Genomic DNA, 57671 nt, shown 5'->3' with positions numbered 1-57671 from the left:
AACCATTTCAAGGAGCTTATCCAAGCCCTCCTTCGTATGAGCGGACACGGGCACCATGACGGTGTCGCCGCCCCAATCCTCGCATACCAGTCCATACTCGGTCAGCTCCTGCATGACCTTTTCAGGATTGGCGCCGGGTTTATCAATCTTGTTAATCGCCACAATGATGGGCACTTCCGCCGCTTTGGAATGGTTGATCGCCTCAATGGTCTGGGGCATAACGCCGTCATCCGCCGCAACCACCAGAATAGCGATATCCGTCACCTGCGCGCCGCGGGCACGCATCGCCGTGAAGGCCTCATGACCGGGAGTATCCAGGAAGGTGATCGCCTGACCATGAACGTTGACCATATAGGCACCGATGTGCTGGGTGATGCCGCCGGACTCCTGATCGGTCACATGGGTGCTGCGGATCACATCCAAAAGGGAAGTCTTGCCATGGTCCACGTGGCCCATGATGGTGACCACAGGGGGACGGTTCTCAAGATCCTTGCTGTCGTCCTCATGATCCTCGTCGCTGAGCACCTCTTCAAAGGTCTTATCCATCTTGTGCTCAAGTTCAATATCGTATTCACTGGCAACCAAAGCTGCCGTATCAAAGTCAATCTCCTGATTGATGGTAGCCAAAATGCCCAGCAGAAAAAGCTTCTTGATGATCTCCGCCGCCGGCTTGCCAATCTTCTCGGAAAGATCCTTAACGGAAACCATCTCCGTAGTGATCACCGCCTTTTCAATCTTGATGGGCACAATGGGCTGTGCAGGCTGCTGCTTGCGCTTGGGCTTGCGACCGCGATAGCGCTCATCATCGAACATAGGCGCATTCTTTTTATCGGGCAGGGGCTTGCGGCTCCTGTTCCTGCGATCATCGTAGCGCGGCTTGGGCGGCGGCGAAGTGAAGTTCTTCGCGGGCGCCGGAGCCGCTGCAAAACCGGGTGCTGCAGGCTTTCTCGGGGTACGGGGCGCCGTGCCGGCCGGCTGCTGGGGTCTTGCCGGACGATTGTCCCGCGGGGGCTGGGGACGCGTCTGCTGCGCCGGTCTATTCTGCTGAGCCGGACGATTGGCCTGGGGCTGGGGAATGAAGGGCCCGCCGCCCATCTGGGGTTTTGGCCGTTGAGGGGCCGCCGGCTCCTGCTTGACAGGCTCCGCCGCGGCTTCCGCCTCAGGTTTGCCGCTCTCAATTTTCTCCTTTTGAGATGCTTCGGCCGCCGACGCTTCGGGTGCGGGCGCAGTCTTTTCAGCCTCGACAGGTTCGGCCTGTGCGGCAGACGCTGCCGGCATCTCCTCCGCGGGTTCCGGCGCGGACGCGGCTGCATCGGTCAGCGGCGCCTCCTCAGAATCCATCTCCGCCTGCAAGGCCCGCTCCTTGGCCTCGGCCTCCTTTGCACGCATCTCCTGGATCTTTACCTGCTCCCGGCCCTTGACCGTGGACAGGGTACGCTTGGTATCTTCCACCAGTTTTTGGACCTGCCCCAACAATTCCTCGCTGGGCTTGCCATACTCCTGGGCAATTTCCAACACTTTTAATTTACTCATTTACAACCCACCCCCGAAAACGAATCGCACAATTTATGATTTAACCCCTCTGCAAACCCTTTGTCAAGTATTGCAACGGCTTTTGCACTGGGTTTGCCCAAAAAGGGCCCCAATTCATGGGTATCCGGCAGCACACACAGCTTGATATTTTGGCCGTAGCACATGCTTTCATACCGATGCAGGGTATTTGGTGAAGCCGAATGGCACACGAGCACCAGCTCGGCCTTACCGCTTCGAATCGCCTGCCGGCAGGCTTCCTCGCCCACCACCAAACGCCGGGCCCGATAGCACAGACCCAAAAGATTAAAGACATCCTCAAAGCTCACGCCGTTCGATCTCCCTTTCCAGCTGGTCCAATATTTCCGGCGTGATTTTGACTTCGAGCGCTCTTTCAAGCGCCCGGGTCTTAGCCGCCTTCTGCAGGCAGGCCGCTTCAGGACAGATGTAAGCCCCGCGGCCATTGGCCCGCCCCGTGCGGTCCACTTTGGGCACGCCCTCCTCAGCGGTACGCACCACCCGGATCAGATCCTTTTTCGGTTTCATCTCCCGGCAGCCCACGCACATGCGTTTGGGGATCTTTCGCTCCATCAATTACCTCTCCACTTCCTCGCCCTGAACCTTTTCAAGCAGATTCATGGCCTGCGTTTCACTTTTGATATCGATCTTCCAGCCGGTCAGCTTGGCGGCAAGACGGGCATTCTGCCCTTCCTTGCCGATGGCAAGGGACAGCTGGTTATCGGGCACGATCACCCGGGCCGCCCGCTCCGCCTCGTTAACGTACACCATCAGTGTACGGGCGGGGCTTAAAGCGTTGGCTATATATTCAGCGGGGTCGGCGCTCCACTTGATAATATCAATTTTTTCACCGCGAAGCTCATCCACCACATGCTCCACCCGGATGCCCCGCTGGCCCACGCAGGCCCCAACGGGTTCCACGGAGCCGTCGGTGGAATGCACCGCCATTTTGGTGCGGTAGCCCGCTTCCCGGGCGATGCTCTTAATCAGGATGGTCCCGTTTTGGATCTCCGGCACTTCCATCTCAAAAAGCCGCCTTACAAGGCTGGGATGGGTGCGGGAGAGCATCACCTGAAGGCCCTTATTGGTCCTTTTGACCTCGAGCACCAACACTTTGAGACGTTCGTTGAGATCGTAAGTCTCGTTGGGCACCTGTTCGCCGGGCTCAATGACGCCCTCGCTGCTGCCCAGCTCCACATAGACCCGCCGCTTTTCAATGCGCCGGATTATGCCGGAGAGGATCTCCTCTTCCTTTTCAATCAGATCATTATAAATCATGCCCCGCTCCGCTTCGCGGATGCGCTGCACAACCACCTGCTTGGCTGTCTGGGCCGCAATGCGTCCAAAGGACTTGGGCGTGACCTCAAGCTCCACGATATCGCCCGGCTCATATACCCGGCGAATCTTCTGGGCCTCCTCAAGGGCGATCTCGAGATTGGAGTCCTCCACCGTCTCCACCACCGTTTTAACGGCAAAAACCTTCACGTCGCCGTTCATCCGGTCAATGGTCACCTTCACATTTTGGGTCGCGCCAAAATTGCCCTTGAAGGCTGAAGTCAAGGCCTTTTCCACCGCCTTGATCAGAACTTCCTTCTGTATTTTTTTCTCCCGTTCAATGGCATCCAGCGCATTTAAAAATTCAGCGTTCATGGCTTAGCATCCTCCCCCCAGCCTTTACACCGTAAACCAAGGCCGAACCACGGCCACATCCTTTGGATCGAAGGAAAACACCTGATCCTTCTCATCCCGTATCATGATCTGTTCTCCGAAGGCCTCGAGTTTTCCCACGAAGGCTTTCCTGCCGTTCATCTGGCGGTAAAGCTTCACTTCCACCGGCTTATCCTGATTGCGTTCAAAATCCCGCGCCGTCTTCAGCGGACGGTCCCCGGGCGAAGAGACGATAAGCTGGTAAGGCTCGGCGATCGGATCTATTTCATCCAAAAGTTCGTTTAAAGGCGCCGTGGCGCGCTCCACATCGTTCATCGACATGCCCTCCGGCCGGTCGACAAACACAAAAAGACACCAATCGGAGCCCTCCTTTGCATACTCCACATCCACAAGCTCCATATCCAAAGCCTGGATGATCGGCTCAGCGGCACTACGAATGGCTTCAAGCATTGATGATTTTTTGGTCAAAGGTAACCTCCTGGGTTTCTGTCATAATAGAAAGAGCGGGCCGTCACCCACTCCTTACAAATTCCGAATTGATGAATTATGGTTATTATAGCACAACGCACCAGTTCCCGCAAGTAAAAAGGGCTTCACTCTAGCATTTTAACGGCATTTTAAGCCTATTTACAGTTTTCCCGGGTTGGCAAATTTTATAAGGACAGGCCGGCAAATAGCGAAAGCTGATTGCTGTCCGGCAGATCCTTGAAGCAGCCCAGCCCCTTAAAGATCTCGATATTGGTCTTATTGACCGAAGTGCGCTGCTGGAAGTCCTCGATGGAGATAAAGGGTCCGTCCTTCCTCGCCTCCACAATGCTTCTGGCCGCCGCCTCCCCCAGTCCGGGCACCGCCATGAAGGGCGGCAAAAGTCCCTTGTCGGTGATGATAAACTTCTTGGCGTCGGACTTATAGAGATCAATACCCTCAAAGAAGATCCCGCGAAGATTCATCTCCACAATCAACTCCAGAACGGTCAGCCGGTCCTTTTCCTTCACGCTCAGCTTCGTGGTCTTGCCCTTTTCGTTGAGCGCCTTCCGCTCCTCCCGCACGGCGTCAAGGCCCTTGGTCATGGTAAGAGCGTCGAAATCCGCGAGGGCGCGTATGCTGAGGCATGCCGCATAGAAGGCCTTGGGATAATAGACCTTAAAGTAGGCGATGCGAAGAGCCATCATCACATAGGCCGCGGCATGGGCCTTCGGAAACATGTACTTGATCTTGCGGCAGGAATCCATGAACCACTCGGGCACGTCGTGCTCGATCATGGCTTCCTCCATCTCGGGCTTCAGCCCCTTGCCCTTTCGCACGCTCTCCATGGTCGTAAAGGCCATCTTCGGCGGCACGCCTTCAGCGATGAGCTGATTCATGATGTCATCCCGTGTACAGATGGTTTCCTTGAGGACAGCAATGTTCTTTCGAATGAGCTCCTGAGCGTTGTTGAGCCATACATCGGTGCCATGGGAAAGACCGCTGATACGGATCAGTTCAGCCATGGTCCTGGGCCGGGTTTCGATGAGCATCTCCTGCACAAAGCTGGTGCCAAACTCGGGAATGAAATAGGTGCCCACCTGGCAGTCCAGCTCCTCCGGTGTGACGCCCAGGGTCTCCGTGGTGGAAAAAAGGGACATCACCCGCTCATCGTTGAGAGGTATGCTGAAGGGGTCCACCCCCGTCAGATCCTGAAGCATACGAATCATGGTCGGATCATCATGCCCCAGGATGTCCAGCTTCACCAACCGGTCATGCAGGGAGTTGAAGTCAAAATGGGTGGTGATGATTCCCGACGTCTTGTCATCAGCGGGATGCTGCACCGGCGTGAACAAATGTACATCGATCTCCTTGGGCACGACCACGATGCCGCCCGGATGCTGGCCGGTGGTGCGCTTGACCCCGGAACAGCCCTTGGAAAGCCGGTCCAGCTCCGCCTTGGATATCCTCTCCAGCATCCCCTTCTCTTCGAAGTATTTGAGCACGAAGCCATAGGCCGTCTTTTCCTTCACCGTACCGATGGTACCCGCCCGGAACACGTTCCCGGTACCAAAGATTTCCTCGGTGTATTTGTGCATGACGCTTTGGTATTCGCCGGAGAAATTGAGATCGATATCGGGAACCTTATCGCCCTCAAAGCCGAGGAACACCTCAAAAGGAATATCATAGCCCTGGCGAAGCATAGCCGTGCCGCAGCAGGGGCAGTCCATGGGCGGCAGGTCCACGCCGCAGGCATATTTCTTCACATCCACGTTAAAATCGCTGTGTTTGCACTTCGGACACACATAGTGGGGCGGCAGCGCGTTCACTTCGGTGATCTCAAGGAACGTCGCCACCAGGGAAGAGCCGACCGAACCCCGGGAGCCCACCAAATATCCATCGGAAAGGGATTTTTTAACCAGCTTGTGGGCGATCCAGTACAGCACCGCAAACCCATGCCCGATGATGGATTTGAGCTCCTTGTCCAGCCGCGCTTGAACGATATCCGGCAGCGGATCGCCATAGATCTCATGGGCGCGCTTCGTAGCCATCTCCCGCACCGCGTCCTCCGCACCCTCAATCTTCGGGTGAAAGGTCTCGTTGGGGAAGGGCCGCATGGCCTCGATTTGATCGGCGATGGCATTCGGCGCCTCGATCACCACCCGCCGGGCGGTTTCAGGATCGAGATAATCGAACTCCGCCAGCATCTCCGGGGTGGATCTGAAATAGAGGGGCGCCTGCTGGTCCGCATCCTCAAAGCCCTGTCCCTTCATCAGGATCCGGCGGAACACCTCATCCCGGGGATTGAGAAAATGAACATCGCAGGTGGCGACCACCGGCTTAGAGAGCTTGTCCCCGAGGGCGATGATCTTTTTATTGATGTCAATCAGCTTTTGGCGGTCAGCGCGGCCCTGCCGGATCAAAAATTCATTGTTGCCCAGGGGCTGAATCTCCAGAAAATCATAGAAACCTGCAATGCGTTCCAGTTCCGCCTCCGGCCTGCCGTCCAGAATGGCTTTGAACAGTTCCCCCTGCTCACAGGCGGAACCGAACAAAAGCCCCTTGCGGTATTTTTGCATCACATCCCGGGGCAGCCGGGGCGTACGGTTGAAGTACTCCAGGTGGGATATGGTGATGAGCTTATAGAGGTTCATCAGTCCCTCCTGGTTCTTTGCAAGCACAATGATATGATGGCGGCCGATGCCCGCCACATTGTGATCATTCAGTTTCTCGTCAATGGCCTCCAGCGTGTGAATATCCTGTTCCTCCAGGCGCTTCAGGCTTTGCAGCAGAATTTCACCGGTGGTGTTCGCATCGTCCACCGCCCGGTGATGCCGTCCCATGGAAATCTTGAGGTGCCTTGCAATGGTATCCAGCCGGTGACGCTTCAGCTCCCGGAAAATCTGCCGGGCGAGAAGCAGGGTATCCAACACCGCAAAGCCGGAAAAATCCGGGCCGTTCGTTCGCACTGACTCCGCTTTCAAAAAGCCCACGTCAAAGGAGGCGTTATGGGCTACCAAAATGGAACCTTCCGCAAATTTATAGAAATCCTTAAGGGCGGGGCCCGCCTTTGGCGCGTCCGCCACCATGGCGTCGGTGATGCTGGTCAGCTCAGTGATTTTGGCGGGAATGGGCATCTCCGGATTGACAAAGGTGGAGAAGCGCCCCACCACTTTCCGGTCCTCAATCTTGACCGCTCCGATCTCGGTCAGGCGGTCCTTGCCGGCATATAGGCCGGTGGTCTCCACGTCAAAAACCACGAAGGTCCGGTTAAAATCTCCGCAGGCCCCGCCCTGGACAATGCCCTGAAGATCCTCCATCAAATAGCCTTCGACGCCAAAGATAATCTTGAAATCCTTGCGGCTGGCATAATCGTAAGCCTCAGGAAAAGCCTGCACCACACCATGGTCGGTGATGGCAAGGGCCTTATGGCCCCAGGCCGCCGCCTGATCGATGGCCTTTTTGATGCTGAGGACCGAATCCATGGAGCTCATCTGGGTGTGAAGATGCAGTTCCACCCGTTTCTCCTCGGCCTCGTCCAGCCGCACCTCCGGCTGGGCCTTTTCAAGGTCCTTCGCCATGATGACCGCTTCCTGGGAAAAGGTGTCGAGCACCACCTCGCCCCGCACTTTAAGCCAGCAGCCGGGTTTCAGGTCCTTTTCAATCTCCTCCAGCTTCTCCAGCTTCAGGAAGGATTTCACATAGATGCTGCTGGTATAGTCAGTAAGCGCAAAATTGACCAATGCTTTGAGTCCGTCCTTCAGCGGACGGGTTTCCAGGCTCACCACTTCACCCCGCACGGTGACCCGTCCCGATTCCAGGGAAAGCTCCTCAATGGGCGTCGCCGCTTCGTTTCCGATGCCATAGCCCATCAGCGTATCCTCATTGGCTTTGATCCGTTTCGGACCGCCGCTCTTCCGGGGGGCGCGGGAGGATTTCTCCGGCTGGGGATTGGCGGGTTTGACCGCCTCCGCCGGCGGCTGGACCACCGCAAGCTTTGCCTTTTCCTGAAGAAGCCTTTCTTTTTCCTCCGCCTCCGCTTCCTCGTTCGCCGCTCCGTCGGAATCAAACTTCACGGCCACCGCCCGGCCAAAATGCTGCACAATATGCTCCTGAAGCAGATGACCGGCGTTCTTGTGAAGCAGCGTCTCCACCAGTGTGGGCTGGGGCACCTTCACCGTAAGGGCATCCCCTTCAAGGGACAGCCTGGTTTCGTCCATCCAGGCTTTGAAGGAGGGCATCTCCTCCAAAAGAGCATCCAGAATAAACCGGCCGCCCGCGGCCAGTTCATCCTCCAGGTTTCTTTGTTCCATGGGTTTCCAAACGATATCCACCGATACCTTAGCTTGAGAAAAGGTGGCGCTGAAAGCTCCGGCGAGGAGCTGATCTCCATTCGGAACGCTCTCCCCCCGGCCCTCAAATTGGACGCTGATGCTCCGATCCTGTTCATTCACCAGGGCACGCACCAAGGTCAGTCTTTCAGCCAGCTCCCCATATCCTTGTTCAATCAGGCATGCCTTCCAGCCCGCGGCCGCCTGCTTTGTCATAAATTCATCTTCCTTTCAGGAGCGTTTTGCCGCCGCCAGATTTTCAGCGGCTTTCACCAGTTCCTCCACGTAGCGGGATTCGGGCACGGTTTTTACCTTCTCACCCTTCATGAAAAGAATGCCGGATCCTTTGCCGCCCGCAATGCCAAGATCCGCTTCCCGGGCTTCTCCCGGCCCGTTGACCACGCAGCCCATCACCGCCACCTTGAGGGGCAGCTTGGGATCAAGTCGGCGCTCCACCTCACGAACCACTTTCTCCACGTTGTACTGGCACCGTCCGCAGGTGGGGCAGCTGATCATTTCAAGACCCGCTTTTCCGTAGCCAAGGCTCTTCAAGATGGCCTTGCCCACCTTCACTTCCTCCACCGGATCCCCGGTGATGGATACGCGGATGGTGTCCCCAATGCCCTGAAGCAACAGGGCGCCGATACCGACGCTGGATTTCACCGTGGAGGAAAAGCTTGTCCCCGCCTCCGTCACCCCGATATGAAGGGGATAATCACAGGCCCGGGAGATGCGCTCAGTGCTTCGCACCGTCAGCTCCGCCGAGGAAGCCTTGAGGGACAGGACAATATTTTGAAAGTTAAATTTCTCCAAAAGCTTCACGTGGCCCATGGTGGCCTCATAGAGAGCTTCCGGCGTGGGGCCGCCGTACCGAGCCAGGATATCCTTTGGCAAAGAGCCGCCGTTTACCCCGATGCGGATGGGAACCCCGTGATCCTTGGCAGAGCTCACCACTTCCCGAACCCGCGCTTCGCTGCCAATGTTGCCGGGATTGATCCTTACTTTCGCAATTCCCGCTTCCATGACCGCAAGGGCAAGCCGGTAATCGAAATGGATATCGGCAACCAGAGGCACCTTCGCACCGGGAACAATTTTCTTCAGCGCTTCCGCGCATTCACCGTCCAGCACTGCAAGACGTATAATCTCACAGCCCGCATCCTCCAGTGCCCGAATCTGGCGGAGGGTAGCCTCGACATCCCGCGTATCGGTGTTGGTCATGGACTGCACGGTGACGGGCGCATCGCCGCCGATGGGCACACATCCCGCCATGACCTGCCGGGTTGTTCTTCTTTCGATCATTACGAACCTCCTATGAGCCGCACGATATCCTTATAGGTGAAAAGCAGCATGATGCCAAAGAGCACCACCAGGCCGATCATATGGACCAGACCCTCCTTGTTCGGATCGATGGGCTTTCGGCGAATGCCCTCGATGATGAGAAACACCAGCCGGCCGCCGTCGAGAGCCGGCAGGGGCAGCAGATTGATCAGCCCAAGGTTGAGGCTGATCAGCATCACCATCTGAAGCAGGTACACAAAGCCCTGGGAGGCCATCTCGCTCATCACGCCGATGGTACCCACCGGACCCATGATATCGTTCACCCCTTCCCCCTTGAAGAACAGATTGCCCAGATAGCCCAGCATCTGACCCAGAATATCAAAGTTGAGCTTCACCGATTCGCCAATGGAGCTGAAAATGCCATAGCGCTCCTTTTCCTGGCCGAAAGTGATGCCCACCCGGCTTTTTTGCAGCTCCTCATCAAAATAGGTGGAAACCTGAATATTTTGCCGCTGTCCATCCCTTTCCACCGTAAGCTCAAAGGATTCGCCGCCCGCCGCGATCTTCTCGCTGATGGCCTCCGCCGAATCGGCTTCCTCACCGTTGACGGCCACAATGACATCGCCCGCCTGAATGCCCGCTGCCGCTGCCGGCGTGCCCGCAGCGACTTCCGCAATCTCCGGGGTGACCACATAGATGCCGATGACCGAAAACAGAATGATGCCGACCAGAATGGCAATGACGATGTTCATCAAAGGTCCGGCGGCCACCACCAGGAATCTTTGCCAAACCGGCTTTTTGTTCATGGCATCGGGGTCGTCCAAATCCTCATCTTCGCCGTAGAACTTGCAGTATCCGCCAAAGGGCAGGGCGCGCAGACTGTACATGATGCCATTCTTCCGGCTGGTTTTGGAGACGAGTTTAGGCCCCATGCCCACCGCAAACTCAATCACTTTGAACTTGAAAAGCCGTGCAACGCTGAAATGCCCCAGTTCATGAAAGAATACGATGATCCCCAGTATCAAAATGGCTATAAGTATGGACCAGAAACCCAAACAATCACCTCATATCCAAATGCGTTCTTCCTAGTCTATGTACGAATCTTACTCCACATCCATCCAAAGCGCAACTTTGCGGCGCACCTCGAGGTCAAAGCCCAGGATGGTGTCAAGATCGGGCGCCGGCGCATGAACCGTATCCGCCATAGCCCGCTCCACCAGTTCCGCCATGCGGCCGAAGGGAATCCTCTCCTTCAAAAAGGCGGCCACCGCCACTTCGCCCGCCGCATTGAACGCCACCGGCATCAATCCCCCGCTTTCCAGGGCCTCATAGGCGAGGCGCAGCGCCGGGAACCGGTTCATGTCCGCATCCTCAAAGGTCAGCTGGCCAATGGATGCAAAATCCAGCCTCGGGCCGGACAGATTCCTTCGCTCATCCTCCATCAGCGCCAGCTGGATGGGAAGCCGCATATCCGGCACCCCTAACTGGGCGATCACGGCACCGTCCTTCAGCTCCACCATGGAATGGACGATGCTTTGGGGGTGGACCACCACCTTGATCTCCCTCCCCGATACCTGAAAAAGATGGGCGGCTTCGATGACCTCCAGCCCCTTGTTCATCAGGCTCGCTGAATCCACCGTAACCTTGGCGCCCATGTTCCAGGTGGGATGGTTGAGGGCATCCTTCACCGTGGCTTTTTCAATGCGTTCACGGCTCCATGTCCGGAAGGGCCCGCCGGAAGCGGTGAGAAGAATGCGGAGAAGATCGCCGGGCCTGGTTCCCATCAGGCTTTGATGGATTGCCGAGTGCTCACTGTCCACCGGCAGCAATACCCCGTTCGTTTCCCTTACGGCCCGCATCACCAAATCTCCGCCGGCCACCAGCGTCTCCTTGTTGGCAAGGGCGATCTTCTTACCTGCACGAATGGCCGCCAAAGTGGGCAGAAGCCCGCACATGCCCACCACGCTCACCAGCACCATATCCACTTCAGGAAGGGTCGCCGCCTCACGATTGCAGTCCGCCCCCGATGCAAGACAAACACTTGGGGGCAGCAAAGGCGCCAGCTCACGCGCTGCCGCCTCCTCCACCAAGCCCACAAACGCGGGCCTGAATTCTTCGATCTGTCTATTAAGAAGCTCCCAGTTCCCATGGGCCGTCAGCGCAATGACTTCCAATTCGTCCCGGTGCTCCCGCACCACGTCCAGCGCCTGCGTACCAATGGAGCCCGTGGAACCCAATATGGCAATACGCTTCATGCTCTATGCTCCTAAAAATAGTGTCCACAGCATCCAGGTCATGGGCGCCGTGAAAAGAACGCCGTCAAAACGGTCTATGATTCCGCCGTGGCCCGGCAGGAAGTTTCCAAAATCCTTCACGCCCAGCTTGCGCTTGATCACGCTGGCGCTGAGATCCCCCAGTGGCCCCGCAATGCCGCATAAAATGCCGGTCAGCACAAAATACAGCATGGACACCGGCACATGGAAAAGATGCTCCACCACCAGGGCCGTAGCGATGCCCGCCAGAATGCTGCCCGCAAATCCGCCGATGAAACCTTCCACCGTCTTTTTGGGGCTCACCTTGGGACAGAGCTTGTGCCTGCCGAAGGCTCTGCCGGCGAAATAGGCGAAGGTATCGCCAATGAACGTGCAGGCAAGCACCAAAATCACCATGATCTTGCCCATGGGCTCCGGTTCGAAGCGCATCAACAGCGCCAAAAATCCAAGGGGCATGGCGGGATAAAACAGACCAAAGGCGGTGCCCGTCAGATCCCCCATCGTGTCCTCCATGTGAAAGACCTGCCACGCCAAGGCCACTACAAAGCCAAGACAGAAAACGATGAGCATACCCATGGCACCCTTCCAGAGCATGGCGGGCACCAGCAGGGCACTGATCACGAAACCAGGCCATTCCACGATCCGGTAGTTGGCGCTCTTAAAGACGCTTTGAATCTCATGGGTGCCAATCAGCATGAGGCCCCCCACCGTGATCCAATAGGGCCAGCCGCCAAAGATGATCACCGCCACCAGATAGATGGCCCACAATACGCCGGTTACGATTCTCTTTCCCATAGCCCTACCCTTCCGTTACCCCACCAAAACGGCGGTTTCTTTTTTGATAATCCTGAAGCGCTTCAAGATAATCCGCTTCCCCGAAATCGGGGAACAGGGTATCGGTAAAGTATAGTTCGGCATAGGAAATTTGATACAGCAAAAAGTTGCTGATTCTAAGCTCGCCGCTGGTTCGGATCACGAGATCCGGATCGGGCAGCCCAGCGGTATCGAGATAGCGGCCCAAGGTCCCCTCGTTCACATCCTCCAGACAAATTTCACCCGCCAAAAGCTCCTTGCCGAAGCGCTTGAGGCCGTCCGCAATCTCAAGCCGGCTCCCATAATTGAGGGCAATGCTCAGTTTGAGCCCGTCATTGTCCTTCGTCCGTTCCATGGCCTCGCCCACGCAGGCGACCACCTTTTCAGGCAGCTCATCGTAGTGGCCGATGATGCGGATGCGAACGCCGTTTTCGTCCAGTTCGTCGATTTCCCTGGCCATGAATTCCACCAGAAGGTTCATCAAAAAACCAACCTCCTGGGCCGGACGCTTCTTATTTTCCGTGGAAAACGCGTAAAGGGTGAGCGCCTCCATCCCCAGATCCGATGACATGCGGATGGTGTTCTTGAGGGCCGTCATAGCCGCCCTGTGGCCCATGCTTCGGGGGAGCCCCCGCTTCGTGGCCCAGCGTCCATTGCCGTCCATGATGACGGCCACGTGGCGGGGTATGCGCTTTGGATCCAAATTTGCCCATTCCTCAGGCGCTTTGGAACGAAACCATTTGGCTTTCCCGTCCATCTCGATCCTCCGTCCGTTTAATGAGGATTCCCAGGACATCCGTCCTGGGAATCTTGTATTCGTTTAGATTTCCATGATTTCCTTTTCTTTTTCAGCCGTGATGCCTTCCAGCATCTTGACCTTGGCATCGGTGAGCTTTTGAATCTCATCCTCCAGGTCCTTATAATCGTCTTCCGTCATTTCGCCGTTCTTCTTCTGGCGCCGGAACTGATCGATGGTATCCCTCCGCACCGCCCGCACGGCCACCTTGGCCTCCTCGTTCTTCTTATAGAGCACCTTGACCAGCTCCTTGCGGCGCTCCTCCGTCAGTTCGGGGAAGACGAGGCGGATCATCTTGCCATCGTTGGAGGGGGTCAAGCCAAGGTCGGAAGCAAGAAGTGCTTTTTCCACTTCCTTCAGCATACTGGTGTCCCAAAGGGTAATGGTCAAAAGCCGGGGCTCCGGGACTGCCACATTGCCCACCTGATTGATGGGCGTGGGAACGCCGTAATAGTCCACCATGATGCGGTCCAACACCTGAGGGTTGGCCCGGCTGGCCCGCAGGCTGGCCAAATCCTGTTTATAAAGTTCAACTGTCTTTTCCATTTTCTTTGTTGCTGCTTGAATCAATGCATCCGGCACAGAGATCCCTCCTTTACTGAGTACCATTTTATAAGATTTTCACCAATTGTACAAGTGCCTTTAACGAATTAAGGTGCCCGTCGCTTCGCCCATCACGGCTTTGACAATATTCCCGGGCTCGGCCAGCGAAAACACACTGATGGGAATATGATTGTCCATGCAAAGGGTGACCGCCGTGGTGTCCATGGCGGACAGACCCCGGTTGATGAAATCCAGATAACCGATCTCATCAAAGCGCTTGGCATCGGAAACCTGATTTGGATCGGCATTGTAGACGCCGTCCACATTCTTTGCCAGTAAAATGGCATCCGCTTCAATTTCCGCCGCCCGAAGCGCCGCCGCCGTGTCGGTGGAAAAATAGGGGTTGCCGCTGCCGCAGGCAAAGATCACGATGCGTCCCTTCTCCAGGTGGCGCACCGCCCGGCGGCGGATGTAGGGTTCGGCGATCTGCCGCATCTCAATGGCGGTCTGCACCCGGGTTTCCATGCCCTTATGCTCCAAAGCGTCCTGCAGCGCCAGGGCGTTCAGCACCGTGGAAAGCATCCCCATGTAGTCCGCCGTGGTGCGGTCCATCTCCTTGCCGTCCCGGCCCCGCCAGAAGTTGCCGCCGCCCACCAGGATACCCACCTGGACACCCAGCTTAACCGTGTCGATGATGGCGTCGGTCACCTCGCCTATGACATCGTTGTCGAATCCGAAATGTTTGTCCCCGGCCAGCGCTTCGCCGCTGATCTTCAAAATCACCCTGTTGTATATCGGCTTACTCATCCAAAGCACCTCCTGATTATGAAAAAGCCCCATTCCCCGCGAATTTGCGGTTTATGGGGCTGTTTCGATTCATTAGCCATTCATCTGGGACATAACTTCCTCAGCAAAGTTGTCCTCGCGCTTCTGCAGGCCTTCACCCATCTCATAGCGGACGAAACGGCGCACCGCGATCTTTTCGCCGATTTTGGCGACCTTCTCGTTAACCAGCTGAGAAACGGTCATATCGGGATCCTTCACAAAGGGCTGTTCGAGGAGGCATACATCCTTATAATACTTCTGGATGCGGCCTTCCACCATCTTGTCCACGATCTTCTCGGGCTTGCCCTCGTTCAAAGCCTGGATACGGAGAATCTCCTTCTCCTTCTCGATAACATCCTGGGGAACCTCTTCCTTGGACACATACTGGGGGTTGGAAGCGGCGATCTGCATGGCGATATCCCGCACGAAGCTCTTGAAATCGTCGGTCTTGGCCACGAAGTCGGTCTCGCAGTTCACTTCCACCAAAACGCCAATTCGGCCGCCCATGTGGATATAGGATTCCACGATACCCTCGGCGGCAATGCGGCCGGCCTTCTTGGCAGCCGCGGCAAGACCCTTCTCACGAAGAAGCTCAACAGCCTTTTCCATATCGCCGTCCGTCTCCGTAAGGGCCTTCTTGCAATCCATCATACCCACGCCGGTGCGCTCTCTCAGCTCCTTGACTTGGCTTGCAGTAATCATAACATTTTCCTCCTTTTCAAAGTAACCGTAAAAAAGGGGAAGATATCCTCTTCCCCTCCAGCTTCAATCTTAAGCCTCGGCAGGCACGACTGCCTCAGCTGCGGGAGCGGCTTCCACCGCTTCGGCCTGGGCCTCGGGTGCGGGCGCCGCAGGGGCGTCCTCCATCTGCTCGCCCTGATGTCCCTCGAGAACGGCGTCAGCCATCTTGCCGGAAATGAGTTTCACAGCACGGATAGCATCATCGTTGCCGGGGATCACGTAATCCACCTCATCGGGGTCACAGTTGGTGTCCACAATGGCGACGATCGGAATACCGAGAATGCGCGCTTCCGCCACGGCGATATGCTCCTTTTTGGGATCCACCACAAAAAGGGCGCCGGGCAGAGATTTCATCTCGCGAATGCCGCCGAGGTTCCTTTCAAGCTTTTCATGCTCCAAACGCAGCTTGATAACTTCCTTCTTGGGCAGCTGCTCGAACACGCCTTCCTCTTCCATGCGCTCGATCTCGTTCATGCGGGCCACACGGGTGCGAATGGTCTTATAGTTGGTCAGCATTCCGCCCAGCCAGCGATGATTGACATAGAACATGCCGCAACGCTTGGCCTCGGCCTCAATGGATTCCTGGGCCTGTTTCTTGGTGCCCACGAACAGGATGCTCTTGCCCTCCATGGCAAGGTCCCGAACGAAGTAATAGGCATCATCAATCTTCCGAACGGTTTTCTGAAGGTCAATGATGTAGATGCCGTTGCGTTCCGTAAAAATGTACTGGCTCATTTTCGGATTCCAACGACGGGTTTGATGTCCAAAGTGCACGCCCGCTTCCAAAAGCTGTTTCATCGAAATAACAGGCATACTTCCACCTCCTTGTTTTTTCCACCTTCCGCTTCCACTCCCAAGGCCACCGGCAGGCCAGTGTGCCGGCACAAGCTTGGGATCCGCGAAAGTGCGTTATCGCCATATACTATACCATAGGCCCGCCGGGAAGGCAAGCTTATTCGTCCGAATCGCCCTCATCATCATAGAGCCGGAGAAACTCCTCATAGATCTTTTGCAGCTCTTCCTTGTCCTCCACGCCCACGTAGATATCGTCTCCATTTTCATCCAGCTGAATCTCAAAAATCACCACTTCATCCTCGCCCACGTCCTCCATGGGGTCAAGAGGATACAGGGCCATGTAAGCGCCGCTTCCGTATTCAAAGGTCATCAAATGCTCAAACCGAACGGTCTCGCCGTTTTCGTCCAACAATTCCACGATATTCTCTTCCATCTCACAGCTCCTTTCGAACGCGCAGGGCGTCCAGATAGTTTTCGAGGATCAAAACGGCGGCCAGCTTGTCCACCACTTTTTTGCGTTTCTTCCGGGACGTGTCATTCCCAATCAAAATCTTTTCGGCCATCACTGTGGTCAGCCGCTCGTCCCAATATTCCATGGGAATATCGCAGATGGTCTGAAGTTTTTCGCCGAACTCCCGGGCCATTTCCGCGGACGGACCTTCAGTTCCATTCATATTTTTCGGCAGCCCTATCACAATGCGCTGAGGTTTTAAATCCGCAAGCAGCCCTTCAAAATGGGCGAGATCGTCCGCCTCCGAACGACGGGTGTAGGATTCCACCCCTTGGGCAATCAGTCCCGTATCATCCGAAATGGCAACACCGATTCTTCTTGTGCCTACATCCAATGCTAGGATACGCAAATATTCACCTTCCTAAATCACCTTGATACAAAATTGGGGGCAAACCGACGCGCAGTAGCCGCATAAAACGCACCTTGCCCCATCCACGGCGGCCTTACCCTGCTCAATCCGAAGGGCGCCCTGCTGACACCGGGCAACACATTTTCCGCATCCTTCGCACCAGTCGTGGATCATCAGCCTGCGCCGATGCCCGGAGAGTTTCCGGACCAGCGCCGGGTCCGGCTCCCGTCCGGAAAAGATGGCGGAATTGACCAAAATCTCCTCCACACTCTGCATGCCCGTCGCCACCGCATGCACATAGGGGCTTTGCAGAACATAATCGAATGCTTCCCGGCTCTCCTGCAGGTGGTGCCCGCCGCCAAGAGGCTTCATGGCAAAGATGCCCTTCCCCTCAAGATAGGCGGAAGCCACCACAGCCTCCATAGCTTTTCCGTCCCCATCGGCCACGCCAAGACCCCAGCGGTTGAAGATGGGGTGGACAATTTCAAGCTCGGGATAAAGGAGCGCCCCCTTAACGGCGGCCACATGGTGGGTGGACAGGCCTACCGCACGGATCACGCCCTTTTGCTTATACTCCAAAAGCCGCTCCACCGCCTCGTAGTGACCCCGGATGGTGTGTACGCTTTCCTGCTCGTGGAGCAAAAATAGATCAATATAGTCCCGGCCCAGTTCCCTCAATGCCTTTTCCACGCTGGCTTCGGCACTCTTTCGGTCGTAGGCATAGGATTTGGTGGCGATCACCGCGTCCTCCTTCATCCGCAAAACCTGCCGAAGATGGGCATAAGTTTCATAAAGCTCAGCCGTATCAAAAAAATAGATGCCCTGTTCCAGGGCACACTCAAACAAAGGGATGCACGCATCGGGCGTCATGTTCTGCTGCAGAGGGGAAATGGTCAGTGTTCCAAAGCAAAGCCTTGAAACCTCAATTCCCGTCCTGCCCAGAACCGTCCCCGGCATCCCGCTATTTTTTTGAATTACCATTGAGATAGTAGCGAACCATTTCCTCCAGGATTTCGTCCCGTTCCAAACGACGGATCAGCGTCCTGGCGTGGTTGTAGCTGGTGATGTAGGTGGGATCACCGGACATGATATAGCCCACGATCTGATTGATGGGCTCGTATCCCTTCTCAATGAGAGCATTGTAAACCGTATCCATGATTTCCCGCACCTGTTTTGCGTTGTCCGATTCCATGTGAAAGTGCATGGTTTCTTCCAGCCTGTCCATAGTTAGCCTCCTTCCAAGGACCTTTAGGACCTATGGACCTATTATAGCTTATCCCCCATGATTTTTCAAACTTTTTCCTCATCAAATCGGGCAATCAGTCGTTCTTTGTAAATGGTGGTCACCGTTTCCCGCGCCATCAGCACGATAGGTACCGCGAGAAGCATGCCCGCAACGCCCATGAACTGGCCTCCAAGAAGCACAATGAGAATCACGAACAGCGGATGGATGCCCACCGTGTTCCCCACAATCTTCGGCGTGATGAAGGTGGACTCCAGCTGCTGGATGCCCACGGCCACCGCCAAAGCGATGATCATTTTGGTGAGCCCCTGCGTCGCGGCGGCCAGTGTAATAAAGGCGCCGCCAAGGAAAGGGCCGAAGTAAGGAATAATATTGAATACGCCCATGGCAAGACCGAGAACCAAGCCATACTTGATGCCAAAAACGGCAAGTCCGATGGAGGTGGTCACGCCCACAATGATGCACACAATCAGCTGGCCCCTCAGATATCCCATGAGGGATTTATGGATGCTGGCCAAAATACGCTGCACCGAGGGGCGGTATCGGATGGGTATGAGTTTTTTCAGCAGTCCCAGGAAATACTCCTGATCCTTGAGAAGATAGAAGGCCAGAACGGGCACCAGAGCAATCCAAATCACCTTTTCCATGGCGGCCAGCAGGGCGTCCGTCCAGTGCTCCACCATGCCGGACAGGGAGCCCTGAAGATTGGCCAGCGTGTCCTCCAGGCTTTGCATGATGTTGATGTTCATGTCCCAGGCATCCACTTTTTCCTGCAGCCGGGCCACAAAGTTTTTGAGAATATCCAGATACTCCGGCACCCTCTCGATCATCTCCTGCATCTCTGAGATGATGGCGGGCACCACCAGCCATACGATAAGAGCGAGTAAAATGACTAAAAAAACAAGAATAATGGCGAGCGCCCAGCCACGCTTCATGTGCTTTTCCAGGAATTTAACCAGCGGATTGATGAGATAGGCGACAATGATGCCGATGATTAGCGGAACCGTCACGCCCGGCGCCGAAAAAAACAAAAAAAGGAGAGCCGCCAGCGCAAAGGCCACCAAAATCCAATATTTGATCTTTGTCTTCACGCCCGCAACCTCCCTTCGAGCAAAGAAGAAGGCGGCGCCTTCTTCTTGTGCAGGGGCATGGAATTACTTCATCATTCGAACGATCTTCCGGCCGTATTTCTTCATCCTTTTGGCCGAAAGGGGGCCGGCAGGCACCAGCATTGCAGTGGCCGCGGCCGCGGCAATACCCAGCATGCTGCCAGCGATAAAACCGGTTGTGCATGATTTTTTCACATCTTCACTCCCTCTCTTGATGAATCTGTGGCACGATGACGTTTCCGCTCTCGCCCTGAAAGACAAACTGCTCATACTGCGGCCTGCCCTCCCGGTAATCGTCCAGTATGGACCTTGAAACGGTGAGGCGTACCGTGTGACCGGTCTGTTCGTCCATGGCGATATCGGTAACATGTCCCAGCTCCTTGCCTTCGGTGTCGTAAACCTTCGGAGTCTGCTGAAAAGGTCCCTCAAACACCCATGCATCCTTCGGCATTTTCATCAGACCATCGGGATCCACCATTACACAGTTGCTGCCCATCAGGTTGACCTTGCTCCACGGCACATAGGTTGTTTTTTTCATCAAACCCTTCTTTTCCACCACCAGGCCGGAAACTTTGCGTTCACCCGGCTGACAAACCACGTCCTTCACCGTGCCCGCCACCGTACCGGAGGCTTCATAGACCACGGGCAGTCCAACCAATTCATTGCGGCTTTTCAAAAACATCACCCTTTTCGTTGCCCTTCTCTATTTTGGCCTTGGCAGCGGCCATTCATGAATGGCAAATTAAGCAAAATAAAAGCGAACGGCGTTACTTCCGTTCGCTTAGTTTGTCTAGTGGATCAGCGTTTATGCGCCTTTGGCGCGGCTTTTGTAATCCTCAATGGCAGCCTTCAAAGCTTCCTCGGCCAGCACCGAGCAGTGCATCTTCACCGGCGGCAAACCGTCCAAAGCTTCCGCCACAGCCTTGTTGGTGATCTTAAGAGCCTCGTCCAGCGTTTTGCCCTTCACAAGCTCTGTCGCCATGCTGCTGGTGGCGATGGCCGCACCGCAGCCAAAGGTTTTAAATTTCACATCCACGATGCGGTCGTTCTCCACCTTAAGATACATCTTCATGATGTCGCCGCACTTGGCGTTGCCCACCTGAGCCACGCCGTTGGCATCCTCCAGCTCCCCCACGTTCCTGGGATTCATAAAATGATCCATTACCTTTTCGCTATACAAGGCGTTCCCCTCCTTTAATCTGTTCGAAAAGCGGCGACATGGCCCGAAGCCGTTCCACGATGGGCGGCAGCGTTTCCAGCACGTACTTTACATCCTCCATGGTGTTGTCATCACCCAGCGTCATTCTGAGGGAACCATGGGCCTTCTCATGGGGCAGACCAATGGCCAGCAGCACGTGGGAGGGATCAAGGGAGCCGGACGTACAGGCCGAGCCGCTGGAAGCGGCAATGTTTTTCATATCCAGCATGATAAGCAGGGACTCGCCCTCAATAAACTCAAAGCTGATGTTCACGTTGTTGGGCAGCCGGTTGGTGGCATGTCCATTGAGCCTGCTGTAAGGAATGGTCTCCAGGATGCCGTGAATGAGGGCGTCCCGCATCTCGGTCATCTTTCGGGCATGTTCCTCCCGGTTTGCCGCGGCCAGTTCAATGGCCCTGCCCAAACCCACGATGCCGGGTACGTTCTCTGTTCCGGCGCGCTTGCCCCGTTCCTGTGCGCCGCCAAGCAGAAAACTGTCCAGCTTTACGCCCTTTCTCGCATACAGCGCGCCCACGCCCTTGGGGCCGTTAAACTTGTGGGCGGACAGGGACAGAAGATCGATGTTGTCCGCTTTCACATCCACCGGCAGCTGCCCGATGGCTTGTACACCGTCGGTATGAAATAAAATACTGTGTTTCTTCGCAATCTCACCGATCTCTCGAATGGGCATAATGGTGCCGATCTCGTTGTTGGCGTACATGATCGTAATGAGAATGGTATCCTCCCGAATGGCCTTCTCCACCTGCTCCGGACTGATCCAGCCGTTCTCGTCCACGGGCAGATAGGTCACCTCAAAGCCAAGCTGTTCCAGATACTCACAGGTATGCAGCACCGCATGGTGTTCCACATTCGACGTGATGATGTGCCTGCCCTTGCCCTCCTTGCTCATCCGAAGCGCTACTGAACGGATGGCCCAGTTATCCGATTCCGTGCCGCAGCCCGTAAAGTAGATCTCCGCCGGGTCAGCGTTCAGCGCTTTCGCCACCTGATCCCGGGCTTTGTCCACCGCCGCTCTTGCATCCTGTCCAATTCTATATACGGTGGAGGCGTTGCCGTAATGATCCACAAAGTACGGTACCATGGCCTCAAGCACCTCCGGCTTCATGGCCGTCGTGCCCGCATGATCCAAGTAGATCGTCTTCATTTCTCTCTCATCTCCTCAAATATAGTACATGTAAGCGTCTGCATTGAGATTTTTATAATCTTCGAGCATATCCTGCAGGGTCATGGAATCCATCACCCCGTCGATACTAGCCTGAATCCTCTGCCAAACGAGACGGGCCGGACAGTGATCCGCCTTGGCGCATCTTCCGTCTTCATCGGTGCATTCCACCATGCAGGTGGCCCCCTCCAGGGCACGAATAACGCTGCCCACCGTGATCTCAGCGGGATCCGCCGCCAGCACGTAGCCTCCCTGGGCTCCCCGAATGCTCTTCAAAAGCCCGGCCTTCCGAAGGGCGGCCATCAGCTGCTCCAAATAGGGCTCCGAGATCTCCTGCCGTTCAGCAATATCCCGAAGGGGCTGCGGACCCTCGCCGTAATGCAGCGCAAGATCAAAGGCGGCGCGAAGGCCGTACCGTCCCTTAGTGGATAGCCTCAAAATCTTGCCCTCCTTAAATCCGTGTTTTTTACTTGGTTTAAATATATAGTAATAAAGTAGGATTTCTTTGTCAACAAATTTTTTGGTGGAAATCCTACTTGCTAGTATGGCTCGGTATGCGTTTTTTTAACAGGGATTGATGTGCACCATGACGTCGGAAACATCGCCCAGTTCCTTCAGGCTGTAGCGGATGGTGGCGGCGATGGCGTGGCTTTGATTGACACTCATCTCGCCGTCCACCGACACCTTAACAAAAAGAATATACTGGAAACCCACGGGCTTCGCTTCGATGCTGTCGATGTGATCCACTCCATCCACCGCGGAGACGATATCCGCGATCCGGCGGTAGGTGGTTTCGCCAAGGCCCGTATCCATCAGCACCCGGTAGGCTTTTATAAAGATGACGACACCGGTATAGGCGATCCAAAGGGAGATAGCAATGCCTACGGCGCCGTCCAGAAAGTTCCAGCCAAGGCTGCTGCCCGCGATGCCAAGGAGCGTGCCCAGGGTCACGAACACGTCGTTTCGATGATCCTGCGCATTGGCCAGAATGAGCAGGTTGTTTTCCTGACTGGCCGCCCGCTTGGCATAGACGTAAAGACAGCTTTTTACGAGGATGGTCGCCGCACAGACGACCACCAGAAAGGGCGAAAAAACAATGGTATTGCCTTCAATGATGGACATGAAGGAGCTATAGAGGGTTCGGGCGGCCACGGCCAGCATGGCGATCGCAATGAGGAAAGAAAAAATGTATTCCGCCTTGCCATGGCCAAAAGGATGATCCTCATCCTGGGGCCGGCTGGCCACCTTGTTGCCCAAAAAGGTCATGGAAGAAGCGAACACATCCCCTAAACTGTTGATGCCGTCAGCCAGCATAGCCTGGCTGTGAAAGGCGAGTCCGGCCCAAAGTTTGATGATGAGCAAAAACAGGTTGCCCAGCACCCCATAGGTTGCCACCTTTTGCGCCTTTTGATAACGGTTCACGGTCCCTTCCCCCATTTCAAAAAAAGCCCTTCCCCCGTGAGGAAGGGCTTTTTAAACTGCATTTTAGAAAGGAATCACTCTGTTCTCGTAGAGCGGGAATTCCTTCAACATCTCCAGCACGCTGGCCTTCACTTCCGGCACAGCGGCTTCACCCTCATCGGCAATTTTTACGATGTAGCCGGCAATCTTCACCATTTCCTTCTCCTTCATGCCGCGGCTGGTCACCGCGGGCGTGCCGATGCGGATACCACTGGTCACGAAGGGACTGCGGGTCTCGAAGGGAATGGTGTTCTTGTTGGCAGTGATGTTGGCAAGATCGAGCAGGCGCTCCATCTCCTTGCCCGTCACATCCTTGGCGGTGAGGTCCACCAGCATCAGATGGTTGTCGGTACCACCAGACACCAGCCGGAGTCCTTTTTTCACAAACTCCTCCGCCATGGCCTTGGCATTTTTCACGATCTGCTGCTGATAGGCTTTGAAACCATCGTCCATGGCCTCCTTGAAGCACACGGCTTTAGCGGCGATCACGTGCATGAGAGGTCCGCCCTGAGTGCCCGGGAACATGGCCTTGTCGATCGCTTTAGCATATTCGGCCTTGCACAAAATCATGCCGCCGCGGGGCCCTCGAAGGGTCTTATGGGTTGTGGTGGTCACGAAATCAGCATAGGGCACGGGATTGGGATGCAGCCCCGCCGCCACAAGGCCCGCGATATGCGCCATATCCACCATCAGGTAGGCGCCCACCTTATCGGCGATTTCCCGGAATCGGGCAAAATCGATCACCCTGGGATAGGCGCTGGCGCCGGCCACGATCATCTTGGGCTTGTGCTCAAGCGCGATCTTTTCAAGACCTTCGTAGTCGATCGTTTCCGAGCCCTCGGAAACGCCGTAGGGCACAATGTTAAAATATTTGCCCGAAATATTCACCGGGCTGCCGTGGGTAAGATGTCCGCCATGGGAAAGATTCATGCCAAGAATGGTGTCGCCGGGATTCAGCATGGCAAAGTAAACGCCCATATTGGCCTGGGCGCCGCTGTGGGGCTGAACGTTGGCATGATCGGCGCCAAAGAGCTGGCAGGCGCGCTGTCTCGCCAGATCCTCCACCACATCCACGTACATGCAGCCGCCATAATAGCGCTTGCCCGGATAGCCCTCGGCATACTTGTTGGTCAGATGGCTGCCCTGAGCGGCCATCACCGCCGGGGATACAAAATTTTCGGAAGCGATGAGTTCGATATGCTCCCGCTGGCGTCCCAGCTCATCCTCCATAGCCTTCGCTACATCGGGATCCACTGCATAGATTTCTTTCAAATCGATCAAGGCGGACAACTCCTTTGTATTCGTATTGGGTAGTACCATTATATACTAACGGCCGCTGAACGGGCAAATCTTTTTAACAAAAAAAGCGATCGTTCCGACCGCTTTTTTCAAAAATTTTCGGATTTTATAGGTATTTCTCCACCATTTTCACAATATCCGCCTTGGGTCGTGCGCCAATTGCCGTTTCTTCGGCCTTGCCGCCCTTGAAAATGATCATGGTGGGAATACTCATCACCCGATAGTTCTGGGCCAGGGACTGCTCCTCGTCCACGTTGACCTTGGCCACCGTGATCTTGCCCTCCATTTCGCCCGCAATCTGCTCCAGGATGGGCGCAACCATGCGGCAGGGTCCGCACCAGGGCGCCCAGAAGTCAACCAGAACCGGCAATTCAGAATTCAGCACCTTTTCCTCAAAATCCTTTGCCGTCACATTGATCTCAGCCATTTTATTCACCTTCCTTTTCTTGCATATTCAAAATCTCAACCATGGCGGGCTCATATTTCCCGCTTTTCTTGAAACGCTTCTCCATTGCCCGCATCACCAAGAACTGCGCGGCCGCCAGGATAAGGCCTGCCCCCAGCGCGATCATGTCCCGATGAGGCGTAAGCCCGGGCACAGCCCCGGCCACAAGGTAGCCCAGCGCGATGCCCGCAATAAGGAGGATGAGCGGGATGCCATACGCCAAAAAGGCGGCGTGGAGCACATTTTTTTGGGGCAGCTCCACCATCACCCACTCACCCGCTACAGCATGTAAGGTATTCTTCACGGAGAAGCGGATCTCCTGCTCCTCCGACTTCATGCCGCAGGCATGACAGCTGCCGCAAGCACTCTTTCGCACCAGACGCATCATCGCCCGGTCCTCCATCACTTCCATAACCTCAGCCGCTTCAACCATCGCTTTGTCCTTCCATCAGATCCCGAACCACCTCGCCCGCCAGCACCAGTCCTGCCGCCGGCGGTACAAAGGCGATGCTGGCCGGAACGCACCGGCGGATCGGATCCATTACAGGAATCTCCGGCATCCTTGGTTCCTCCATGGAACAGACAACTTTAAGATGCCCAATTCCCCGCTTTTTTAATTCGCGGCGCATGACCCGCGCCACGGGGTCCACTTTCGTTTCAAAAATATCCATCACAGCAAAGCCGCTTGGATCCAGTTTGTTGCCGGTGCCCATGGAAGCGATGAGCGGAATGCCCATCCCCCCGCAACGCTCTGCCAGGTCCAGCTTGGCGCTCATGGTATCGATGGCGTCCACCACATAATCCGGTTTTGAAGCCAGCAGACGGCCGCCGTTATAGGGAGAATAGTCCTCCTCGACGGCGGTTACCCGCGCCTCGGGATTGATGGCAAACACCCGCGCTCTGCCCGCCTCCACCTTGGGCTTTCCAAGCTGATCGGCGGTGGCGAGAATCTGCCGATTCAGATTGCTCTCGTCCAGCGTATCGCCATCGATGAGCGTAAAATGTCCGATCCCGCAGCGGGCCAGCGCTTCAAGAACCATGCCGCCCACGCCGCCCAGCCCCAGAATCATCACATGGGCATTGTAGAGCCGTTCCGCCTTTGCGGGACCGATCAGGCTTTCCATCCGGACAAAGAAGGGATTCACGCTTTGTCCTCCAGGGCCCTGATCCCCAGCTCCTCCAGCTGCTTTGCGTCCACCGGCGTGGGCGCCTCCGTCAGCGGACAGGATGCGTTCTGCACCTTGGGGAAGGCGATAACCTCCCGAATATTGTCCACCTTAGCCAACAGCATCACCATGCGGTCCAGACCGTACGCGATGCCGCCATGGGGCGGTACGCCGTACTTGAAGGCGTTCAGAAGAAAGCCAAAACTCTCCTGGGCCTTTTCCTCCGTGAAGCCCAAAAGTTCAAACATCTGCAGCTGCAGATCCTTGCGATGGATCCGCACGCTGCCGCCGCCCACCTCCGTGCCGTTCATCACGAGGTCATAAGCTTTGGCCCGGGCCGCACCGGGATCGGTGGTCAAAAGCGGGATATCCTCCTCCATGGGATGGGTGAAGGGATGATGGACGGCCACATAGCGGCCCTCCTCCTCGTCGTATTCAAACATGGGGAACTCGGTGACCCAGAGAATATCGAACCTGTCGTGGTCGATGAGCCCCAGCTTCTCCCCGAGATGGAGACGAAGAAGGCCCAAGGCCGTGTTGACCACGGTGCCATTGGGATCCGCCACAAAGACCAGAAGGTCTCCGCTCTCGGCGCCCATGGCTCGCTTCAGGGCTTCAATTTCACTCTCCTCCATGAACTTGGCAAAGGATGACTTCATGCCGCCCTCAGAGAGGCTCAGCCAGGCAAGTCCCTTGGCGCCGTAGGTTTTCACTTCGTTCGCGAGAGCATCGATCTCCTTTCTGGAGAAGCCGGCGCCCCCCTTCGCATTGATACCCTTCACCAAGCCGCCGCCGGCGATCGCATCGGCAAATACCTTGAACGCTGTACCCTTCACCGTATTTGTCACATCGATGAGTTCAAGGCCAAAGCGGGTATCCGGCTTGTCGCTGCCATAGCGCTCCATGGCCTCGCGGTAGGTGATTCTCGGGAAATGCTCCGGGATTTCCATCCCCAGAACCTCACGGAACACCCGGCCCATGAGCCCCTCATTGATGGCCATGATATCCTCCTCATCCACGAAGGACATCTCGATGTCCACCTGGGAGAATTCCGGCTGGCGGTCCGCCCTCAGGTCCTCGTCCCGGAAGCATTTGGCGATCTGAAAATAGCGATCAAAACCCGATACCATCAAAAGCTGTTTCATCAGCTGAGGCGACTGGGGCAGCGCATAGAACGAGCCCGGACGCTGACGGCTGGGGACCAGATAATCCCGAGCGCCCTCCGGCGTGCTCTTGCTCAGCATGGGCGTGTCGATTTCCAAAAAGCCCATCTCGTCCATATAGTGGCGGATGCTCTGAATGATCCTGTGACGCATGAGGAGATTCTTCTGCATCTTGGGCCGGCGAAGGTCCAGATAGCGGTACTTGAGGCGCATGGCCTCGGAGGTGTTGGCGTCGTCCTCCACATAGATGGGCGGCGTCTCCGCGGCGCTCAGGATTCGAAGCTCGCTGGCCACGATTTCCACCTTTCCAGTTGGGAGCTCCGGATTGGGATTGGAACGAAGGCGCACCGTGCCCCGCACCGCCAGCACAAACTCGCTTCGGATAGCGGAGGCTTTTTCGAAAAGGGCTTTATTCCCTTCGCCCTCAAAGACCACCTGCACAAGGCCGGTCCGGTCCCGCAGGTCCGCAAAGATGAGGGCGCCCAGGTTGCGCATCCGCTGACACCAGCCGTTGATGACGACTTCTTCTCCCGCCGTCTCCTCCCGGAATACCCCACAGTAATGGGTGCGTTTCAGCTTTCCCAGTGTTTCTTCCATGATTCTCCCCCTTATCCCTTGAGACGGGAGGCCACGCCCGCAAGGGGCACCATCTCCTCATCGCCCGTCGTCATATTTCTCATCTTGATGGCGTCCGCCTTCAGTTCGTCCTCGCCCAGAATGAGGTTGTACCGGCAGCCCAGCTTATCGGCATACTTGAACTGGGCCTTGAGGCTGCGGCCCGTGTGATCCATGTCCACTGCCAGGCCCGCCCGTCGAAGATCGTAAACCAAACGGAAAGCCCGTTTCGCAGCCTCCTCGCCCAAAGCGCACACAAAGGCATCCAGCACCGGTTTTTCGCCCACGGGCAGCCCCTTGCTGTCCATGTATTCCAGCAGCCGCTCCATACCCATACCAAAGCCGATGCCCGCCGTTTCAGGGCCGCCGCACTCCGCGACCAGGTTGTCATAGCGTCCGCCGCCGCAAACCGTCAAAAAGCCCTTCTGCCAAGGCGCAATGATTTCAAAGACCGTCTTCGTATAGTAGTCGAGGCCCCGAACGATCATGGGATCAACGGTGTAGTCGATGCCAAGCCCGCCAAGGCAGGTTTTCAGCGCCTCAAAATGCTCCCGGCATTCCCCGCAAAGATAATCCAGCACCACCGGCACCCCGGCAAGGGCCTTTTTGCAGCCCGGTTCCTTGCAGTCCAGAATGCGCATGGGATTGGTTTCAAAGCGCTGGTTGCAGGTCTCGCACAGCTCGGGCAGCTTGCTGTTTAAAAATGCCTTCAAGGCTTTGTGATATTCCGCTCTGCATTTCCTGCAGCCAATGCTGTTGATGTTCACCGTAAGGCCGGTCACACCCAGCCTCTCCAAAAGGGTGATGGCAAGGGAGATGACCTCCGCATCCACGGTGGCCTTGGGTGCTCCAAAAACCTCCACGCCAAACTGGTGATGCTCCCGGTATCGGCCCGCCTGGGGCTTCTCATAGCGAAAAACCGGGCAGTTGAGGTAATACATCTTGGCCGGCAGGGCCTCGTTGTACAGTTTGTTTTGGATGAATGCCCGGGCCGCACCGGCGGTGCCTTCCGGCTTCAGCGTGATGCTGCGCTCGCCCTTATCCTGAAAGGTGTACATCTCCTTTTGCACCACATCGGTGGTATCGCCCACGCCCCGCAGGAACAATTCCGTATGCTCAAAAACGGGGGTTCTCATCTCACGAAAGCCAAAGTCCCGGCAAACCTCCCGGGCCGCCGATTCCAAAGCCTGCCAGCGGTAGCTGTCCTTGGGAAGCACATCCTTGGTTCCTCTTGGCGCTTCAAAGCCCATAAACCATCCTCCTCTTTTGATACAAACAAGGCTCTAGGCCGCCGCCAGAGCCTTCAAAATAGCCGTATATCAGTCATTATAGGTGCGGCCACCTTCGATGTCAACCGACGGATCAAACAGCTTGATCTTCCGGTCAATCATCTCGTCCGTCCGGCTGAAATAATCACCGAGATTTCTTACATTGGGCGCACGTTCAATACGGTTATCCTTTTTAAAATACCGCTTTGTGATGGCGCCCGCACCAAAGGCCAGATTGCTGGTCAGTTCCTCCATGGTGTCGATATTGTAGACGCAATAGCTTCCCTTTTTGCCCCAGCCCACGTTCTCGAGGTTCCCCGTCATATATTTTTGCCGGTAGAGATAGTAGGGCTCCATCGAAAGTGCATCCGCCGTCTCACAGGAAAGCTCCAGCATACGTTCCACTTCGGTCACCGGGGCCAGCGCATACTCCCGCAGCCGTTCCTTGAGTTCGGAGGCCCGCTTGATGGCGAGGGTGTGCACCGTCAGGTTCTCGGGAGCAAGCTGACGGATCCTGGCCAGAGTCTTTTCAAAATCCTCCGCCGTTTCGCCGGGCAGTCCCGCGATCACATCCATGTTGATCCAGGAGAAACCCGCCTTCCGCGCCTCATCGAAGGCCCGCTCGATCTCCCCTTCGCCATATTCCCGGCCGATGATCTGCAGCGTTTTGGGATTCATGGTCTGAGGATTGATACAAATTCGATCCACGCCCTCCCCCTTAAGCATGGCAAAGACCTCCGGGTTCAGCGTATCGGGCCGGCCCGCCTCCACCGTGAATTCGGGCATGGGATCAAATAGCGCATGGGCCTTTTGCAAAATCCGCCTCAGCTCCCGAACGGGTAAGGCCGTGGGCGTTCCGCCGCCCACATAGACGCTTCGAACGCGCAGCCGGTCTCCGAGCGGCTGCCACACACCCTCCATTTCCCGAAGGAGGGTATCCACGTATCGCGTCTTGAGGTCTTCCTTCACGCCGGCATAGGCGGCAAAGGAACAGTAGACACATCGCGTTCTGCAAAAGGGAACGCCTATGTAGACGTCCACATCCCGCACATCGGTGCTGTCCAGAAAGGGCTTTTGCTCGCTGTAAATCCGCCGGAGGAGCCCAATTTTGGCCGGACTCACGTCATAGGTTTCCCGAAGGATGCGTTCTGCGCCCTCCGGCCCCTCCTGCCCAGCCAGATCCCGAAAGAGCTTGCCCGGCCGCACGCCGGTCAGCGACCCCCAGGGCAGGGTCTTGCCCGTGGCCTTCCGCATGAGATCGTAGACGCAGAGCTTTGCCGCCCGGCGAAAAATACGCTTTTGGATGAGAGGTCTGCCGCCGGGAATGGGGTCCTCCCGTTCCTCATAAGCGGTCAGCTTTCCCTCCTCCCAAAGCTCCGCCCTTTGCCGCCAGCGGTCCTCCTCCTTTTTCACTTCATGGATCAGCACACGGCCCGTCCGATCCTGGGTCAGCGTGACCGGACAGGGGTCGAACATGCGCACCACGTCGCCGATGTCATTGAAGAGTTCCGGATGGTTCAGTACAAGTCCCATCCGTTCTCCCCTAAAAAAGGGTTACTGTTCACCTCGTGCCCCAGCGTGGTGGGACTGCCGTGCCCAGGATAGACCTTGACGTATTCAGGAAGCTGCGCCAGCTTTTTCACACTTTCCATGAGCTCCCCATAGCAGCCGCCGTGAAGATCGGTGCGGCCCACCGATTCACGAAAGAGGGTGTCTCCGGAAAAAAGCCTGCCCTCGATCATAAAGCAGCAGGAGCCCTTCGTATGACCCGGCGTATGGATGACCTCGATCTCCCAGCGGGATAGAGAAAGGCGGCCTTCCTCGAAGGTGCGGTCCGCTTGAAAGGAAAGGGTGCCAACGCCGGGATAACCGGCGGAATAATTGAGCGCGGGATCCATGAGCGCCTCGGCGTCCAGCCCATGAATCCAAATTGCAGCGGCCGTCTTTTCCCGGATTTTTTCTGCCGAGACGATGTGGTCAAAATGATTGTGGGTGAGAAGAATGGCATCCAAGGTCAGCCCTTTCTCCTCCAGCTCCGCCAGGACGGGTGCGGGGGCGCAGCCAGGGTCAACGATAAGGGCATGTCCGTCCTTTTCCAGCAGATAGGTATTCTCCCCCATCCCCATGGAGGTCCAGTTCTTGATGTACATCGGCTAAAATCCTTTCTTGCTGTCCAATAACAAGGTGACCGGCCCATCGTTCACCAGTTCAATCTCCATATGGGCCTGGAAAATACCGGTCTTGAGGGGTATTCCCCTCTCCCGGAAGATTGCGAGCAGCCGTTCATAGATGGGGCGGGCCTCCTCCGGCGGCGCCGCACCGATGAAGCTGGGCCGCCTGCCGTGCCGGGCGTTGCCGTAAAGGGTGAACTGGGAAACCAGCAGAATCTCACCGCCCACATCGCTCACCGAACGGTTCAGCTTTCCCTCCCCATCCTCAAAGATGCGAAGGTTCGGTATCTTGTCCGCAAGATAGGCCATATCCTTTTCCCCGTCCTCCCGGCCGATGCCGATAAGCGCCAAAAGGCCGGGACCAATCTCGGAGACGGTTTGCCCATCCACGACGATTTTCGCCCGGCTCACTTTCTGTATCACGGCTCGCATGTCATTCCTCCCGATCAGGTGGTTCCCCGGAAGACCTCCATGGTCTCGGGCATTCTCTTCAAAGTCTTCATAACCTTCTCCAGGATCTCCACGCTGGTAATCTCCAGCGTCAGATTCACCACCACGGTGCCATTTTTGTTGGTACGGGCGTTGATGGCGGTGATGTTGATATTCATCTGAGCCATCATGTTGAAAATATTGGCCAAAAGCCCCGGATGATCGGAGGCCAGAAGCTGAATATCCGCCTGGTAGGAGGTCTTGGCATCGCTCTCCCATTCCACGTCCACCATGCGGCCCACGTCCGCCGCCAAATCGTTCAAGTTGGCGCAGTCCCGCCGGTGGATGGACACACCCCGGCCCCGGGTGATATAGCCCACAATGTCGTCGCCGGGCAGAGGATTGCAGCACTTGGAGAAACGAACCAGCATGTTGTGTTCGCCCTTTACGATCACGCCCTGGCTGGCCGAATTCCTGGAAGCGCTGTTTTCCGCAGCCTTGGCCTTTTTGATCTCCATCTTGCGGGCTTTCTTGTAGTATTCCAGCAGCCGGGAGAGCACCTGGTTACTGGTCAGCCCGCCATAGCCCACCGCGGCATAGATGTCATCCGCCGTGGTCATGGAATATTTTTTAACGATATCGTCCATCCATTCGGGCTTGTTGAGGTCCGAAAGATGACAGCCGTGGCGGCGGGCTTCCTTTTCCAGCATATCCTTGCCCCGCTCCACGTTCTCTTCCTTGTTCTGCTTTTTAAACCAGGCCCGGATCTTGTTGCGGGCCTGACTGGTCACCACCACCTTGAGCCAGTCCATGCTGGGCCCCTTGGTGCTGGAGGAGGTCAGCACTTCCACAATATCGCCGGTTTTCAGATGATAATCCAGCGGCACAATCTTCCCGCTGATCTTAGCGCCCACGCACTTGTTGCCGATGGCGCTGTGGATGGAATAGGCAAAGTCGAGAGGGGTTGCGCCCTTGGGCAGATTGATCACATCGCCTTTTGGCGTATAGACAAAAACCTCGTCGCTGTAAAGGTCGATCTTGAGGGTATCCATGAACTCCCGGGCGTCCTTGGTCTCATCCTGCCATTCGAGAATCTGTCGCAGCCAGGCCAGCTTCATGTCCAGGGAGGACTCGTTGCTGCGGCCCTCCTTGTATTTCCAATGAGCTGCGATGCCGTACTCGCTGGTGCGGTGCATCTCAAAGGTGCGGATCTGAATTTCAAATGGGTTGCCGTGCCGGGAAATCAGCGTGGTGTGGAGGGACTGGTACATGTTGGGCTTGGGCACGGCGATGTAATCCTTGAACCGTCCGGGAATGGGCTTCCAAAGCGTATGCACAGTCCCAAGAACGGCATAGCAGTCCTTCACGGTGTCCACGATCACCCGCACAGCGATAAGATCGAAGATCTGATCCAGCGTTTTATTCTGGGTCTTCATCTTTTTGTAGATGCTGTAGTAGTGTTTCGGACGGCCCTCAATCTCCGCATGGATGTGCATCTCATCCAGCTTGGTGCGGAGCATACCCATGGCTTCCTTGAGGGCGTCCTCCCGCTCGGCAAATTTGGCGCTCATCTTATCGATGAGCTCTTTGTAGGCCTCCGGCTCGAGGAAGGAGAAAGCCCGGTCCTCCAGCTCCACCTTGAGGCGGTAGATGCCCAGCCGGTGAGCCAGCGGCGCATAGATTTCCAGCGTCTCCTTCGCCTTCATGATGGCCTTATCGGGATTTTTGAGGTGCTCCAGGGTGCGCATATTGTGCAGGCGGTCCGCAAGCTTGATAAGGATCACCCGGATATCCTTGGCCATGGCGAGGAACATCTTGCGGTAGGTCTCCGCCTGCTGCTCCTCCTTCGTGCGGAATTCAAAACGGCTCAGCTTGGTTACGCCGTCCACCAGAGAAGCAATTTCACTGCCGAACTCATCGGTGATCTCCTCCAGGGTCACCGGCGTATCCTCCACCACGTCGTGCAGCAGCCCCGCGGCAATGGTATCCACATCCAGGCCCAGATCGGTCAGGATCACGGCCACCCCGTAGGGATGAACAAAATAGGGCTCCCCGGACGCACGAAGCTGACCGGTGTGCGCCGTCTCGGCCAACCGGTACGCTTTTTCAATAACCTTCAGGTCCTCGTCAGGATAGTTCTCCCTGATTTTATCCAACAGATGCTGCAACTCTTCCACCCACTCAAAATGTCATCAGCGTTTGATAGTTATATCGCTCCAGTTCCGGCTTTTGCGGAACGTCCGTGATCTTGAACGCGAACCGGATGGCCGCCACCTCGCCGCCAGCCTGCTCAACCAGCTTGCAGCAGGCAAGGATCGTGCCGCCGGTAGCGAGAAGGTCGTCGGCAATGAGCACCCGCATGCCCGGCTTGATCGCATCCTTGTGCATCTGCAGGCAGTCCGAACCGTACTCCAGCTCGTAGCTGTATTCATAGACGTCCGCGGGCAGCTTGCCCGGCTTTCTCACCGGCACGAAGCCCACGCCCAAGCGGTAAGCCAGCGGCGCTCCAATCACAAAGCCGCGGGCCTCCGGCCCCACAATCACATCGATCTTTTCATCCTTCACGCTCTCCGCCAGTTCATCAATCAAAGCCTTATAGGCGGGGCCATCCTTCAGCAGCGTGGTGATATCCCGGAACAGAATGCCTTCCTTTGGAAAACCCGGTACGGTACGAATCAGTTTTTCAAAATTCATGATACGCTTTCCTCCCCAAATCTATCCTTCATTTGTGTCCACAGTTCACCAAAAGCTTCCGCAAGACCGCTCGCCCTTTGAAAGAGCGCGCTTGCCGCAAGATTCATTTTAGCCGGTTTTTCCAAAAAACGCACCCGGCCGGCCGTCACGGTGCAGAAATCCAGCTCCCGAAAGACCGCAAGGGCGATCTCCGCCTGGTAGCCGGGCTGGCCCGCCTTCTCCGCCGCCCGCCGCACATAGCTGGAGAGATCCTCATCAGCGCCCTGCGGCGCTCCGCGGAAGGCGCGGTAGGCGGATGCCAGGGCTTCCCGATCCAACTTGAAGCTGCTCGTAAGATCCAGCTCATCCTGCCGCTGCCGGGCGGTGAGAAATACGGTGAGCTTACCGCTGCTGCCCGTACGCTGGGCCACCTCGGCCACCACGCCCTCATGAAGGGCCCCGTCGGCCAAAAGGATATTGCGGTAACTGGCAAAATCAATTTCGTCAAGATCCGGCGCCATCACCAGCGTGTTGTAGCCGCCCTCCTCACAGACCCTGCCAAAGGCGATATCCATTCTGGAAAGCATGCGCCACCGATCGATCTTTCTCAGCCAATACCGGGCGCCGCCCGGTGTGAAGCACAAGATCAGCGTTCCCTGAACGTCCCCGGAAAGAGCGTCCTTCACAATAGAATCGGCTTTCTCCTCGGTGGCTGCCGCCGACACTTTTTTCCAAAGCTCCTCAGGAATAACCCTATTATATAAAATTTGCCGACAAAAAGCACCTATAAATTTATCCTGATCGGAAAGCAGTCGTTTTTCCAGTTCCCAGAGGTTCAGATTATCTTTGATGCCATGGACCACGCACTGCAGATAGGTGCGCCCGTTAAAGACATTCTTTTGGGGAGACATGAGCACGTCGAAGCGCCCGCCCCCGCATAGATGTTCATACTGGTCCCCCATGCGGAAGCCCACAGCCTTCACGGAGCCGGTGGCATCCTCAAGGGTGAGCCCCAGGGTACTGCCATCCTGGCCCATGCGCCTCAGGCCACCCAGGTGAACATTGGGCACCAGCAGCCGCACCGGCGGGTTTCCCTGTCCCGTGGGTTCCAAAAGATCCAGCTGCTCCACCAGGCCCAAAGTCACGCCTTCAACGGGGAGCACCGCATCATAGATCTTTGTTGGAATGAAAGCGGCGGGATCGCTCTGTCGGCGCACCGCTTCGTCCAAACGCTGATCAAAAGCATTGAGATTCTCCCGGAGAAGGGTGGCGCCCGCCGCCATCTCATGGCCGCCAAAACGCAGGAACAGATCCTCACAGGTTTTCATGGCCTCATAGAGGTGCACACCCTTGATGCTTCTACCCGAGCCCACCGCCTTGCCATCCTCCGTGAGCGCAAAGAGCACGGTGGGCCGGTGGAACCGCTCCACCAGCCGCGAGGCCACGATGCCGATTACTCCGGCATTCCAGCCCTCGCCGGCGAGAACAAGGGTCTTGCACCCAGCCAGCATGGCGCCGTTCACGCGGTCCAAGCATTCCCGCAGAATGGCATCCTCCAGCTCTTTTCGATGCGTATTGTCTCCATCGAGCTCGGCTGAAAGAGCCGCACGGCGCGAAGCGTCCTCGGAAGTGAACAGTTCCACGCCCCGCCAGGCCGAGCCTATTCTGCCGCCCGCATTCACACGGGGCCCGAGACCATAGGCCAGCATGTGGCTGTTCACCGGTTTTCCCTCATAGCCCGCTTGACGCATGAGGGCCGAGATGCCGGCATTGGGGTCCTTTCCCATCTTTGCCATACCGTAGCGCACCAAAATGCGATTCTCGCCGATGAGGGGCACCAGGTCCGCCACCGTTCCCAAAGCAATGAGGTCAAGGTAGGGTTTCAAGGCAGCTGCGCCGTGCCCCAGGGCCTGCACCAGCTTCGCCGCCACCCCGACGCCGGCCAAATGGGCAAAGGGGTAGCCGCCTCGTTTGGGATTGATCACCGCGCAGTCCGGCAGGAATTCCGGGCATTCATGGTGATCGGTCACCACCACCCCCATGCCCAGCTTCTTCGCGTGCTCCACCTCCAGCCGGGAGGTGATGCCGTTGTCCACAGTGATAATAAACTCCGTTCCCTTGGCTCGAAGCGCATCCACAGCGTCCAAATTAAGTCCGTAGCCTTCCTTCCTCCGGTCGGGGATGTAGTAGTCCACCTTGGCGCCCAGGGATTTAAAATAAAGATACAGCAGGGATGTGGAAGTCACACCATCCACATCATAATCACCATAAATGGTGAAATGCCGCTTCTCCTCCAGGGCTTTTTCAATCTCCCATATTGCGCGGTCCATGTCCTCAAAGAGCATGGGATCGGGAATGGTGCGGATATCCGGATGGAGAAAGCCATGGACCGACTCCTCATCCTCAAGGCCGCGGGCCGCTAAGATGCGCACCATGGTGTCGGAAAGCCCCGTGCGTTCGGCCAGGCCGGCCAGAACATCCCCGCTCGTTCCGCAGGCGCATAAAAATTGCTGCATAATGCCTCCAAACATAAGGGCTCCTTTTCGGTCTAAACCCGAAAGGAGCCCTAGAATCATCTGGATTTAGGCGCGGTTAAGTGCCTTCCTCTTGGCCAGCTTATGATCGGACCACAGAGCCCAGATGGGCGTGGCGATAAACAAACTGGAGTAAACACCGCTGACGAGGCCCGCGATGATGGGCAGCGAAAATTCCTTGATGGAATCCACGCCCACAAAGTACAGGATCAAAATTGCCACCAGGGTGGTCAGCGTGGTGTTGATCGTGCGGGCCATACATTGGCGAACGCTGACGTTCACCACATAGGACCTGGACTTTTCCTTCACGCTGAAACGCTTGTTGTTCTCACGGATACGGTCAAACAGCACGATACTGTCGTTGATGGAATAACCGATGATGGTCAGCAGCGCCGCAATAAATCCGCTGTTGACCGTCATGCCCGTAATGGCCATCACCGCGATCATTACAAATACGTCATGGAGCAAGGCCACAACCGTCGCCACACCGGTCAGCAGTTCGAAGCGGAACCAGATATAGATCAGCATCAGTATGGATGCCGCCAAAACCGCATAGCAGGCGTTCCGGACCATCTCGCTGCCCATGGTAGCGCCAACGCGGTCCTGGGATACGAGTTCAGCGTCCGGATAGGTTTCCTGGATGGAAGTCATCAGGCTGGCTCTGGCCTCGTTTTCCGCCTCGGCGTCATCAAAAGCCTGATAGCGAACCACCGCTTCCGTTTGAACATCGCCCTCGCCGGCTTTGACCACGGCGCTGGCAGTGATGCCGTTTTCCTTCAGCAGATCGCTGATGGTATCGGTGGAAAATTCCTGTTTCATATCGATGTTGAGGATGGTGCCGCCGGTAAAATCAATACCGAGGTTCAGTCCCCGCGTGAAGAGCATGACAACGCCCACCAGAATGATGAGGATGGACAATCCAAAGAAATACTTGCTTTTCTCCACGACTCTCATTTCTTTGAGCTCGCTCATTTGTCAGCCCCCCTCAATCCATACAGGCGCTTATTCCGCACATTGAGATCCATGACCAAGGTCAGCATATAACGCGTGAACACAATGGCCGTAAACATGGATACACAAATGCCGATGATCAGCGAGATGGCAAATCCTTTAATGGTACCGGTTCCAAAGAACAGAATCACCACACCGGCGATAATGGTGGTGATGTTGCCGTCCAAAATGGCGGAGAAGGCTTTGTGGAAACCGGAATTAACCGAACCGCGCAGCGTTTTGCCCATATAGAGCTCTTCCTTCATACGCTCAAAGATAATCACGTTGGCATCCACCGCCATACCGATGGACAGCACCACGCCGGCCACGCCGGGCAGGGTGAGCTGGACGCCGGGAATGACCGCCATGAAGAACAGATAGAGCAGTGAGAACCACAGCATGGCCACGCCGCCGATCAGGCCGGGCAGGCGATAGACCGCAATCATAAACACAAAGATAAAGGCGATTGCAATGATGCCCGCGACCATGCTTGAGGACATGGCCTCATCACCCAGCGTCGCGCTGATGGTGCGCACCTCCAGCTGGTTGAGGTCAAGGGGCAGTGCGCCGGACTGGATGAGGGACGCCAGCTGCTGTGCCTGAGAGGCCGTAAAGCTGCCCTCGATCTGACCGGTGCCGCTGGCAATAACCGAATTAACCGTGGGCGCCGAAATGGTGGTTCCGTCCAGGTTGATTTTGATCACCTGGTTCAAGAACTCCTGGGTGGCTCTGGCAAAGATGTCCGTGCCCTCCTCGTTCAGTTCGAAAGCTACCACATAGGTGTTGCCGTTGCCCATGGCGGCCTGCGCGGTTTTAACCATGCTGCCGTCCATAAGCACTTCGCCGTTCGGGTCCACGAACTCCAGCTTTGCCGGCTTGCCGATAATGCTGAGAAGCTCATCCGGATCGTTCACGTTCGGGATCTCCACCCGAATGCGGTCCGTACCCTGCCGGGAAATGGTTGCTTCCAGGAATCCGTTCGCATCCAGACGATTTCTCAAAACCGCGCTGACGCTTTGCATCTTGGATTCAAAGTCCTCTTGATCAGGATCCACCGCCTGGTATAAAGCCGACACACCGCCGGTCAGGTCCAGGCCCTTGGGAATTGCGTCCGTCAAAGGTTTGAGAATATACTTGCCAACCTGGGCTCCGCAAATGGCAAGGTAACCCAAACCGATCAACAAAACAAAGATGATCAAAAGCTTGACCAAGCTTTTTTTGTTCATCCTTAGCCCTCCTCCGCTCTTAAACACTCATTTGTCTATTATATAAGAATTGACTACCAGCGTCAATATTTTCGATAATTAGTCAATACCCTCAGCTTCCGTAGCCATCTCGATCATAGCCTGCTGGTAATAATTCCTGGCGGATTCCTCAATTCCCTGGATCTCCTCGGGCTTTACGGGACGAACCACCCTGGCGGGATTGCCCACCACCACGCTGCCATCCTGCACGACAGTGTTCTGGGGCACCAAAGCACCGGCGCCCACGATGCAGTTTTTGCCGATGATAGCGCCGTCCATGATGATGGCGCCCATGCCAATGAGCGCGTTGTCCTTGATGGTGCAGCCATGAACGATGGCGCCATGGCCGATGGTCACATGACTGCCAATCTTCGTGGGGGCTTCATAGTCCACGTGAATGGTCACGTGCTCTTGAATGTTGGTCATCTCGCCCACTGTGATGGGCTGCAAATCGCCGCGGAGAACCGCCGAAGGCCAGATATTCACGCTGTCCCCCAAAGTCACGCTGCCCATGAGGACAGCAGAATGATGTACGTAGACGTTGTCTCCGGTTTTAATCGTGTTTTCCATTTTTTATGCCTCCTTATCGTGTTCCAGCGCGTAGATGGCAATCGCGCATTCCAGGCGCTTTTTTTCCATTTCGCAGCCCAGTTTGTAGGGCTGTTTGAGATCCTGATGAAACTGCCAGGCATTGGCCGGACAGCCGCCGCTGCAGTAATAGCGTGCCCAGCACTCGCCGCATTCAGGCTTATTGATCACATGGTTTTGGGCAAAACGCTTCTGCATCTCCCGGTTTACAGAGCCGTCATGAACGCTGCCGATCACAAAGTCCGGCTCCCCCACGAACTGATGGCAGGGGTAGACGTCTCCGGAAGGGGCCACAGCCATGTATTCACTGCCGGCGCCGCAGCCGGACAGGCGCTTCATGAGGCAGGGACCCTGGGAAAGGTCCACCATGAAGTGGAAGAAGTTGTACCAGGTTTCCGGCTTTCTGCGGGCCTCATAGTAGCTGCGGGCCAGTTTGTCATATTCGGCCATGACCACGGGCAGATCCGCTTCCCGGATCTCCAGCTCCTCATCCTTCGTAACCACCGGTTCCAAGGAAAGCTGCTCAAAACCCTGGTCCCGAAGAAAAGCCACGTCCTTTGCAAAATCAAGGTTATGGCGGGTGAAGGTGCCGCGGATATAATACTGCCCGTCCCCCCTGGCCTTCGCCAGCTTCTTCGCGTTCTCCAGCACCCAGGTGCTGGAGGATTCGCCGGACACGGTTTTTCGCAGGCGGTCATGCACCTCCGGCCTGCCGTCCAGGCTGAGCACGATGTTGTGCATCTCCCGGTTCAGGAAATCGATAACCTCATCGTTTAAAAGCAGACAGTTGGTGGTGATGGTAAAGCGGATCACCTTGTCGTATCGCTTCTCCAGCTCCCGGCCATAGGCCACCAGCTTTTTCACCACATCGAAATTCATCAGCGGCTCGCCGCCAAAGAAATCCACTTCCAGATGTTTGCGGCCCCCACTGTGCTCCATCAAAAATTCAAGGGCTCTCCGGCCGGTCTCCTCGCTCATCAGCTCCCGTTTGCCCATGAATTCTCCCGTATCGGCAAAGCAGTAGGTGCAGCGAAGATTGCAGTCATGGGCCACATTGAGGCAAAGGGATTTAACCACGCCTCCGGGGTTTAAAGCCTGTCCCGAAAGGGCGGCGACCCTTGGGTCCGCCTCGGAAAAGAGAATCCCCTCCGCCTTCAGCTGTGAAATCTCCCCGTAAGCCGCTTCCACATCCTTCGGATCGAAGCGATCCGAAAGGACATCCAAAATTTCCGCTTCGCTCTTTTCTTCAAAACGCCGGATCACTTCATAGGCGATCTCATCCACTTTGTAGACGCCGCCCGACTCCACATCCATCACAAAGTGATGATCCAGGCAAGTAAACGCGTGTACCATATTTTCCCCCTCGTGCTTATTCCCTTACCCATCGTAAACGAAATGACGGGATTTATCAAGTATCAAAAAATAAAGGGCGGCCCCATGCCGCCCTTTTTCAGGCTGAAATTTTGGCTATTATCTGCGGTTTTCGCAGTTCTGGTTGGCCACCGTGCAGCTCGTTTTGCAAGCGGACTGGCAGGAAGCCTGGCACTCGCCGCAGCCGCCCTTGGACAGCGTTTCCTTCAGGCAGGGCTTTTGCACAACAGAAATATGTTTCATTTCCCAATCCCTCCGTATCTTTGGTTATTTTTTCTTCAGGTTTGCGCCGATCACGCCGCCCACCGCGCCGCCGAAGCAAAGAATAAGCAGTTCGGTCAGCGAGGAAAGCTGAAGGACGCTTTGCCCTGAAAAAGCGGCAAACACGACAAGGCCCACTATACCGTATACAAGACCCGTCAAACCGCCTTTGATCCATCCCATGGCTCCATCCCTCACGCTGATAAAGCCGCCGATCAATACGCTCAAAATCTTGAGCCCCTGATTGACCGCGGGAATCACGCTTTCATCCATCCTGGCCGCCTTGATCACCAGCGCGAAGACGAGCACGCCGATGAGCGAAATCACGGCCGCAACGAGAAAACCGCGGAGCACCGGAACAATCAGATTCGTATGGGACGATGCTTCCGTCTTTTGACGAACAACTTTCACTGAACGCATAAGGACCCCCCTCACACAGCTTTAGTCAAGCCTATGCGGGGGAAAGTCCAAATATACGCCGTGGATTACTTGTCGTCCACGGGAGGCGCATCCTTCATGTCGTTCTCCACCTCGGAGTCCTCGACCTTGGCAATACCTTCCCGGTCAATCACGAGCGCCACCTTGTCCGGACCAACTTCAAGCGTAATTACGTTGTCGTTGATCTTGGTGATGCGGCCATAGATGCGTCCAATGGTCATCACGCGGTCGCCCACGGCCAGGTTGTCCAGCATATTGCGAACCTGCTTTTGACGCTTGTTCTGCGGACGAATCAGCATGAAGTAGAACAAGACGATCATAAGGCCGATCATAATAAGCATGGATACGAGGCTGCCGCCTCCTGCTTCAGTTCCCATAGGTGAAAATCCCTACCTTTCAAAATAAGTTAGTACTACTATAAAACAGAATGACAAATTGTTCAACTAAAAGTTTCGATGATTGTCCAAATAGCCATACTTTGCGAAGAACGCCTGACGGAACTCGGTAAGCCGCTCCTCCCGAACCGCTTCCCGCACCTGGCGCATGAGATTCAGCAGGAAGTGAAGGTTGTGGTAGGAGGCGAGACGGGCGCCCAAAATCTCCTCCGCTTTAAACAGGTGGCGCAGATACGCCCGCGTAAAGTTTTTGCATAGATAGCAGTCACATTCCTCATCCACCGGCGTAAAGTCCCTCTCGTACCGCTGGTTTTTGATGACCATGCGGCCATGGGAGGTCATCAGCGTGCCATTTCTGGCGATCCTGGTGGGCAGCACGCAGTCGAACAGGTCGATTCCCCGAAAAACTCCTTCAATCAGGGCGTCGGGGCTGCCCACTCCCATCAGATACCGGGGCCGGTCGGTGGGAAGATAGGGCATGATGGTCTCAATGCTCTCATACATGAGCTCCTTCGGTTCCCCCACGCTGAGTCCGCCGATGCCGACGCCGGGAAAGTCGAGGTCCGCAATGGTCTTCGCCGATTCCACCCGTAGATCGGGGTAAAGTCCGCCCTGCACAATGCCGAAAAGGGCCTGATCCTCCCGCTTATGATGGGCCTTGCAGCGCTTGGCCCAGGCGTGGGTGCGGCGCATGGCCGACTCCACCTGCTCCCGCTCGCAGGGGTAGGGCGAGCACACATCAAAAGCCATGATGATGTCCGCGCCCAATGCGTTCTCGATATCGATAGCCTTTTCCGGAGAGATAAAATGCTTGGACCCGCTGATGTGGGAACGGAAGCTCACCCCGTCGTCGGTGATGTCCCGGAGCCTGGCCAGACTGAAAACCTGAAAGCCGCCGCTGTCCGTCAGGATGGGACGGGGCCAGTTCATGAATTTATGCAGTCCTCCCCCCTCCCGCACCAGCTCGTGGCCGGGCCGCATGTAAAGGTGGTAGGTGTTGGCAAGGATGATCTGTGCGTCCAGCGCCAGAAGATCATCGGGCGTCAGCGTTTTCACGGTCGCCTGTGTGCCCACCGGCATGAACATGGGGGTCTCAATGACTCCGTGGGGCGTATGAAAGCGGCCCAGACGGGCCGCGCTTTCCTTGGACTGATATAAAAGTTCGTACTGAAACATCTTTCACCTCAAAAGCGTTGCTCTTACCACTATAGCAGAATTTGCGCCTCAGCGCAATTGAGAGACGGGAATCCACTGCGTGGTATCCGACAGCTTTGCAGCGATCTCTTCGTCGGTGAGTCCGTTGAAGCCCGGCAGAAAATAACCCCAGTCCTTCACCGGATAATACCAGGTGAAGTTATAATAAAGCATGGTTACCCGGGTGTGGGTGGCATTCTTGGGCATATCGGTAACGTAGATCAGCGGCACCAGCGTATCCTTGGTGATAAATGGAACGAGGTAGTGCGCGTTATGCACCATGGATTCATAGCGGAATCGTCCGGGATCGCTGGAGCCGTGGGTGGCATAGAATTCATCCAGCATGGCCTGACGCTTCTCAGCGGACAGGATGTTATCCAGGGAGTATTCGGGGAAGCTGCCGCCGTACACCTGGTTATAGAGCTCATAGAAGGATTTATCATTGGCGCCCCAACCCGTTCCTTCATAGCCCTTGACCACCTCCTGGGCCGCTTGGCGCATGCCTTCCGGTTCATAGATGCTGTAGGTGCGGGTGAGCACATTGCGAAGAGGCGCCACCGTGGCCGTCACGGTATAGATCTCCCGATCCCAGTCCCGAACCGACACCGTCACATCCACGCGGTCCTGCCCCGCCTGTTCCACGGTCATGCCAAGGGTTTTGCCGTTGTAATAAGAACGGGCAAACTGGAGTTCATCGTTGACGACAAGATAGCCCTCCTCCGACACAGCGATGATGCCGTTTCCAAGATCGATGGCCTCCCCGGAACTAGAGGCGTTGAGGGCCGTGGCGTAGGCGGCCTTGTTCCGGATGGCGTCCAGCACATTGCCCGCAATGAGCTGTCCGTCGGACGTGGCCGCAATCCGCCGGTAACTGTTCAGAATGGGGGTGATCACCATGGCCGCGCAGAGGCAGAAAATGCCCGCCACCGCAATGGCCACGATGGCCTCCACCAGCGTGTATCCCTTTTTGTTCATGGCGTCAGCCCTCCGGGAATGGGCGCAAAATAGGTGAGGTCACCTTCGGTTTTGATGACCACCGGAACCTCGATGCGCTCCCCTAAAAACTCCACCGCCACCGATCCGTTGGCCGTGTCCGAAGCGGCAGGGCCGCCATCCTCTTCGATGGCGCTCATCTCCGTTTCAAGGCCGGCCATTCTTTCCCCTGCCGTGCGGTTGATGGAGATGGACGCCCGCACCATGGTGGTCACGCTGAGCAGGACGATCAGTACCAGCGCAAAACTGATGATGGCTTCCACCAGCGTCTCTCCCCCATTCTTTTTCTTCACTGTCCCAAGCTTTCCACGGTCCATAGGTCATCCCACCTCCATTCGCCGTCCTCGAGGAAGGCCGCGCTTCTCAGATGATAGGAAACGTTCATGCTGTAGCGCTGATCCCGATACGCCACGGTGAAGGACAGCTTTACACTGTCCATACCAATGAAATACTGAGTCGGCGCTCCGCTTTCATCCCGTTCCATCACCGAAGCCGTACCCTGGTAGCGCAGCACTACGTCCTCCACCGAGCATCTCTCCGCTGCAACGGCAGGCGCCGTCTCATGGCTGAAGGTGATCTCTTCTCCGCCTGAAGCGAGAAGCTCTCGCACCACGCTGTTCCGCAGAGCCCGGCCAAGCTCCCCGTGCTGAAGCGTCTCATCCAGCGTGTCCAGCACCGAACGGGCGTAATAGTAAAGCTGCCGGTCCTCCGTCCGCTTTGCTGCGGTGCCCATGGTAGCCGAAGCCGCCGTAAGCACCGTCACCCCCATCAGCAGAAGGATGAACATGATAATGAGGGCAATAATCATCGACTCGCCACGGCGGTCTTTTCTCCGCTCCCCCATCACTTCTGCACCCCTTCAAACCATGGAGACGCATATTTGGCCCGCTCGCCTCCCGTAAATGTGTACTCCACAATAACCCTGAATTCACCTTTCCCGAGTCCATTGTAGCCCTCGTTGCCTATGTCGTCCCACAAAAGGACCAGCACAAACTCGTCGTAGCCTTCATAGGCGGAGTTTGCCTTCTGATAGAAGGGATAGCGGGCGGCCTGACCGTGCTCGGGATTGATGGTTTCGGCGTTCCCGGGCTGCACGGCCTCGTTCAGATCATCGGTCACATAGGCGTTTTGAAGATTCTTCGGGCTAAGCGGCAGGGTTTCCGGCTTACCCTTCGCATATTCGATCACAAACTTCATATCCGTCAGTTCTTTGCCTTGGGGAACCCAAAAGTGTACCGCGGCGGTTTTTTCACCGCTTTGCTCCACGAGTACCATGTCCTCCGGCTGAACCGGCCCCGGCGTGTATTCGGTCTTCACCACATTGCTTTTGGCCAAGGGCAGCTTGCCGCTTGCCGAACTCTCGCCGTAGCCGTAAACGAACGCCTGACAGCTTGCTGCCCCTTCGGGCAGAAGGTCTTCATCCCCCGGCTGAACGGTCTTGGGCCATCGAATCAAAAGCACATGCTCGTAGCGGTAACCCTCCAGGTAGTCAGTCTCTCGTGGGGACAACTGTACGCTGTAGCCCGGACAAATTGCGGTATATTCGCTGTCGGCCATATCAAGACCAACCCACGCCTTTGTTGGCGACACGGTCTCACCAGGCGTAAATGCGAACCGTTCACACTTCTCTAAAGATGGAGCGTCCACCGGGAACAGAATACCGCCCTGATCCGTCTCCAGAAGAAGCTCAAAGGACCGCACCCGTGTCATGAAGTGCACCTCCAGAAGGTCTCCTTCCTTCTCCTCGATCCACACTTTAGCCAGGTCCTGCAGCAAGGGCTGGTAGGGCGTGCGATGAAAATCACGGCTCAGTGCGCATTCGGAAGAATTGGGCGAAAAGTAGGGATAGATGTATTCATGGGGTCCCACACCGCCTTCCCGTTCATTTTTCCACATGGCGCCGCCAAAATCATGGGTCCGAAGCGTTTTGCTGTCCATCATGGTCACGCCTTCCACCCTGCCCGTGGTTCCTCCATCGTCCAGCAAGCAAAGGTCCGTCAGATTACGCATGTTGTTCAGAAAAGCGCAGTCCTCGACAACCCCTTCATTGATGCCGATGGCGCCGCCGTAGATATTGCCCACATATTGGGCATTGTAGCTGTGCGCCAGGTAGTTGTTGTTGCGGCCCACGATACCGCCGGACAGCGCATCCGGATAGGGGTCCTGCTCGAAGATATAGGTGCCGTATCCATAATCGGTGTTAAAGACCGCTTTGGCGTTCACAAGACCGGTGTTGTAATTGCCGTCGATCTTCCCGTCGTTGACCGCCGCAATACCGCCGGCCGTCTTGGCGCCCAGCACATCGCCGGCGTTGTAGCACAGCTGAATGCCCGTGCCGCCGTTGCCCACCTTCCCCGCAAGCCCTCCAGCCTCGCCCTTGCCGGCCGTGACCGCAGCGGCATTTACACAGTAGTACATGGAACCCTTATTCATCTCGCCAGCGATGCCGCCTGCAAGGCCTTCCGATCCCGTCACCCGCACGGCAAAGATATTGTTGTCCAGGCTTCCGCCGTCGGGTTTATAATTATAGCCGCTTTGATCCTCGTTAGCACCGAAATAGGGCACGCCGATAACCCTACCCTCGCCGTCCACTTCGGCGCTGGCCGTGCCCACTTCGCAGTATTCAAGGGTCCCCCGGCTGAGGCCTGCCACGCCGCCCGCAGCCTTTTCCGCGGTCACATCCGCCGCCACAAAAGAGCCCTTCACCCTGCCGTTTTCAGTGTTTTCGCCGGTTATGCCGCCGGCAAGACCGCCCTTTTCCGCCGCCGTCACAGTGCCTTTCACGGTGCATTTCAGAATATCTCCGCTGTTTTCCGCAGCCATGCCGCCGGCCTTCTGCCCTTCCACAGCGGTCTTTTCCGCGGTGCACATTTCCACCGTGCCCTTTTCATTTTGGCCCACAATGCCGCCGGACAGGCCTTCGCTCCCCGCAGCGACCCTGCCTTCCATCACCGAGCAGCGGACGACCTCCCCCCGGTTTACCGCGGCGATGGCGCCCGCCGCGCTCTGCCCGTGGATATAATAGCGGTTTTGCAGCGCTTCATCGGCGGCGGCATAGGCGCTTTTATACCCGTCTGTGTAATTAAGCTTTACCCATTCCACCCGCGCACCTTCGGAGATTTCCAGAAAAAGACCCGCCCGTTCACCGCTCACGGACAGATCATAGATGGCGTATTTTCCGGCCTCATCCCCGCCCGCGTAAGTGCCCTTGAAGCCTGAATCCACGGTGGAAGCGGCGTCCTCGATGGGTTCCCAGAGGATGGGCTTTTCAGCATAGTCCTCCACCTTGATGTCTTGAATCTGCATGAAGGCCGCGCCTGCACGGTAGCGGATGTTGTTGAGATGCCGCACGCTGGCCACGCTGTACACCGTGCCTTCCGCCGTCTCACTCTCGCCGGCAAAATAGGCGTGGCAGCTCTGGGAGCTTGCGGTCTTGGAATGGGTCCCGTCGCTGGCCGTAAAGGAAGCCACAAGACTCCCCGGCTGAATGCTTGGGAAATTATCGCGGATGCTCATGCCGGGATAAACCCCATCCAGCACCAGCACCAGCACCTCACGCGTGCCCCGCGTTTCAAGATACATGGCCAGCCTGCGGGAAGAACCATCCGGCAAGGCCTGCTCAAAGGGCATCTGAAGCGCCGTATCCAAATTGAGGTTTTTACCGGCTTCCTCAACGGAAAGGGCCCCTTCCGTCTTTTTTTCATAAACGCGCAGGGTCTCCTCCATGCCCCGCTGGGGCTTCAGCGTGATGTCATAAAAATAATCGTCCTCGCGGCTCTCAGGCAGCATGCATTCCACGGTTAACAGGCCGTAATTGCTGCCGCCGTTGATGTTGTAGCCCGCTTCTTCGCCCATATAATCGGCGAGCCTGACCTCCACGTCACCCATTTCCCGGACCGGCTCGGCCTTGCCCGTGCCCTCCACGCCGTAATAACCGGTCCGATGGGACCTGAGCCTATCCACGGTGCGTTCAAGCACGTTATAATCCGCGCCGCCATAACCCAGGCTCTGGGTGCGGTCACTGTAAAATGCCGAAAGCACGTTGCCGTTCAGCGTATTGTATTCGATCAAAATGGCATGATTAAGAATAATTTTGTCATGGATGTAGGGTCCAATGAGACGGTAGAGGGCATTGAAATCCCGATCGCTGCCATCCATCCTGAGCGCGAGATAGCCAATATTCCCATTGTTTTGGGCAACCTCTTCGGCAGCGAGGGCTGGCTGGACCGCGGCAAGGTCCACCGTTCCGTCCGGCGTCAGGGTGTGGCCATTGCCATACAGCACGGTAAGCGCGCTTTGACTCGCCATGAAGATGGACCGGGCAGTTTCGTTTCGGGCATTCTGTTCGGAGCGCTCAATAAAATTGGCGGCAACGGGTATGGCCACCGCAGCCATGATCGCAATGATGACCAGGACCGTGATGGCCTCCACCAGGGTGAATCCCCTATTCCATTGTCTTCTTCGAACGTTCATATGCCCACTTCCAAATTATTACTGGATATACTGCCTCAAATCCTTGGGATCGGCGGCGTACTGAAAGGCTGTATCCCGACTGATCGCGCCCTGACGAACCAGAGCCGCCAGGCTTCCGCTCAAGGTCTGCATGCCGTTTGCCGCACCGGACTGCATCACCGTGGCCAGCTGATGGCACTTGTTTTCCCGAATGAGGTTGCCCACCGCATCGGTGCCAAGAAGAATCTCCGTAGCCACCGCTCGGCCGTTTCCCAAGGCCAGAGGCACCAGCTGCTGGGTGACCACGCCCCGAAGCAGTGCGGACAACTGTGTGCGCATCTGCCGCTGGCCCTCCGCCGGGCAGGTGTCCACAATACGGTCGATGGTCTGCGCCGCGCTGGTGGTGTGCAGCGTGGACAGCACCAGATGTCCCGTCTCCGCCGCCGTCACCGCCGTGGAAATGGTTTCGTAGTCCCGCATCTCGCCCACCAAAATGATGTCCGGGTCCTCCCGAAGAGCGGAGCGCAGAGCCGCCGCAAAGCCGGAAACCGTGCTGCCCACCTCCCGCTGGTGCACGATGCAGCGGTTGGGCTGAAACACGTACTCAATCGGGTCCTCCACCGTCATGATATGGGCGGAGCGGGTCCTTGAAATGTGGTCAATCATGGCGGCAAGGGTGGTGGATTTGCCGCTGCCCGTGGGGCCGGTGACCAGAATGAGCCCCCGCGGCTGATCGGCCAGGGTTTTCACCACCGGCGGCAGATGCAGTTCCTCCAGACTGGGGATATGGTCCGTCAAAAGACGGATCGCCGCCGCAAGGCCCAGCCGGTGGCGGTAGACGTTGACCCGCTGGCGGGCACCGTTTTCCGTCTGCCAGGCGAAATCCTGGTCCTCTCCCCGCTCCAAGCCCTTTCGCTGTTCATCGCTGAGCATGGACATGATGAGCCCGCGAACAGCATCGGGCGGAACAATAGGATCCTCCGCCAGTTTCCCGTTCACACGGAGGGCCGCGGGCATATTCTCCGTCAGATGGACGTCGGAGCAGCCCCGTTTTCTCGCCTCAAAAAGCAACATATCGATGGTCATAGCTCTCTCCTAATCGGCATAATAGGCCACTTTATAATATTCCTCCATGGAGGTGATCCCTTTGAGCGCCGCCTCCCGGGCCGAGTCGCGCAGGGAAGTGAAGCTCTGATTCTGGCTTACATAGGCCACAATATCGTCCATGGGCGCATCCTCGGTGATCATGCGGCGGATGGTCTTGTCAATCACCACAACCTCATGAACCGCCATGCGGCCCTTATAGCCGGTATAGCTGCAAAGATGGCAGCCGGGGCCCCGCTTGAGCTCCACCGGTCCGTCCTGTCCCAATGCCTGCTGCTCGGCGAGACTCGCCGCATAGGTCTGGCCGCAGTGGGGACACACCTTGCGCATGAGCCGCTGGGCCACCAGCCCCACCAGAGAATTGGCCACGAGATAAGCGGGAATCCCCATATCCCGCAGACGCACAATGGACGAGATGGCGTCGTTGGTGTGGAGGGTGGACAGCACCAAATGGCCCGTGATGGCGGCCCGAACGGAGATGGTGGCCGTCTCACTGTCCCGGGTCTCGCCCACCATGATCACGTCGGGGTCCTGTCTCAGCAGTGCCCGAAGCCCACGCTCAAAGGTAAGGCCGGCCACATTGTTCACCTGCACCTGATTCACCCTTGCGATGTTCCGCTCCACCGGATCCTCGATGGTGGAGATATTCACCAGCTTGTTCGCCAGGCGCTCCAGCACCATGTACAGCGTGGTTGTCTTGCCCGAGCCCGTGGGCCCGGTGATGTAGATGATCCCATGGGGCGAGGTGAGCATTCGTTCAAACTTCTCGTAGTCCCCCACGGAAAAACCAAACCGCTCGGCATCATCCACGATCGCCCTCGCAAACAGAAAGCGGATCACCGCTTTTTCGCCGTAAATGGTGGGAATGATGGATACGCGGGCGTTGATCTCCACGCCCTCGATGGTCACCCGGAAATGCCCGTCCTGGGGCAGCCGCCGCTCAGCGATATCCAGGTTTGAGAGAATCTTTACCCGGGCGATGAGCGAAAGATGAAGGGATTTGGCCAGGGTCACGTAATCGGTGATCACACCGTCCATGCGCATGCGCACCGACACATGCTCCTCAAAAGGTTCGATATGAATATCGCTGGCATTGATGCTGTGGCCGCGAATTAAAAGCCGGTTTAAAACCTGCACCACCGGCGCCTCGTCCCCTTCGGAATCCTCGGTAAGCTCCAGCGTTTCCGAGGGCAGCGCGTCGGCCTTGGAACTCGCCCACTGAGCCGTGACCTTGGCCTCGATCTCAGGGTAGTAGTATTCGATCGCCCGGTCAATATTCTGCGCCACATCCACCATGATCTCAAGAGACATCTGGGTGATCTGCCGGATATCCTCCACCGCATAGAAATTGAGGGGATCGCTCATCACGATGCTCAGCCGGTTTCCATGCAGTTCCACCGCGATGAGCCCATATTTGAGCGCCAGAGGCTTCGGGATCTTCGCCACCGCCTCGGTGTTCACCGGATAGGTGCCAAGATCCACCATTTTAAGGTCCATTCGAAGGGCAAGGGCCTCCAGCATCTGCCGCTCGGTTACGAACCCAAGCTCAATCAAAATGGCCCCAAGACGCTTGTTGGAGTGCTCCTTTTGGAAAGTCAGGGCCTCGCTGAGCTGGGCTTCGGTGATGTACCCATACTGTTTTAGAACCTCGCCAATGGGAATATTCTTCATGCCTATTCACCCCCCGCGACAGAAAGCCTGCCCGCATCAAAGGACCAGACCTCAAATCCCGCATTGATGGTTTGAAGGCCTTCAGGAATCTCCTCCAGGACCCGGTCCCCGTTTCTGGGCTGAATGGAGAAATCAATGATGCGCACCGCTTCAAGCCCTTGGAGTTCATCGGCAAGGGCCATAAAGCCCTCCAGCTGACCGCTGAGCACCACCCGCACTTCCCGGGCGCTCACTGCCGCCGCGGCGGAATTCGGCGCCGTTTCCTCCCCTTCCTCTTCCTTTTCATCCTCCGGGGGGAACTCCACCGCCTCAATGGAGAGGGCTTCCGCAGAAAGCCCGTGTTTTTGCATCAGTCCGGTCATATAGGTATCCAGCTGATCGTTGGTCATGGGCGCAAGGAAACCCTCGGAGAGCTTGGCAATGTCCTGCTGATAGGTCTCCATGTCCTTCAAAAGACGGCCCTCGCTTTGGATCTTTTGCTCCATGCCCATCTTGACCGCGCTCTTCTCGGAAATCTGCTCCTCCAGCGTGGAGGCCGCCTCCGCCGCCGGCTGAATCATGAACACGCCGATGCCCACGGTGATCAGCAGCGTGACCATGATGTAGATCAGCACTTTTTCCCGCTTCGATAATTTTCCCATAGCAACCAACCTTTACTGTTGTTCCGGCATCAGCGTGCAGCCGATGGTGCAGGCAAAACTGCCGTCGGTCCCGCTGGTATAGCCTTTATACTGAATCTCGCCAAAAAGTCCGGTCCCGCGAAGTTTTTCCACCGCCTTTGGCATCACTTCCGCCGAGGACGCCTTGGCGCCCAGCTCCAGTACGCCGTCAGCATACTGGTAGGATTCGATGGTAAATTCGTCGTCGCAGCACGCGGCGATCCGGTCAAACAATTCCCGGTCCAGTCTGGGATAACCCGCCATGGCGGTGGCAATCCCATCAAGATAGGCTTTGGCGTCCACCAAATTGTTGCGGTTCCCTTCCAGGGCCAGCACCTCATCATACCCCGCCGAAGCTTCGCTGATATAGCTCTCGATAGCGGCAAGCTCCCGGTTCTGCCGGTTTACGGAAAGCTGAAATACCACGAATACGGCAAGGAGCACCGCCGCCAGCACTGCCAGCGGCGCAATCATGCCCACCTTTTTCCAAAAATGCGTCCGTCGTTCGGGATGATCGTTATAGCGGACCAAGAAATTGATATCCTTGCGCTGCGTCGGTAACATAGAACCGTCCTCACATTCTTAAAAGATTGCCGGTGGCGTAGATGTAGTCCGTCAGGTCAAATTCCGCGGAGCGGCTGTGAATGAGGCCCTCGCCGGTCAAAAGGCCCCGCTTGAGCCCGAAGGCGCGGCACACATCCCCGTGGATCCCCTCCTCCTCCCGGATCAATCCGCAAAGGTAGAGATGGGAGATGGTGGCACCGCTTTTCTCCGATTGATTGAACTGGATAAGGGTGGAAACCGTGCGCTCAATTTCCGCTTCCAGCGCCTCGCTCCCCCGCTCCGCAAACAGGCGGGCACGGTTGGCAAAGCGAAACCTGCCCTCCACATAAAGGGAGGCGCCCAGCATGTTCCCGTCCAGCACCAGCATGATAAAGGTTTCACGGCCCAGACCCGGCAGGGCGCGGACCAGTTTGATCTGGCTGCTAAGCGCCGTACTGATGGCGGACAAAGTGATGCCCTGGCTTTGAAAAAAGGCAATGTAACTCATGATGAGCTCCCGCTTGACGGCGTTTAAAAGAACGTACATGCCGCCGTTCTCCGTTCTGGGGCTGAGAACAGCGTAGTCATAGAGCAGTTCCTCATCCATCTCGGAAAATTCGCCGCGAACCATCTCCAGCGTACGCTTCACCGAAAGCCGCGGAAGCTCGGCCTGTTTGAAATAGATCATGCTGCTGTCGAAGGCCAGCCGCACATTCCGCATGGGCATGCGGGGATGTTCCTCCCGCAAGGTGTGTATGGCTGTTGCAAGGGCCTCCTCGCCCGTGATCACGCCATTGATGAGCGCGCCTTCGGGCAGCTTCAAGGTCGCCGCATCCTCCACGGTTAAGGACCGTTTCCCCGCGCTGCCCGCCACCGCCCGCAGGGTGCCGTTGGCAAAATAGATGGATGTATCCATGTCGTTTCCTCCTACATACCGCCGGCAGCGCCGATGGTATCATAAAGCGTAATAATGGGCAGCATCACCGAGATGATAATCGAACCGATCACCACCGCCAGAATGATGATGAGACATGGCTCAATAAGCGCCGTCAGCCGCTGTACAGCCATATCCGCCTCGTAGTCAAAGGTGTCCGCCGTGGCGTCCAGCATGTCGTCCAGCTTGCCCGTCTCCTCGCCGATCATGACGCTGGCGGCAAGCTTGGAATCAAAGCCGTCCACCTTGGCCAGCGCCCCCGATAGGGAGCCGCCGTTGCGCACCTCGCGGATCATCTCGGGAAACTGGGCCTCCACGTAAACATTGCCCACGGTGTTTTGTGTGTTATACAAAGCGTTTATGATGGAAATGCCGCTGGCATAAAGGGAACTGAGGGACCGGGCAAAGCGGGCCGTATAGATGATGCGCATCAAGCGGCCGATTCCCGGAAAATGGACCTTCCACCGCTGAGTGACCATCTTCACGTCGGGGATTCTCAAAAGAGCCTGAACGCCCAATACGATGAGCAAAATGCCAATCAAAATCCAGATCCAGTTCTCCCGCATCCCGTTGCTCACCGTGAGCATGAAACGGGTCACACCCGGCATGGGCGCGTTCATGCTTTCAAATACGGCAAAAAACTTGGGCAGAACCACCATGAAGATGATCATCACCACCGCAATCGTGACCACCACCAGCAGGATGGGATAGATCATGGCCGTTTTCACTTTCCGGTTCAGGTGGTAGGATTTTTCATAGTGCTCCGCCATCTTTTCCGAGGTTTGGTCCAGCCGTCCGGTGGCCTCGCTGGCCCGGTACATGTGGATCAAAAGCTCGGGAAAGGCGTTGCCCTGCTGCTCCATGGCTTCGGAAAGCACGAGGCCCTGCTGCAAGGAACGATAAAGATTCATGTAGACATTTTTGACCTTTGCCGGAATGTCCCTTTGCGCCATGATGCCGATGGCCCGGATCAGGGGTACGCCAGAGCTGAGCATGGCGCCAAGCTCCCGGCAGAATTCCGCCAGCTGCTTGCCCCGCAAACGGTAGCCGCCCCGCTGTTCCTCCGTTTGTTCATAGTCCACCAGATACAGATCCTCATTTTTAAGCTGCTCCCGAAGGTCCTGCTCGTCGGCTGCGCGCAGCTTGCCCCGCACCGTCTTACCGCCAAGCTCGGCAGCATGATATTTGTAATCGGGCATATTTCAAAGCCTCCTCGTGAGCGTTAGATAAATAGCGAAAGATAATAATCCAGCACGGGCCGGCCCAGGTACAGCGCAAAGATCATGCCAGCGGCGAGATGGGGGCCAAAGGCGATATGATCCTTACGGTCTTTTTTGCGGGTTTTCAGCAAATAAACACCATAGCCGCCCGCCAGGAGCAGAGCCACAAAGCCGCCCACCAGCAGCAGCTTCCAGCCCAGCAGGAACCCGCAAACCGCTATGAGCTTGATATCTCCGCCGCCAAAGCTGTCCCTTACCAAAAGGTTCATGAGCAGCATGGGTCCGCTGAGCGTCGCAATGCCGATGCACCGCTCGAGAATGGATACATCGGGAAAAGCCCCTATGGACAAAACGGCTGGAATCAAAAGGGCAAACACCAGGCCGTTTGGAATTTCAAAGGTATCGTGGTCGATGAAAGCGACGGCCACGAGAATCATGACGGCAGCAAAAACCGTCAGCGCCGCAAGGCTGTAGCCCCAAAGGGCCACACAAAAAAGCGCGGCAAAGCCGCCCATCGCTTCCACAAGAGGATAACGGGCGGAAATCTTTTCGTTGCAGAACCGGCATCGGCCTTTCAGCCAAAACCAGCTGAATACCGGAACCATATCGTAAATTTTCAGGGTTTGACGGCAGTTCGGGCAAAAGGACCGGCCCTTCACAAAGGACAATTTTCGGGGAAGCCGGTAAATCACTACGTTTAAAAAGCTTGCCACACAGCTGCCCATTATAAATGCAATGAGATATAGGACGAGGTACGCCACAAAGACCATGCGTTCGTGACCCCTTTTCTGATGATACGCTCAGAGCGGCTGCAGTGAGCCGCTCTGGCATATCAAGTTCTTTATCCGATTATTCGGCCGTAATGGTCGAGCCGTCGTAGGTGACCGTAAAGCTCTCGCTGGATGTGAACGTAAAGGCGGTGACCTTGTTGCCGGTAACCGTAATTTCTACGTCGGAGATACCGTCAAGCTGTGCCAAGTCGGTAACTTCCTTCACCTGCGGCTCAGCCATTGCGCCGTCCGCCATGGGATAGTTCTCCGAAACAATGGTTTGCGCCGCGACCAAAATGGTCCGGCCTTCCACCACAGCCGTTTTCTTTTGAGCCTTGTCGATCCAGCCCACCATGGAGGGAACTAAAATCGCCGCCAGGATGGCCAAAATCACCAAAACCACAATGACTTCAACCAGAGTGAAACCCTTTTTGTTTCTACGCACATTCAGTGCCATTTCCATAAAGAACCCACCTCCTATTTTTAGATAAAGACCCCATTGACCCATATCAGCAATACTTCTTGTAAGTATATACTTTCTTCGGGAAATCCGCAAGGAAGGTGTGGCGAAATTTCACGAAAAAACATATTTTTATCGTTTACAGAGGAATCTGTTCAATATTGAGCCGGCCGAAGAAAGCTCCCATACCCAAAGGCGTCCTCCTCAAAGGCCCCGTCCTGGGCCACGGTCCGGCCGCGCACGATGGTGCGCACCGCCGCGCCTTTGCCCGATATGCCCTCCAGAATGGAGATATGGCCCTTGGTCAAAAGACTCTCCCGGGTCACGGTCCAGGCCTTTTGGGGGTCGAGCACCACCGCATCGCCGTCCAATCCAATCTCAAAGGCGCCCTTTCTGTCCCGCAGCCCAAAGATTTTCGCCGGCATCTCTCCCATCGTCCGTGCGATGAGACAGGGGCTCAGCTTTCTTTGGTGAACGACGAGATCGAACATGAGGGGCAGGAAATACTGGATGGTGTTGAGACCTCCCCAGGCCTCCCAAATACCAAGGGCATTGTCCTTTTCCCCATCCGCCGCCGGCGAATGATCGCTTCCAATGCAGTCGAGCGTGCCGTCCAGCACATATTCCCAAAGACCCTCCTTCGCCGCTTCATCCCGCATGGGCGGCGTACACTTGGCGGGTGCACCCTTTTCAAAGACGATCTTTTCGGTAAAGGCCAGGTAATGAGGACAGGTCTCCGCCGTCACCGGCAGTCCTTCCGCCTTGGCCTCCCGCACCAGCTGGGCCACCTTTGGATGGCTCACATGGCAAATATGCACCCTGCCCCCGGTGGCTCTGGCCATGTCGATGACGTTTTGAGTTGCCACATATTCGGCCCACAGGTCGTGGACGTCCAGGAAATCCCGGATGGGATCGCCGCTGCCCCCGGCCTTGAGCCGCCTCTCCCGCTCCAGAATCTGGCCGTACTCCTCGCAGTGGAACCCGCAAAGAGCGCCATAGGGTTTGAGCAGTTCAAGGGCACGCCGCACATGCCCCAGGTTTACGGCGGGAAACAGATCGCCGTTGGGGCAGGTAAAACCCTTGAAGGCGGCAACGCCGCACTCCTTGAGGTCCACCAGCTCATCGGTGTTATCGTCAATAATGCCGCCCCACAGAGCGTAATCCACCGCCGCCTTCTTCTGAATGCGGCTGAGTTTCAGCTCAAAAGCGGCCCGGTTTGTGAGGGGCGGATCGTTATTGAGCGGCATATCCATGAGGGTGGTGGTGCCGCCCGCCGCCGCCGCACGGGTGCCGGTGGCAAAATCCTCCCGATATTCAAAGCCCGGCTCGTTGAGGTGGGCATGGCAGTCGATGATGCCGGGAAAGACGCAGCATCCTTCGGCGTCCACCACTTCCTTTGCCTCCGCCGCAGAACCCGGCGCCAAAAAGGCCGCATATTTTCCGTCCTTAATTGCGATATCGGCTTCCAAAATGCCGTCGGGTTTGACCAAT

General features: G+C 56.5%; 59 protein-coding genes (2 of these 59 only partly in view). All 59 read right to left on the bottom strand.

Going from position 1 to position 57671, the window contains the following annotated elements:
* Positions 1–1533, bottom strand: partial view of a translation initiation factor IF-2 gene (infB, locus tag H8696_RS04545; protein WP_249315174.1) — the 5' portion only. 1020 nt of this gene lie to the left of the window's left edge; only the first 1533 of its 2553 coding nucleotides appear in the window; its start codon is at positions 1531–1533; its stop codon lies beyond the left edge, outside the window.
* Positions 1530–1859, bottom strand: a complete 330-nt coding sequence (locus tag H8696_RS04540) for a L7Ae/L30e/S12e/Gadd45 family ribosomal protein (protein WP_249315173.1) — start codon at positions 1857–1859, stop codon at positions 1530–1532. The genes infB and H8696_RS04540 overlap by 4 nt, the downstream gene beginning before the upstream one ends.
* Complete coding sequence (rnpM, locus tag H8696_RS04535) at positions 1849–2121, bottom strand: RNase P modulator RnpM (protein WP_249315172.1); 273 nt, start codon at positions 2119–2121, stop codon at positions 1849–1851. The genes H8696_RS04540 and rnpM overlap by 11 nt, the downstream gene beginning before the upstream one ends.
* Positions 2122–2124: 3 nt before the next feature.
* Entirely contained in the window at positions 2125–3198 is a 1074-nt protein-coding gene (gene nusA / locus H8696_RS04530) for a transcription termination factor NusA (RefSeq protein ID WP_249315171.1), read from the bottom strand.
* Positions 3199–3222: 24 nt separating this feature from the next.
* A complete protein-coding gene (locus tag H8696_RS04525; protein ID WP_249315170.1) occupies positions 3223–3684 on the bottom strand; it encodes a ribosome maturation factor RimP in 462 nt (153 codons plus the stop codon).
* Between the two features lie 185 nt (positions 3685–3869).
* On the bottom strand, positions 3870–8228 hold the full coding sequence (locus H8696_RS04520) for a PolC-type DNA polymerase III (protein WP_249315169.1): 4359 nt from the start codon (positions 8226–8228) through the stop codon (positions 3870–3872).
* A gap of 15 nt (positions 8229–8243) precedes the next feature.
* Positions 8244–9308 (bottom strand): flavodoxin-dependent (E)-4-hydroxy-3-methylbut-2-enyl-diphosphate synthase, encoded by a 1065-nt coding sequence (gene ispG / locus H8696_RS04515; RefSeq protein WP_407926368.1) that lies wholly within the window; start codon positions 9306–9308, stop codon positions 8244–8246.
* 2 nt (positions 9309–9310) lie between these two features.
* A complete protein-coding gene (gene rseP, locus H8696_RS04510; protein ID WP_249315167.1) occupies positions 9311–10345 on the bottom strand; it encodes an RIP metalloprotease RseP in 1035 nt (344 codons plus the stop codon).
* Positions 10346–10393: 48 nt separating this feature from the next.
* Entirely contained in the window at positions 10394–11545 is a 1152-nt protein-coding gene (gene dxr, locus H8696_RS04505; protein ID WP_249315166.1) for a 1-deoxy-D-xylulose-5-phosphate reductoisomerase, read from the bottom strand.
* A gap of 3 nt (positions 11546–11548) precedes the next feature.
* Positions 11549–12358 carry a phosphatidate cytidylyltransferase gene (locus H8696_RS04500; protein ID WP_249315165.1) on the bottom strand — a complete coding sequence of 270 codons (810 nt, stop codon included), beginning with the start codon at positions 12356–12358 and terminating at the stop codon, positions 11549–11551.
* 4 nt (positions 12359–12362) lie between these two features.
* Positions 12363–13172, bottom strand: coding sequence for an isoprenyl transferase (locus H8696_RS04495; RefSeq protein WP_283244854.1), 810 nt, complete (start codon positions 13170–13172; stop codon positions 12363–12365).
* Between the two features lie 24 nt (positions 13173–13196).
* Positions 13197–13754, bottom strand: a complete 558-nt coding sequence (frr, locus tag H8696_RS04490; protein ID WP_330605328.1) for a ribosome recycling factor — start codon at positions 13752–13754, stop codon at positions 13197–13199.
* A gap of 60 nt (positions 13755–13814) precedes the next feature.
* Positions 13815–14522, bottom strand: a complete 708-nt coding sequence (gene pyrH / locus H8696_RS04485; protein WP_249315163.1) for a UMP kinase — start codon at positions 14520–14522, stop codon at positions 13815–13817.
* A gap of 72 nt (positions 14523–14594) precedes the next feature.
* On the bottom strand, positions 14595–15242 hold the full coding sequence (tsf, locus tag H8696_RS04480; protein ID WP_249315162.1) for a translation elongation factor Ts: 648 nt from the start codon (positions 15240–15242) through the stop codon (positions 14595–14597).
* Between the two features lie 69 nt (positions 15243–15311).
* Positions 15312–16094 (bottom strand): 30S ribosomal protein S2, encoded by a 783-nt coding sequence (gene rpsB, locus H8696_RS04475; protein WP_249315161.1) that lies wholly within the window; start codon positions 16092–16094, stop codon positions 15312–15314.
* Between the two features lie 139 nt (positions 16095–16233).
* A complete protein-coding gene (locus H8696_RS04470; protein ID WP_249315160.1) occupies positions 16234–16509 on the bottom strand; it encodes a DUF1292 domain-containing protein in 276 nt (91 codons plus the stop codon).
* A gap of 1 nt (position 16510) precedes the next feature.
* Positions 16511–16936, bottom strand: a complete 426-nt coding sequence (gene ruvX, locus H8696_RS04465; RefSeq protein ID WP_249315159.1) for a Holliday junction resolvase RuvX — start codon at positions 16934–16936, stop codon at positions 16511–16513.
* Positions 16937–16948: 12 nt separating this feature from the next.
* Positions 16949–17893: an aldo/keto reductase gene (locus H8696_RS04460; protein WP_249315158.1), complete on the bottom strand. Its 945-nt coding sequence runs from the start codon at positions 17891–17893 to the stop codon at positions 16949–16951.
* Positions 17894–17897: 4 nt separating this feature from the next.
* Positions 17898–18161: an IreB family regulatory phosphoprotein gene (locus H8696_RS04455; protein ID WP_249315157.1), complete on the bottom strand. Its 264-nt coding sequence runs from the start codon at positions 18159–18161 to the stop codon at positions 17898–17900.
* Between the two features lie 65 nt (positions 18162–18226).
* Entirely contained in the window at positions 18227–19270 is a 1044-nt protein-coding gene (locus H8696_RS04450; RefSeq protein WP_249315156.1) for an AI-2E family transporter, read from the bottom strand.
* Positions 19271–19333: 63 nt separating this feature from the next.
* Complete coding sequence (locus tag H8696_RS04445) at positions 19334–19483, bottom strand: hypothetical protein (protein WP_249315155.1); 150 nt, start codon at positions 19481–19483, stop codon at positions 19334–19336.
* A gap of 4 nt (positions 19484–19487) precedes the next feature.
* Positions 19488–19964 carry a PRC-barrel domain-containing protein gene (locus H8696_RS04440; protein ID WP_249315154.1) on the bottom strand — a complete coding sequence of 159 codons (477 nt, stop codon included), beginning with the start codon at positions 19962–19964 and terminating at the stop codon, positions 19488–19490.
* A gap of 129 nt (positions 19965–20093) precedes the next feature.
* Complete coding sequence (nifU, locus tag H8696_RS04435; protein ID WP_330605326.1) at positions 20094–20468, bottom strand: Fe-S cluster assembly scaffold protein NifU; 375 nt, start codon at positions 20466–20468, stop codon at positions 20094–20096.
* Positions 20461–21651 carry a cysteine desulfurase NifS gene (nifS, locus tag H8696_RS04430; protein ID WP_249315153.1) on the bottom strand — a complete coding sequence of 397 codons (1191 nt, stop codon included), beginning with the start codon at positions 21649–21651 and terminating at the stop codon, positions 20461–20463. The genes nifU and nifS overlap by 8 nt, the downstream gene beginning before the upstream one ends.
* A 15-nt stretch (positions 21652–21666) precedes the next feature.
* Complete coding sequence (locus H8696_RS04425; RefSeq protein ID WP_407926367.1) at positions 21667–22110, bottom strand: RrF2 family transcriptional regulator; 444 nt, start codon at positions 22108–22110, stop codon at positions 21667–21669.
* A 123-nt stretch (positions 22111–22233) separates the two neighbouring features.
* Positions 22234–23091: a cation diffusion facilitator family transporter gene (locus tag H8696_RS04420; RefSeq protein ID WP_249315151.1), complete on the bottom strand. Its 858-nt coding sequence runs from the start codon at positions 23089–23091 to the stop codon at positions 22234–22236.
* A gap of 63 nt (positions 23092–23154) precedes the next feature.
* On the bottom strand, positions 23155–24360 hold the full coding sequence (locus H8696_RS04415; protein ID WP_249315977.1) for a serine hydroxymethyltransferase: 1206 nt from the start codon (positions 24358–24360) through the stop codon (positions 23155–23157).
* A gap of 175 nt (positions 24361–24535) precedes the next feature.
* Entirely contained in the window at positions 24536–24856 is a 321-nt protein-coding gene (trxA, locus tag H8696_RS04410; RefSeq protein ID WP_249315150.1) for a thioredoxin, read from the bottom strand.
* A 1-nt stretch (position 24857) separates the two neighbouring features.
* Positions 24858–25307 (bottom strand): SoxR reducing system RseC family protein, encoded by a 450-nt coding sequence (locus H8696_RS04405; protein ID WP_249315149.1) that lies wholly within the window; start codon positions 25305–25307, stop codon positions 24858–24860.
* Complete coding sequence (locus tag H8696_RS04400; RefSeq protein WP_283244911.1) at positions 25300–25998, bottom strand: tRNA threonylcarbamoyladenosine dehydratase; 699 nt, start codon at positions 25996–25998, stop codon at positions 25300–25302. Before H8696_RS04400 ends, H8696_RS04405 begins: the two co-directional genes overlap by 8 nt.
* 17 nt (positions 25999–26015) lie before the next feature.
* The gene (gene aspS / locus H8696_RS04395) at positions 26016–27800 is read right to left on the bottom strand and encodes an aspartate--tRNA ligase (protein ID WP_249315147.1); all 1785 of its coding nucleotides are present in this window, start codon (positions 27798–27800) and stop codon (positions 26016–26018) included.
* Positions 27801–27811: 11 nt separating this feature from the next.
* Positions 27812–29068 (bottom strand): histidine--tRNA ligase, encoded by a 1257-nt coding sequence (gene hisS, locus H8696_RS04390; protein ID WP_249315146.1) that lies wholly within the window; start codon positions 29066–29068, stop codon positions 27812–27814.
* Positions 29069–29137: 69 nt separating this feature from the next.
* Positions 29138–30619: a coproporphyrinogen dehydrogenase HemZ gene (gene hemZ, locus H8696_RS04385; protein ID WP_249315145.1), complete on the bottom strand. Its 1482-nt coding sequence runs from the start codon at positions 30617–30619 to the stop codon at positions 29138–29140.
* On the bottom strand, positions 30604–31236 hold the full coding sequence (locus tag H8696_RS04380) for an MBL fold metallo-hydrolase (RefSeq protein ID WP_249315144.1): 633 nt from the start codon (positions 31234–31236) through the stop codon (positions 30604–30606). Before H8696_RS04380 ends, hemZ begins: the two co-directional genes overlap by 16 nt.
* A gap of 3 nt (positions 31237–31239) precedes the next feature.
* Complete coding sequence (gene dtd / locus H8696_RS04375) at positions 31240–31689, bottom strand: D-aminoacyl-tRNA deacylase (RefSeq protein WP_249315143.1); 450 nt, start codon at positions 31687–31689, stop codon at positions 31240–31242.
* 14 nt (positions 31690–31703) lie between these two features.
* Entirely contained in the window at positions 31704–33842 is a 2139-nt protein-coding gene (locus H8696_RS04370) for a RelA/SpoT family protein (RefSeq protein ID WP_330605324.1), read from the bottom strand.
* A 25-nt stretch (positions 33843–33867) separates the two neighbouring features.
* Positions 33868–34380, bottom strand: coding sequence for an adenine phosphoribosyltransferase (locus H8696_RS04365; RefSeq protein ID WP_249315141.1), 513 nt, complete (start codon positions 34378–34380; stop codon positions 33868–33870).
* Positions 34377–36875, bottom strand: a complete 2499-nt coding sequence (recJ, locus tag H8696_RS04360) for a single-stranded-DNA-specific exonuclease RecJ (protein ID WP_249315140.1) — start codon at positions 36873–36875, stop codon at positions 34377–34379. Before recJ ends, H8696_RS04365 begins: the two co-directional genes overlap by 4 nt.
* Before the next feature lie 66 nt (positions 36876–36941).
* Positions 36942–37865 (bottom strand): protein translocase subunit SecF, encoded by a 924-nt coding sequence (gene secF / locus H8696_RS04355; RefSeq protein ID WP_249315139.1) that lies wholly within the window; start codon positions 37863–37865, stop codon positions 36942–36944.
* On the bottom strand, positions 37862–39109 hold the full coding sequence (gene secD, locus H8696_RS04350; protein ID WP_249315138.1) for a protein translocase subunit SecD: 1248 nt from the start codon (positions 39107–39109) through the stop codon (positions 37862–37864). The genes secF and secD overlap by 4 nt, the downstream gene beginning before the upstream one ends.
* A gap of 78 nt (positions 39110–39187) precedes the next feature.
* Positions 39188–39697: a gamma carbonic anhydrase family protein gene (locus H8696_RS04345; protein ID WP_249315137.1), complete on the bottom strand. Its 510-nt coding sequence runs from the start codon at positions 39695–39697 to the stop codon at positions 39188–39190.
* Between the two features lie 3 nt (positions 39698–39700).
* Positions 39701–41068 carry a thioether cross-link-forming SCIFF peptide maturase gene (gene scfB, locus H8696_RS04340; RefSeq protein ID WP_249315136.1) on the bottom strand — a complete coding sequence of 456 codons (1368 nt, stop codon included), beginning with the start codon at positions 41066–41068 and terminating at the stop codon, positions 39701–39703.
* A gap of 117 nt (positions 41069–41185) precedes the next feature.
* Complete coding sequence (gene scfA, locus H8696_RS04335; RefSeq protein WP_249315135.1) at positions 41186–41329, bottom strand: six-cysteine ranthipeptide SCIFF; 144 nt, start codon at positions 41327–41329, stop codon at positions 41186–41188.
* A 24-nt stretch (positions 41330–41353) separates the two neighbouring features.
* Positions 41354–41767: a TIGR04086 family membrane protein gene (locus H8696_RS04330; RefSeq protein WP_249315134.1), complete on the bottom strand. Its 414-nt coding sequence runs from the start codon at positions 41765–41767 to the stop codon at positions 41354–41356.
* Between the two features lie 65 nt (positions 41768–41832).
* Positions 41833–42162 carry a preprotein translocase subunit YajC gene (gene yajC, locus H8696_RS04325; RefSeq protein ID WP_249315133.1) on the bottom strand — a complete coding sequence of 110 codons (330 nt, stop codon included), beginning with the start codon at positions 42160–42162 and terminating at the stop codon, positions 41833–41835.
* Positions 42163–42228: 66 nt separating this feature from the next.
* Positions 42229–43356: a tRNA guanosine(34) transglycosylase Tgt gene (tgt, locus tag H8696_RS04320; protein WP_249315132.1), complete on the bottom strand. Its 1128-nt coding sequence runs from the start codon at positions 43354–43356 to the stop codon at positions 42229–42231.
* A 48-nt stretch (positions 43357–43404) separates the two neighbouring features.
* Positions 43405–44349 carry a type II secretion system protein gene (locus H8696_RS04315; protein WP_249315131.1) on the bottom strand — a complete coding sequence of 315 codons (945 nt, stop codon included), beginning with the start codon at positions 44347–44349 and terminating at the stop codon, positions 43405–43407.
* Complete coding sequence (locus tag H8696_RS04310) at positions 44346–44684, bottom strand: hypothetical protein (RefSeq protein WP_249315130.1); 339 nt, start codon at positions 44682–44684, stop codon at positions 44346–44348. Before H8696_RS04310 ends, H8696_RS04315 begins: the two co-directional genes overlap by 4 nt.
* Positions 44657–45211, bottom strand: coding sequence for a hypothetical protein (locus H8696_RS04305; protein ID WP_249315129.1), 555 nt, complete (start codon positions 45209–45211; stop codon positions 44657–44659). Before H8696_RS04305 ends, H8696_RS04310 begins: the two co-directional genes overlap by 28 nt.
* The gene (locus tag H8696_RS04300) at positions 45211–48840 is read right to left on the bottom strand and encodes a prepilin-type N-terminal cleavage/methylation domain-containing protein (protein WP_249315128.1); all 3630 of its coding nucleotides are present in this window, start codon (positions 48838–48840) and stop codon (positions 45211–45213) included. The genes H8696_RS04305 and H8696_RS04300 overlap by 1 nt, the downstream gene beginning before the upstream one ends.
* 18 nt (positions 48841–48858) lie before the next feature.
* Positions 48859–49905, bottom strand: coding sequence for a type IV pilus twitching motility protein PilT (locus tag H8696_RS04295; protein WP_249315127.1), 1047 nt, complete (start codon positions 49903–49905; stop codon positions 48859–48861).
* Between the two features lie 9 nt (positions 49906–49914).
* Entirely contained in the window at positions 49915–51594 is a 1680-nt protein-coding gene (locus tag H8696_RS04290; RefSeq protein WP_249315126.1) for a GspE/PulE family protein, read from the bottom strand.
* A 2-nt stretch (positions 51595–51596) separates the two neighbouring features.
* The gene (locus H8696_RS04285; protein WP_249315125.1) at positions 51597–52235 is read right to left on the bottom strand and encodes a hypothetical protein; all 639 of its coding nucleotides are present in this window, start codon (positions 52233–52235) and stop codon (positions 51597–51599) included.
* Between the two features lie 12 nt (positions 52236–52247).
* Complete coding sequence (locus H8696_RS04280; protein WP_249315124.1) at positions 52248–52817, bottom strand: hypothetical protein; 570 nt, start codon at positions 52815–52817, stop codon at positions 52248–52250.
* Between the two features lie 10 nt (positions 52818–52827).
* The gene (pilM, locus tag H8696_RS04275; RefSeq protein ID WP_249315123.1) at positions 52828–53712 is read right to left on the bottom strand and encodes a type IV pilus biogenesis protein PilM; all 885 of its coding nucleotides are present in this window, start codon (positions 53710–53712) and stop codon (positions 52828–52830) included.
* 11 nt (positions 53713–53723) lie between these two features.
* Positions 53724–54929, bottom strand: a complete 1206-nt coding sequence (locus tag H8696_RS04270) for a type II secretion system F family protein (RefSeq protein WP_249315122.1) — start codon at positions 54927–54929, stop codon at positions 53724–53726.
* A gap of 23 nt (positions 54930–54952) precedes the next feature.
* The gene (locus H8696_RS04265; protein WP_249315121.1) at positions 54953–55720 is read right to left on the bottom strand and encodes a prepilin peptidase; all 768 of its coding nucleotides are present in this window, start codon (positions 55718–55720) and stop codon (positions 54953–54955) included.
* A gap of 79 nt (positions 55721–55799) precedes the next feature.
* On the bottom strand, positions 55800–56183 hold the full coding sequence (locus H8696_RS04260; protein WP_249315120.1) for a prepilin-type N-terminal cleavage/methylation domain-containing protein: 384 nt from the start codon (positions 56181–56183) through the stop codon (positions 55800–55802).
* A gap of 152 nt (positions 56184–56335) precedes the next feature.
* Positions 56336–57671 carry the 3' portion of an allantoinase AllB gene (gene allB / locus H8696_RS04255; RefSeq protein WP_249315119.1) on the bottom strand. Its footprint extends 29 nt past the window's final position, so only the last 1336 of its 1365 coding nucleotides appear in the window; its start codon lies off the right edge, out of view; it ends in the stop codon at positions 56336–56338.

This window comes from Gehongia tenuis (genome assembly GCF_014384795.1).
GTDB lineage: Bacteria > Bacillota > Clostridia > Christensenellales > NSJ-53 > Gehongia > Gehongia tenuis.
This window is presented reverse-complemented; position numbering and strand designations above follow the sequence as displayed.

Coding starts and splice junctions, on each gene's coding strand:
- rnpM (WP_249315172.1), bottom strand. CDS start 2,121: ATGGAGCGAAAGATCCCCAAACGCATGTGCGTGGGCTGCCGGGAGATG.
- nusA (WP_249315171.1), bottom strand. CDS start 3,198: ATGAACGCTGAATTTTTAAATGCGCTGGATGCCATTGAACGGGAGAAA.
- H8696_RS04520 (WP_249315169.1), bottom strand. CDS start 8,228: ATGACAAAGCAGGCGGCCGCGGGCTGGAAGGCATGCCTGATTGAACAA.
- dxr (WP_249315166.1), bottom strand. CDS start 11,545: ATGAAGCGTATTGCCATATTGGGTTCCACGGGCTCCATTGGTACGCAG.
- H8696_RS04500 (WP_249315165.1), bottom strand. CDS start 12,358: ATGGGAAAGAGAATCGTAACCGGCGTATTGTGGGCCATCTATCTGGTG.
- H8696_RS04495 (WP_283244854.1), bottom strand. CDS start 13,172: ATGTCCTGGGAATCCTCATTAAACGGACGGAGGATCGAGATGGACGGG.
- pyrH (WP_249315163.1), bottom strand. CDS start 14,522: ATGAGTAAGCCGATATACAACAGGGTGATTTTGAAGATCAGCGGCGAA.
- tsf (WP_249315162.1), bottom strand. CDS start 15,242: ATGATTACTGCAAGCCAAGTCAAGGAGCTGAGAGAGCGCACCGGCGTG.
- rpsB (WP_249315161.1), bottom strand. CDS start 16,094: ATGCCTGTTATTTCGATGAAACAGCTTTTGGAAGCGGGCGTGCACTTT.
- H8696_RS04470 (WP_249315160.1), bottom strand. CDS start 16,509: ATGGAAGAGAATATCGTGGAATTGTTGGACGAAAACGGCGAGACCGTT.
- H8696_RS04460 (WP_249315158.1), bottom strand. CDS start 17,893: ATGCCGGGGACGGTTCTGGGCAGGACGGGAATTGAGGTTTCAAGGCTT.
- H8696_RS04455 (WP_249315157.1), bottom strand. CDS start 18,161: ATGGACAGGCTGGAAGAAACCATGCACTTTCACATGGAATCGGACAAC.
- nifS (WP_249315153.1), bottom strand. CDS start 21,651: ATGAAGACGATCTACTTGGATCATGCGGGCACGACGGCCATGAAGCCG.
- H8696_RS04415 (WP_249315977.1), bottom strand. CDS start 24,360: ATGGAGGATGAGCTGGGACGCCAGCGGGAGCATATCGAACTCATCGCT.
- trxA (WP_249315150.1), bottom strand. CDS start 24,856: ATGGCTGAGATCAATGTGACGGCAAAGGATTTTGAGGAAAAGGTGCTG.
- H8696_RS04405 (WP_249315149.1), bottom strand. CDS start 25,307: ATGGTTGAAGCGGCTGAGGTTATGGAAGTGATGGAGGACCGGGCGATG.
- H8696_RS04400 (WP_283244911.1), bottom strand. CDS start 25,998: ATGGAAAGCCTGATCGGTCCCGCAAAGGCGGAACGGCTCTACAATGCC.
- aspS (WP_249315147.1), bottom strand. CDS start 27,800: ATGGAAGAAACACTGGGAAAGCTGAAACGCACCCATTACTGTGGGGTA.
- hisS (WP_249315146.1), bottom strand. CDS start 29,068: ATGGGCTTTGAAGCGCCAAGAGGAACCAAGGATGTGCTTCCCAAGGAC.
- hemZ (WP_249315145.1), bottom strand. CDS start 30,619: ATGGGACTTGTACTGAACCATCCGGAACTCTTCAATGACATCGGCGAC.
- H8696_RS04380 (WP_249315144.1), bottom strand. CDS start 31,236: ATGTACATCAAGAACTGGACCTCCATGGGGATGGGGGAGAATACCTAT.
- dtd (WP_249315143.1), bottom strand. CDS start 31,689: ATGCGAGCCGTGATACAGAAAGTGAGCCGGGCGAAAATCGTCGTGGAT.
- H8696_RS04365 (WP_249315141.1), bottom strand. CDS start 34,380: ATGAATTTTGAAAAACTGATTCGTACCGTACCGGGTTTTCCAAAGGAA.
- recJ (WP_249315140.1), bottom strand. CDS start 36,875: ATGCAGCAATTTTTATGCGCCTGCGGAACGAGCGGGGATGTTCTGGCC.
- secF (WP_249315139.1), bottom strand. CDS start 37,865: ATGAGCGAGCTCAAAGAAATGAGAGTCGTGGAGAAAAGCAAGTATTTC.
- secD (WP_249315138.1), bottom strand. CDS start 39,109: ATGAACAAAAAAAGCTTGGTCAAGCTTTTGATCATCTTTGTTTTGTTG.
- H8696_RS04345 (WP_249315137.1), bottom strand. CDS start 39,697: ATGGAAAACACGATTAAAACCGGAGACAACGTCTACGTACATCATTCT.
- scfB (WP_249315136.1), bottom strand. CDS start 41,068: ATGGTACACGCGTTTACTTGCCTGGATCATCACTTTGTGATGGATGTG.
- scfA (WP_249315135.1), bottom strand. CDS start 41,329: ATGAAACATATTTCTGTTGTGCAAAAGCCCTGCCTGAAGGAAACGCTG.
- H8696_RS04330 (WP_249315134.1), bottom strand. CDS start 41,767: ATGCGTTCAGTGAAAGTTGTTCGTCAAAAGACGGAAGCATCGTCCCAT.
- yajC (WP_249315133.1), bottom strand. CDS start 42,162: ATGGGAACTGAAGCAGGAGGCGGCAGCCTCGTATCCATGCTTATTATG.
- tgt (WP_249315132.1), bottom strand. CDS start 43,356: ATGTTTCAGTACGAACTTTTATATCAGTCCAAGGAAAGCGCGGCCCGT.
- H8696_RS04315 (WP_249315131.1), bottom strand. CDS start 44,349: ATGAACAAAAAGGGATACACGCTGGTGGAGGCCATCGTGGCCATTGCG.
- H8696_RS04310 (WP_249315130.1), bottom strand. CDS start 44,684: ATGGACCGTGGAAAGCTTGGGACAGTGAAGAAAAAGAATGGGGGAGAG.
- H8696_RS04305 (WP_249315129.1), bottom strand. CDS start 45,211: ATGGGGGAGCGGAGAAAAGACCGCCGTGGCGAGTCGATGATTATTGCC.
- H8696_RS04300 (WP_249315128.1), bottom strand. CDS start 48,840: ATGAACGTTCGAAGAAGACAATGGAATAGGGGATTCACCCTGGTGGAG.
- H8696_RS04295 (WP_249315127.1), bottom strand. CDS start 49,905: ATGACCATCGATATGTTGCTTTTTGAGGCGAGAAAACGGGGCTGCTCC.
- H8696_RS04290 (WP_249315126.1), bottom strand. CDS start 51,594: ATGAAGAATATTCCCATTGGCGAGGTTCTAAAACAGTATGGGTACATC.
- H8696_RS04285 (WP_249315125.1), bottom strand. CDS start 52,235: ATGGGAAAATTATCGAAGCGGGAAAAAGTGCTGATCTACATCATGGTC.
- H8696_RS04280 (WP_249315124.1), bottom strand. CDS start 52,817: ATGTTACCGACGCAGCGCAAGGATATCAATTTCTTGGTCCGCTATAAC.
- pilM (WP_249315123.1), bottom strand. CDS start 53,712: ATGGATACATCCATCTATTTTGCCAACGGCACCCTGCGGGCGGTGGCG.
- H8696_RS04270 (WP_249315122.1), bottom strand. CDS start 54,929: ATGCCCGATTACAAATATCATGCTGCCGAGCTTGGCGGTAAGACGGTG.
- H8696_RS04265 (WP_249315121.1), bottom strand. CDS start 55,720: ATGGTCTTTGTGGCGTACCTCGTCCTATATCTCATTGCATTTATAATG.
- H8696_RS04260 (WP_249315120.1), bottom strand. CDS start 56,183: ATGGAAATGGCACTGAATGTGCGTAGAAACAAAAAGGGTTTCACTCTG.